The following is a 55938-nucleotide window of genomic DNA, read 5'->3' as shown; positions in this document are numbered from 1 at the left end:
TCGGCTCGGGCACGGCCAGCGGGACGGGCCAGGCCTCGGACACCAACGGCAACGTCTACAAGCTGTTGTTCTGATCAGGGGCGAGCCGGGCACTTACCCAAGGATTTTACAGAAAATTCTTGGGCTTGCACAGTGCATCCTCATATTCCGCGAAGCGCGTCGTCCAGTACGGCGCGGACGGTGTCGCCCGGCACGTCGTCGGCCACGAAGGCCTCGCCTATGCCGCGCGCGAGGATGAAGCGCAGGCGGCCGTCCACCACCTTCTTGTCCTGCCCCATCAGCGCAATCATCGCATCCGCACCGGGCAGGTCGCCCGGGATGTCACGGATGTCGACCTTCATCCCCATGGCTTTCAGATGTGCGCGGACACGGCTGGGGTCTTCCTGACTGCAGAGGCCGAGGCGGGCGGACAGCTCGAAAGCCAAGGCGCAGCCGATGGCGACACCCTCGCCGTGGAGAAGCCGGTCGGAATAGCCGGTGGCCTTCTCCAGCGCATGGCAGAAGGTGTGGCCGAGGTTGAGAAGCGCGCGCTCGCCCTCCTCGGTCTCGTCGCGGCTGACGATCCCGGCCTTCATCTCGACCGACCGGGTCACGGCCCGCAGCCGCGCCGCCGGGTCGCCCGCCCGGATCGCCGGGCCGTCGCGTTCCAGCCAGTCGAAGAAATCCGCGTCGCCGAGAAGGCCGTATTTCACCACCTCGCCATAGCCCGAGAGGAAGTCGCGGTCCGGCAGCGTTGAGAGCACGTCGATATCGGCCAGCACCAGGCTGGGCTGGTGGAAGGCGCCGACAAGATTCTTGCCCTGCGCAGTGTTGATCCCGGTCTTGCCGCCGACAGAACTGTCGACCTGGGCCAGAAGCGTCGTCGGCAGCTGCACGAAGCGCACGCCCCGGCGCAGAATGGCGGCGGAAAAGCCCACCAGATCGCCGATCACCCCGCCACCCAGCGCAAGAACCACATCCTTGCGCTCGACCTTTTGCTCCAGAAGCCATTCGGTGCAGCGGGCAAGGTTTTCCCAGTTCTTCGTCCCCTCTCCCGCCGGAAGCGCCAGCGCGGTGGAGGCGATCCCCTCGGCCTCCAGCGCCGCGGTCAGGCCCGCCAAGTGTCGGGCGGCCACGGTTTCGTCCGTTACCACCGCCACACGCTTGCGGCGCAGGAGCGGCGCGATCTCGGCCCCCGCCCGTGCCAGAAGGCCGGGGCTGATCCGCACCTCGTAGGAGCGTGCGCCCAAGTCAACCGCAATTGTGTTCAAGATCAGACCTCCAGCACGTCCGGCCGCCCATGCAGCGCCTCGACTACCCGGGCAGCCATCTCCTCGACCGAGCGTTCGGCGGCGCTTTCCACCGTGATATCGGCCTGCGCATAGAGCGGCTGGCGGCGCTCGTAAAGCTCGCGCAGCGTCTCGCGCGGATTGGCGGTGCGCAACAGCGGTCGCGTCGTCTTGTGCCGAACGCGCTGCCAAAGAAGCTCCAGATCGGCCCGGAGCCAGACCGAAACGCCGACATCGTGGATCAGCGTCCGGTTGGCTTCAGAGAGGAACGCGCCGCCACCGGTGGATAGCACGCAAGGCGTGCCGCGCAGGAGACGGCCGATCACCTCGGTCTCGCGGGCGCGGAAGAAGGGTTCGCCGTCACGCTCGAAGATCTCGGCGATGGTGCGGTTGGCGGCGCGGACGATCTCCTCGTCGGAATCGCGGAAGTCCACCCCCAGCTGGCGCGCGAGCGCGGTGCCGACGGCGGTCTTGCCCGCCCCCATCATTCCCACCAGAACAACCGTTTTCACCAGTCTGGCCATGGCTCTCCGTTTCGTGACCTTCGGGCAAGGGTTTGCCGAAGCGAATTCTTTCCCTCTCAATGGCGTGAACTTTCCCCGAATGCTATATACATTCGCAACGGAACCTGCGGTGGCCACCCGGACGGGCGGACAGGCGCGGCAAGAAAGCCGCCCGGATCAAGCCGGGCGGGAGAGGACCGAGGAAGGGCATTCGGATGGGTCGGATCATCAAGGTTTTGGTGGTGCTGGTGATTTTGGGCTTCATCGGCCTGACGGTCTTTGCCTATCTGGGCGACCTTGCGCCGCAGCAGAGTGAAGTGAAGAAGCCTGTGGTGTTGAATGCGGACTAGTGCGGTCGGGTTTGTTTTCGGTCTGGTGCTGGCCGCCCCTCTGTCGGCGCAAGAGGCCAAGGGTTCTGGCGGGCCGCTTTCGGCCATCGATTGGTTGTCGCAATCGGTAGCGACCCCGGCGGTAGCGGCATCACCGGGGGTTGATACGGTCATCGACGAGCCGCCGGTGACCAAGGCCGGGGGCGCGCTTCCGGCTGTGGTGACGACATCCGCGCTTGACGGGCCGTCACCGGACGGGGCGGGCCTCATCGCGCCGAAGGTCTCGGGCCTGCCGCATGACCTCTGGGGCGCGGGGCTGACGCATGAGATCGCCGAGCGGCTGGTCACGCATCCCGACGACGACCTGCCCGCCCTGCGCCAGCTGTTCCTGACGCTGCTCTTGGCCGAGCTGGATGCCCCGGTCGATGCCGGCGGCAGGGGCGAGCTGTTGCAGGTGCGGATCGACAAACTGCTGGCGCTTGGCGCGCTGGAACAGGCGGCCGCCCTGATCGAGGCCGCGGGAACGCCTTCGACTGAGCTTTTCCGGCGAGCATTCGACGTGGCGCTGCTGACCGGAGCTCAGGACCGCGCCTGCCAGTTCATGGCGGACGAGCCGCATCTGGCGCCCACCCTGCCCGCGCGCATCTTCTGTCTGGCGCGGTCGGGCGACTGGGACACGGCCGCCTTGACCATCCGCACCTCGAAGGCGCTGAACCAGATCACCGCGGACCAGGAGACGCTGCTGTCGCGCTTCCTCGACCCCGACCTCTACGAGGGCGATCCGGTGCCCCCGGCGCCGGTTCCGGTGACGCCGCTGGACTGGATGATGTATGCCGCCATCGGCGAGCCCCTGCCGACCGAAGGCCTGCCCATCGCCTTTTCCTATGCCGAGCTTGGCCCCCGCGCCGGCTGGAAGGCGCAGGTCGAGGCGGCGGAACGGCTGACGCGGGCGGGGACGATCCCGCCGAACGTGATCCTGGGGCTTTACACCGCGCGCGACCCGGCGGCTTCGGGCGGGGTCTGGGACCGGGTGCGTGCGTTCCAGAACTTCGAGGCGGCGCTCTCTTCCGGCGACCCGGCGCGGGTGACGGCGACCTTGCCCGAAGCCTGGGCCAAGATGCAGGAGGCGGAGTTGGAGGTTCCTTTCGCCACGCTCTTCGGCAAGGCCTTGCAGGAAATAGCGCTGACCGGCGAGGCCGCCGAGATCGCGCTGCGGGTGGGCCTCTTGTCGCCCTATGCCGAAACCATCGCCCGCCGCATGAAGCCCGCCTCGGCGGAGGATGCCTTCCTGCTTTCGCTCGCCGCCGGGGACCCGAGCTTGGTCCTGCCGCCCGACAGTCTGGGCCGGGCGATTGCGGCGGCTTTCCGCGAACCCACGCCCTCGACCGAGGCCAAGGCGCTGCTGGAGGGCAACCGCAAGGGCGAGGCGATCATCGTCGCCATCGACAACATCGGGCGCGGGGTTCAGGGCGACCTCCGCGGTGTCACCGAAGGCCTGTCGCTTCTGCGGCTGGCCGGCCTTGAAAGCGTGGCGCGGCGCACGGCGCTGGAGCTGATGATCCTGGAACGGCGGGGCTAGAGCCATGGCGGAGGCCGAGGCAAGCCGGTGGATTTCGACCTTCCTCGACGCGCGGGCCGCTGAACTGGGCGCGGCGCGGAACACGCAGCTGGCCTATGGCCGCGACCTTCTGGACTTTGCGGACTGGCTGGCCCGGCGGGACCTGGGCTTCGCCGATGCGGGGCGCGAGGCGGTGGAGGATTATCTGGTCCACTGCGACGCGCAGGGCCTGTCGAAGGCCACCCGCGCACGGCGGTTGTCCTCGATCCGCCAGCTGTATCGCTTCGCCTTCGAGGAAGGCTGGCGTGCCGACAATCCCGCCCTGCGGCTGACCGGGCCCGGGCGTACGAAAAGCCTGCCGAAGACCCTGAGCGAGGATGAGGTCACCCGGCTGATGGAGGCCGCCCGGACCCGCGCCCGCAATCCGGCGGACCGGCTGCGGGACACGGCGCTCTTCGAGCTCCTCTATGCCACCGGGCTGCGGGTCAGCGAGTTGGTGAGCCTGCCGGTCGCTGCCGTCCGGGGCGATCCGCGGATGATCCTGGTCAAGGGCAAGGGCAACAAGGAGCGGATGGTGCCACTGTCCACCCCGGCCCGCGCCGCCGTGGCCGATTGGCTGGCCCATCGCGATGCCGAGGAAGAGGCGGGGCGGAAGGCAGGGCGCGCGCCGTCGCGCCACCTGTTTCCGGGCGAGGGGAAGGCGGGCCACCTGACCCGGCAGTACTTCCATACTCTCGTCAAGGAAGTGGCCGTCCTCGCGGGGATTTCGCCCGCCCGCGTGACTCCGCATGTCCTCCGCCACGCCTTTGCCACGCATCTTCTGGCGCATGGCGCGGATCTGCGGGTGATCCAGACCCTGCTCGGCCATGCCGATCTGGCGACGACCGAGATCTACACCCATGTCCTGGACGACCACCTGAAAGAGCTGGTGCTGACCCGGCATCCTCTGGCACGGAAAGCCTAGGCCGATGGCAAGCGATCCCGCCCTTCCCGCCGCCCCCGGCCCTCTCCGCCGGGTCCTGCGCTTCTTCCAGCGCGAAAGCCATGAAAACGCGATGGAGGCCCTGCGCGACGACATCGCCGGGGCCATCGCCATCGGCCATTCCGGCGGCGCGATGGAAAAGGACGCCCGCGACCGGCTGCTGGGCGCGCTGGACCTTTCCCACCGCACGGTGGACGAGATCATGCGCCACCGTCGCCAGATCGAGATGATCGACGCCGACCTGCCCCCCGGCGAGATCATCAGCCGCGTCTTGGCCTCGCCCTACACCCGCCTGCCGATCTTCCGAGACAGCGATGACACCATCCTGGGCGTGGTCCATGCCAAGGACCTGCTGCGCGAGGTCGACCGGCTGGTGCGGGGCGAGGAAGGCCTCGGGATCGACGCCTTGCAGATCGAGAAGGTGGCGATGAAGCCCTATTTCATCCCCGAGACCACGACGCTCGACGAACAGATGCGCGCCTTCCTGGCCCGGCGCACCCATTTCGCGCTGGTGGTCGACGAATACGGCGCGCTGCAGGGGCTGATCACGCTGGAGGACATCCTGGAAGAGATCGTCGGCGACATCACCGACGAATTCGACGTGGTGAAGAAGGATGCGGGGCTGACCGGGCTGGAGGACGGCGCCTGGCTGATCGACGGGGCGATGACGATCCGCGACCTGAACCGGGCGATGGACTGGCACCTGCCGGACGACGAGGCGAACACCGTTGCCGGGCTGGTGATCCACGAGGCGCAGATGATCCCGAACGAGGGCCAGGTGTTCAGCTTCCACGGCTTCCGCTTCGAGGTGGTGGGGAAACGCGAGAACCGGATCACCCAGCTGAAGCTGCGCCCGCTTTAGGCAGGTCTGCCACCCAGCTGTCGAGAGCGGCGCCAAAGGCTGCCCAGTCGGTGTATTCCTTGTCCTTGCCGGCCTCAATCGCCTCGCCCTTCTGGTCGGCGATCCGGCGCATCGCCCAGGCGCGGAAGAAGTCGTATTCGCTGAAGCGGAAGGCCCCGGCAACATGCTCGACCCGGTCGGGGGTCCAGCCGGTCCCGGTCTCGAACTCGGCCAGGCACTTGCGCAGACCCGCCCAGTCGTCGGGGTCGTTTCCGGCGGCGGAAAGCGAGACCGCAAGGAACAGTGTCGGCATCAGCGCCAGCAGGGTGGCCTGATCGGTGGCGAAGCGGGCCAGTGCCTTCTGGTAGCCTCCGGCATGCAGCGATCCGGCGAGGATGGCTGCGTCGAAGCGGGCGAGGTCCAGCCCCTCGGAATCCTCCACATTCAGAAGCTCCACCGAATGGCCGACGGCGGCCAGGCGGTCGGCGGCGAAGCGGGCGATCCTGCGGGTCTGGCCGTCGGTGGTGGCATAGGCGATCAGCAGGAACATGGCGCGTCTCCTTTCGCGCGCTGCCTATCAGATGCCGCCCCGACCCGCCCTGACCTTGGTCAAGCCGACCGCGCCATGGCGGCCGGGCGCGCGCCCTCGGCCCATTCGGCGACCGCCTCTCCGAAAGCCTCGAACAGCGGGCGCGAGACCGGATCGTTGCCCGCATTCCATTCCGGGTGCCATTGCACCGAGAGCGTGAAGCCCGGCGCGTCCTTGACGTAGATCGCTTCCGGTGTGCCGTCCGGGGCAAGCCCGTCGATCACGACCCGGCAGCCAGCCCGCGCGATACCCTGACCGTGCAATGTGTTGGTCATCACCTCGCGCGCCCCCATCAGGCGGTGGAAGACCCCGCCCTCGGTGAAGCTGACGGTATGGCGCAGCGCGAAACATTCCTCCAGCGTGCCGTCGGGCGGCATCCGGTGGTTCATCCGCCCCGGCAGGTCGCGGATTTCGGGGTGGAGCGTGCCGCCGAGGGCCACGTTCACCTCCTGGAATCCGCGGCAGATGCCGAGGAAGGGCTGGCCCCGGTCGACGCAGGCGCGGATCAAGGGCAAAGTGATCGCGTCACGGCTGCGGTCGAAGGCGCCATGGGCGGGGGTCTCCGCCTCGCCGTATTCGCTGGGGTGGACGTTGGGGCGGCCCCCGGTCAGGAGAAAGCCGTCGCAGAGGTCCAGAAGCTCCTCCACCCCCACATAGCGCGGGTCCGAGGGGATGATCAGCGGCACCGCACCGGCGACCTCGGCCACGGCGGCGGTGTTCATCGTCCCGCTGGAATGGGCGGGATAGCTGTTGTTCATCAGATAACTGTTGCCGATGATGCCCACGACCGGCCGCTTGCACTTCGCCACCTTGACCGCACCCCTGATGTCACCCTGGCCCGACCATACGCCCCGATTGCGGCCCGGAAAAGGCCCTGGGGCCGCCAGCCCGCGCACAGATCGGCGTCTATCGTGCACATCTGCGGGACAATGGGCGCGTTGCACAGCATTCGCTCACGCGGAAATGAGTTTCCTTCCCGGATGGGAAGGTTGGAAGACCCGAGCAGCAGACGAGAAAGGAGATCCGGGATGCTGAAACGCCTTGCCCTTGCCATCACTCTGGCCCCCGCCCTGCCCGCCTTCGCGCAGGACACCGGGCATGACGGTCACATGATGGGCGACATGGGGCCTGCCTCCATGGCCTTCATGGAGGCGAACACCCGGATGCACGAGGCGATGACGCAGGAATATACCGGCAATGCCGATGTCGATTTCATCCGGGGCATGATTCCGCACCATCAAGGCGCGGTCGAGATGGCGCGGGTCGTGCTGGAACACGGGCAGGATCCGGAGGTCCGGAAACTGGCCGAAGCCGTCATCGCGGCGCAGGAGGCCGAGATCACCTGGATGCAGGACTGGCTGGCGAAGAACGGCGGCTGACGCAGGGGCAGCCCCGGCGCCGCAGGACAGGCCATGGCGACCAGCAGCGGGCGGGACCTTTCCGGCCCGTGCCTGCAATGCCGCCCTTCTGTCGCATTCTGGCGGTCAGTGCCCGGCCTGTCCCCCTAGCCTGCGGGTCGGAATCAGGATCGGACCAATGCCCCACCCCAAGTCACCCCGCCCGCTGGCCGGCGTCGGCCTCATGCTCGTGGCGATGGCGATCCTGCCGTTCATCGACGTGATCGCCAAGAAACTGGGGCAGGCCGGGATGCCGATCCTGATCGTGGTCTGGGCCCGCGCGCTGTTCGGCGGGATGATGACCCTGCCTTTCGCGCTTGGCGCCGAGGGGCGGCGGGCCTTCCACCCGCAGCGACCACTGCACCATCTGGCGCGCGCGGCGCTGCTGTTCGGCGCGACCTTCCTGTTCTTCAACGCCCTGAAGCACCTGCCGATCGCGGATGCGCTGGCGATCTTCTTCGTCAACCCGCTGGTGATCGTGGTGCTGTCGGCCCTGTTCCTGGGCGAGCGGGTCGGGCCACGTCGCTGGGCGGCGGTCGCCGTGGGCTTCGTCGGCACGCTGATCATCATCCGTCCCGGCATGGTCGCGATCAATCCCGGCACGCTCTACGCCCTTGGCGCCGGGGTGTCGCTCGGGTCCTATTTCGTGATGACCCGCCATATCGCGGGGGCCGCCGACGCCATGGTGCTGACCTTCCAGACCTCAGCCATTGGGGCAGCGCTGATGACGCTTGGCCTGCCCTTCGTCTGGCAAGGCCCCGATCCTCTGCAATGGCTGATGCTGGCCGGATTGGGTGTCATCGCAACGCTTGGCCATGTGCTGATCACCAAAGCCTACGAACACGGCGAGGCCTCGCTTCTCGCCCCGCTCGCCTTCACCGAGATCATCATGGCCACCCTTGCCGGCTGGTGGTTCTTCGGCGACCTGCCGGACCGCTGGACCCTGCTGGGGGTCGCGATTCTCATCGCCTCCGCGATCTACATCTCGGTGCGGGAACGGCGGGCGAAGGCCTAGGGCCCGGTGTGACGCGTGGCCGCGGCCACCACCTGCGCCGCCGCGGCCAGCGCGCCCGGCCCGTGCGGAATGTCGAGGGCGGACATCCCGGCCTCCATCACCGCCAGCGCGCCCAGCGTCATATGGGCGTTGACATGGCCCATATGCGCGACCCGCAGAAAACCATGATAGGCCGGCTCGGTCGAGGGCGCCATGCCGAGGCCGATGCCAAGCGTCACCCCCGCCTTGCTTTCGCACCATTCCCGCAGCCGGGTGGCATGAGGGGCGCCGAAGCGGGCAGCGGTGACGGACCAGCCGCGATGGGTGGGGTCGGCCACGTTCATCCCGATGGCGGGGTTCCCGGTCGACCAGGCGTCAAAGGCGGCCCAGACCGCGCTTGCCAGCGCGTGGTGGCGCTTCCAGACCTGCGGCAAGCCTTCCTCGCGGATCATGTCCAGCGCCTCGCGCAGCCCGTAGAGGTGGCTGGTCGGCGCGGTGCCGTCCCAGATCTGGTAGAATTCCTCCGGCTCGGCGCGGGGACCCCAGGCCCAATAGGGCGAGGCAAGGTCGGACTGGCCGCAGCGCAGGCGGGCGGATTCCGAGAACCAGATGAAGGCCAGGCCGGGCGGTGTCATCAACCCCTTCTGGCAGGCCCCGACCATCACATCGACGCCCCAGTCGTCCATCCTGAACTCGTCGCAGCCGAGCGAAGCGATGCAGTCCACCGCCAGCAGCGCGGGATGCCCCGCCGCGTCGATGGCCGCGCGCAAGGCGGGGATGTCGGTCTTGATCGTGCTGGCGGTATCGACATGCGTGGTCAGCACCGCCTTGATCTCGTGCCTTGTATCGGCCCGCAGCGCCGCCTCCACCCGGCCCATGTCGGCGGGCGAGGATTTGCCGAAGTCCAGGACCTCGGCCTCGATCCCCATCGCGCGGGCCGCGTTGGCCCAGGAAAGACCGAACTGCCCCACCGCCAGCACCAGCGCCTTCTCGCCCTTCGAGAAGAGGTTGGCATTCGCCGCTTCCCATCCCGCATGGCCGTTGCCGATATAGATCGCCACATGGCCCGTGGTCCCCGCAACGGCCCGCAGGTCGGGGAAGAGGCCCGCCACCATGTCGATCAGCGGCCCTTCGTAGATGTTGGGCGAGCCCCGGTGCATCGCGCGCAGCACGCGGTCGGGGATCACCGAGGGGCCGGGGATGGCCAGATAGGGGCGGCCGTGGGCAAGGCTCATGCGTCTCTCCATCGTTTGGCCTCCATGGCTAGGCCCGCCCGCGACCAGCGTCAATGCGGCCCGCTTGAGAACCGGGGGCTTTCCGGCTAAACCCCGGACCTGACCGTCGAAAGGCTCCGCCGTTGCATCCGCCCCGCGCCTATACCTCCCGCGAGTTGTTCGGCCGCTTCTGGCGCGTCTACCTTCGGCCGCATCTGCCGATCATGGCGCTGGCTTTCCTGGTGATGATGGTCGAAGGCGCGACCCTGGGCCTTCTGTCCTACATGCTGGAGCCGCTCTTCGACCGGGTCTTCGCGCCCGGCGGGTCGGGGGCACTGATCTGGGTCGGCGGCGCGATCCTGGCGCTGTTCCTGATCCGGGCGCTGACCTCGATCATCGGGCGCTGGCTTCTGGCGCGGGTCAACCAGCGGGCCGCCGGGGCGATGCAGGTCGATCTGATCCGCCATCTCCTGACGCTGGATGCGAGCTTCTATCAAGAATATTCGCCGGGCACCCTGATCGAGCGGGTGCAGGGCGACACCGCGGCGGCGCAGGGGGCCTCGCTTCTGGTGATCGGCGGAGTCGGGCGCGACCTCGTCTCGCTGATCGGGCTGTTCGTGGTCGCCATCTCCATCGACCCGCTCTGGACAGTCGCTGCGTTGATCGGGGCGCCGCTTCTGCTGCTGCCCGCCTGGATCCTGCGGCGCTACCTGCGGCGCAAGGCGATCCTGACGCGGGAACAGGCGGGGCTCCGCGTCACGCGGATGGACGAAATCTTCCACGGCATCCAGCAGGTGAAACTGAACCGGATGGAAGACTACCAGGTGGGCCGCTTCCAGCGCATCATCCAGACCATCATCCGGGCCGAGGAAAAGACCGCGCTGGCCCGCGCCGCGATGCCCGCGCTGGTCGACGTGATCACCGGCATCGGCTTCTTCGCCGTGCTGATGCTGGGCGGCAGCGAGGTTGCCGCCGGGACCCGCACCACCGGCGAGTTCATGTCCTTCTTCACCGCCATGGCCCTGACCTTCCAGCCGATCCGGCGGTTGAGCGACTTGGCGGGCCAATGGCAGGTGGCCGAGGCGAGCCTGGAGCGTGTCTTCACCCTGTTTGACACCCGCCCCGCCGGAACCCGCCCGGCAATCAGCCGCGCCCACCCTGCCCCGGGCGCGCCGGACATCCGCTTCGAGAATGTCAGCTTCACCTATCCTGACCGGCCGGTGCTGGACGGGCTCAGCTTCACCGCCGAGGCGGGCAAGGTGACGGCGCTGGTGGGCTCGTCCGGCGCGGGCAAGTCCACCGTCTTCCAGCTGATCTCGGCCCTGATCGAGCCGCAGGCGGGCCGTATCCTGATCGGCGGGGTCGATGTGCAGGACCTCAGCCTTGCCGACCAGCGCGCGCTTCTCGCCTCGGTCAGCCAGGACGCTGCGCTCTTCGACGAGACGCTGCGCGAGAACCTGCTTTTGGGCCGCAGCGACCGCGATCCGGCGCGGCTGGCCCAGGTGCTGCGCGATGCCGAAGTGGCCGTCTTCACCGACAGCCTGCCCCTGGGCCTCGACACCCCGGCCGGGACGCGGGGCTCGGCGCTATCCGGCGGCCAGCGCCAGCGGGTGGCCATCGCCCGCGCGCTTCTGGCCGATGCGCCGGTGCTGCTGCTGGACGAGGCGACCTCGGCCCTGGACACCCGGACCGAAGCCGCCGTCTCGGCCGCCCTGTCGCAAGCCCAATCGGGCCGCACGACGCTGGTCATCGCGCACCGGCTGTCAACCGTGAAGGGCGCGGACAAGATCCTGGTGCTGGACCACGGCCGCCTGATCGAGGAAGGCACCCATGACAGCCTGATGGCCCGCGGCGGCCTCTATGCCCAGTTGCAAGAGGCACAACTGCGTGACTGAGGCTTTCGTCTGCCCGCGCCTGAGCCTACAGTTCCGTCCATGACACAGGACCGCACGATCTGGAGCCTGACCGGCAAGGACGCCCTGAGCTTCCTGCAGGGCCTGGTTTCCAACGACCTCAGCCCGCTGGAGACAGGCCCCGGCGTGGTCTGGGCGGCGCTGCTGACCCCGCAGGGCAAGTATCTGGCGGATTTCTTCGTGGTCCGCCGGGCCGAGGGCGACCTTCTGATCGACATCGCCACACCGCTGGCCGCCGATACGCTCCGCCGGTTGACGATGTATCGCCTGCGGGCAGATGTGCAGATCGCACCCTCGGGATTGCATCTGACGCGCGGCCTTGGTGCGATGCCCGAGGTCGCCCTGCCCGACCCGCGCCATCCGGCGCTTGGCTGGCGGCTCTATTCCGCCGAACCGCTGGCTGTCCCCGATGTGGACTGGGATGCGATCCGGGTTGAGCATCTGATCCCAGAAAGCGGGATCGAACTGATCCCGGACGACACCTACATCCTGGAAGCCGGGTTCGAGCGCCTGCATGGCGTCGACTTCCGCAAGGGCTGCTATGTCGGGCAGGAAGTGACCGCGCGGATGAAGCACAAGACCGAGTTGAGGAAGGGCCTGGTCCGGGTGAAGATCGACGGCGCGGCCCCGGTCGGCAGTGATATCATCGCCACGGACGGCAAGCCTGCGGGCAGGCTTTTCACCCAGAGCGGCGGTCATGCCATCGCCTACCTGCGCCACGACCGCGCGCAGGGGCAGCTTTCGGCGGGGCAAGCCGAGCTTTCGGTCGACTAGGCCGACGGGCGTCCGCTACGGCAAGAATATCCTAACCAGATGTTGAAAAACTGACCCGGCCCCCTAAATATCGGGACTGGCCCGAGGCCTGACCGACTAGATGCTGAAGGGCGGCGCGGAAGCCATGCACAGGGTGCATAGCAGTCATTCCAAACCGGAAGCCCCCGAATCATGATCAAATCGTTACAACCCTCGGACGCTGAGGAATTACAAGAGCAAGAAAAAAGGAAAAGCCGATGCTCGATACCATCGACAGCACCGCCTTCAACTTCGAGCAGGGCCAGCGCGCGCGCAAGCTGTTCGCGGCCGTTGTGCTTGCGGCTTTGGATGATGCCATTGCCGACGACAAGAAATACGGCAACGGTCCCGACCAGATCGCCCGCTGGGCACGGTCGCGCGACGGGCGCGAAGTCCTGTCCTGTGCCGGGATCGACCCGAACGAGCGTGTGGTCAAGGGCCTGATGGAATTCGTCGCCAAGGGTGTGCGGACCTCGGTCGCACTTTCCCGCGAGGAATCCGAACGCCGCCACGCGCTGGAACTGGAGCAGGCCGAAGCGGCCTGAGGCCCTATTTAGGCAAAGCCGATCACGCGCCCCGCGGGGCGCGTTTTCATTTGATACTTCAGCAAGTGGAACTGGGTCAGTCCAGGTCGCGGGCAATCAGGGCGCGGTTGATTTCCGCCCGCACCAGCTTGCGCACGTTGCGGGTGATCCGCTCGCCAAGCGCGCCCTGCAGCTCTTCCCGGATCATCTGGCGCACGATTTCCTGCAACGCCGCCTCGTCCAGCACGGCAAGCGGCGTGCCGTCGGCATCCAGGATCTCGGTCGGCATCCGCTGCGGCCCGGCCCCGTCACCGTCGTCCTCCGACAGCCCACGAGCCACTGGAGGGTCGCCATCCAGGTCCGCCGCCATGAAATCGTCTTCCAGAAGCTCCGGCGCCACATCGGGCGCAGGATCGGACACGGTTTCCAGCGTCGTTTCCTCGGGAACCCCGTCCTCCGGCTCGTCCGGATCCATCACCTCGCCCGCCGCGAGACGCGCGGCCAGATGTTCGGCCCGTCGGCGCAGCGGGATGAAGGGAACCGGCTCGTCCTCGGTCCAGTCCTGATCGAGCTGTGCCCAGGGCTCGCCGCCCTCTTCCGTCCCGGCGGAAGCGTCCGTAACCTCCTCGACCGGGGGCACCAGGATTTCCGCCTCTTCGGCTCCGAGCGCGACCTCGCCCAGCGAGACCGTCTCGGGCGCGGCCCAGATCTCGTCCTCCCACTCGGCTTCGACCAGTTCGACCGCCGCCTCCTCCGCAACCGGATCAGCGTCCTCCACCGGCGCAACGGCAGGTTCGGCGGCCGTCTCCGGCATCGGTGCATCCAGGATCAGGGGCGACAGCGGGCTGAGTTCAGAGACGACGCGCAGCGCGGGCGTCAGCAGCAGGCGATCCGCGTTCAGATCACGGGTGACGCGCCGGGGGTTCTGCTCGTTCGAGACAAGCCGCCGCACCGAGGAAACGACATCCTCGATCTCCTCGGAACTCAGGGGGCCCACCATCACGGATGTCCGCTCGCTCGCCTTGCCACAGGGCTTCAAGTTACTGCGCCAAGCCAATGCCTGGCAACAGAAATCGCGGAATGGAATATATCGGCCCGATCAGTGGCCGATCTTCTCCAGAATCCGGTCCAGCTTCTTGCCCTGGGCGCTGTGGCTTGGCGCCTTCTCGACCGCGCCGTAATAGGCCTCGGGGTCGTAGGTCGGGATGCCCAGTTGCAGATGCTCGACGGTCAGCAGGCCCATGGTGGCCAGCACCTGGTAGACCGCGACATAGCGCTGCGCCTCGGCCTCGAGCCGGGCATTGCGCGCGTCCAGCAGCTCCTGCTCGGCGTCGAGCACGTCGAGCGTCGTGCGGGTCCCCGCCGCCGCCTCCTCGCGCACGCCATCGAAGGCCGCCTGCGCCGCGCGGATCTGCAGGTCGGACGCTTCGATCGAAGCCGCCGCCACCGCCAGATTGGCCCAGGCCACGCCCACGTTCTCGACCACGCCCACCGCGGTCTGCTGCAGGGCCGCCCGCGCCGCATCCTTGCCCGCCAACGCCTTGCGCTGCAGCGCCGAGAGCCGCCCGCCAGCATAGATCGTCTGGTTCATCGTCAGGCCCAGGCTCTGCGATTGCAGGCCCTCGTCATCGGTGCGCAGCGTGACGCCCGCCCCGATGGTCGGTGCCCGGCTGGCCTTGGCTAGATCGACCTGCAGGTCCGCCACCGTCACCTGATGCTGCGCCTGGCGGATCAGCGGATGGGTCCCCCGCGCCACGCTCTGCGCCTCTTCCATCGTGCGCGGCAGGGCCGGGGCCTTGGGCGGCGGCGCAAGCTTGCCCGGATAGGCACCGGTCGCGGCCTTGTAGGCTTCGCGCGCGATCATCAACTGGCCCTGAGCCGCCGCCAGCGCTGCGCGCGAGGCCGCCAGCCGCGCCTCGGCGATGGAAACGTCGGTGCGGGTGATCTCGCCCACGTCGAAGCGATCCTGTGCCGCGCGCAGTTCTTGGGTGATGAGCCGCAGGTTGCTTTCCCGAAGCGCCACCACATCCTGCGACAGCCGCACGTTGACATAGGCCTGCACCGTGGCCAGAAGCACGTTCTGCTCCACCTGGATCAGCGCCTGGCGGGTGGCGAGCACGCTTTCCTTGGCAATCTCGATGCCCAGCCGGTTGCGGCCGAAGTCGATCAGGGTCAGCTCGGCCGACAGCGCCAGCGAGGCCGACAACCCCTCGACCACCGTGGTCCCGAGCGTGCTGTTCACCTCGGCCCGCGACCAGCCCGCCTGCGCGGTATAGCCCACCACAGGGCGCAGGGCCGACACGGCGATCGCCACATCCTCGTCCGCCGCCCGCAGCACGGCGCGGTTCTGGTCCAGAAGATGCGAATTCTTGTAGGCCGCGATCAGCGCGTCGGTCAGCGTTTCAGCCTGCGCCCCCGGGGCCGCGGCCAGCGCAAAGACCGCAACCAGTGCCGATTTCAACCAAGCCCGCATCTTCCATCGCCTTCTCATGACCCGCGGAACGATGCCGGCGGGCGGGTGTCTGGTCCGGACGGGGCACGAAAGCGCCCCGGGCCGGACAGGGCCCTACAGGGTAAAGCCGCGCGTTATCCGGAAGCCCGGCAGGACCGGGGCCGCCGCGTTGAACACAGGGCGCCAGGTGATCCGGTCCTCGATCTTGTAGCCGACCTTCGCCGTACCGAGCGCGCCATCCATGAAGACCGCGCCGATCCGACCGCCGTCCTTCAGCTGCGCGAGCAGGCCCTCGGGAATGGTCTCGACGCCACCTTCCACGGTGATCACATCGTAGGGCGCGCATTTGGCCGCGCCCTCGGCCAGCTTGCCGGTGACCACGACCGCGTTGTCGACGCCCTCTTCCGACAGGATGCGCTGCGCGTCCGCGGCCAGCGCCTCATCCTCCTCGACGGCGACGACCGTCTCGGCGAGCCGCGCGATGACCGCCGCCGAATAGCCGAGGCCGCAGCCCAGATCCAGCACCAGCTCGCCCGGCTGCACATCCAGCGCGTCCAGCAGCTTGGCCAGCGTCCGCGCCTCCAGCACCACCCGGCCCGGAGCGAGCGGCAGGTTCTCGCCGACATAGGCCGCCTCGCGCTTGTCGTCGGGCACGAAGGTCTCGCGCGGGACGGTGAGCATGGCGTCGATGATCGGGAACTTGGTCACATCCGAGGGGCGGACCTGAGTGTCCACCATCATAACGCGGCGGGTGGCGAATTCGCTCATTCTGAACTCATCGGTCTGATTGGCGTCAGCCGGAGTCTTGCCACAGATACCACGGTCCCGCAACCGGCCTTCGGTTTATTTTCATGCCTTTGGCCGAGAGGTCCCGCGACGGAAACCCCGCCGCTTTCGCCCTGCCGCTTCACAAAGTCTTCAGACTTCGAGTCGATGCTGAACCGGCAGAACAAAGGAGGACCAGATGGCCGCTTCCCGCCTTTCCCTCGCCGACGAACTCGCCGATATCCGGGCCGAAATCACCCGCCTGCAGCAGCGCGAAAGCCGCCTTCAGGCCCTGGCCGACGACCTGCCGCCGATCCCGGTCTTCCGCCGCGGCTGGCCGATCCTGCGCAGGCCCGCCGCTGCCGCCGCCGTCTCGGCCTGATCGCATCAGTCTTCGATCAACCCCTTCACGCGGGCCACGCCCTCGGCAACCAGCCTCGCGTCCCCCCGCGCCTCGACGTTCAGCCGCAGAAGCGGTTCGGTGTTCGAGGCGCGCAGGTTCAGCCGCCAGTCCCCGAAATCCAGGCTCAATCCGTCGGTGCGGTCGGTGGACCGCGCCTTCGGTTCCAGCGCTGCCTTGACCCGCGCCACCACGGCAGGCAAGTCCGCGACCCGGAAGTTGATCTCGCCCGAGGACGGAAAGTCCCGCCGCATCGCGCCGACCATCTCGGTCAGGCTGCGCCCGGACTGCGACACCAGCCGCGCCACCATCAGCCAGGGGATCATGCCGGAATCGCAGGCCATGAAGCCGCGGAAATAGTGGTGCGCGCTCATCTCGCCGCCGTAGACCGCACCCTCGCGGCGCATGGCGGCTTTCAGGAACACGTGGCCGGTGGGCGCCAGCACCGACCGGCCGCCGCCCCGCTGCACCGCATCCTGAACCGCCCAGACAACGCGGGGGTCATGGATGATCGTCGCGCCCGTCTCTTCCGCCAGATGGGCCGCGGCCAAGAGCGCCACCACATGCTCGCCGTCGACAAAGCCGCCCGCGCCATCGAAGAGGAAGCAGCGGTCGAAATCGCCGTCGAAGGCCACCCCGAAATCCGCCCCCGCCGCCCCGACCGCCGCCGCCGTCACCGGGCGGTTCTCGGGCAGAAGCGGGTTCGGAATGCCATTGGGGAAGCTGCCGTCCGGGTCATGGTGCATCCTGACGAGGTCCAGCTGGGCACCGCGGCGGGCCAGCCCCCCGGCAAGCGCATCCAGCGTCGGTCCCGCCGCGCCGTTGCCCGCGTTCACCACCAGCCGCAGCGGCCCGATCCCCGGCCCGACCAGCCCGGCGACATGCGCCACATAGTCGGCCCGCACCGCAGACCGATCCTCCCGCGCGCCGCCCGGCGCCCGGTCCGGCTCCTCGCCCGCCTCGGTCAGCGCCCGGATCCGGGCGAAATCGGCATCCGGCAGGGGCACCGCGCCGCGCCCCACCAGCTTCATCCCATTGTATTCGCGTGGATTATGCGAGGCAGTGACGCAGATCCCGCCCCCCGCGCCCAGATGCGCGGTGGCGAAATACATCTCCTCGGTCCCGGCCATCCCGAGGTCCAGCACCCGCACGCCCGAGGCCACCAGTCCCGCCGCGACCGCATCAGCCAAAGCGGGCGAGCTTTCGCGGCAATCGCGAGCCAGCACCACCGCCCCGGCCCCGGTGACGGCGGCAAAGGCCCGCGCGATGCGATGGGCGATGGTTTCGGTCAGTTCCGTCCCGAGACGGCCGCGGATGTCATAGGTCTTGAAAGCGCTCATGGGCCGGAGAGGATCATCCCCGCGCGCCGTAGTAAAGCCCCACGACATGCTCGGCCTCGGCGAAGAAAAGCCAGCGGGCGGCCAGCGCCCCCGCCAGATGCAACACCGCGGCCAGCGCAATGCCCCAGCCCCCCAGCGGCAAAAGCAGGATCAGCGCGGGAAGGGCCGAGGTGAGGACCAGCGCGATCTTCCGCAGCTTTGCCGCATGCCTGCGCCCGACGACGAAGATCATCTCGCGCTTGAGGTAGTTCCCCGCCGTATGCGCCGGGTCAAGAACCGAAGGCACCCCCAGCCGGTCCAGCCCCGTGGCAGTGCCAAGGCTCTGCCCGGCCTTCGCGAAAGCCTGGTCCCCCACCCGCCAGACCGCCAGCAGCACCGCGCCGACCGCGAGCAGCGCCAGCGGTGCCCAGACACGGCCCGACAGCATCGCGCCTCCGGCGATGGCGAAGGTCAGGAACATCACCGGCGTCAGCCAGTGGTGCCAGCGTGGCACGGCCTTGATGTGGGTGTAGATCATCGCGGTGGTGAAGACCGTGACCAGCGCCAGCGCACCGCCCAGCTGGCCCGGCAGTCGCGACAGGCCAAGGCTGAAGATGTCCGACAGGGCGACCGGGGCGAGGAGGAACAGCGTCGCCACCGAGGTCCATGCCTCGCGGCTGAGCCAGCTCGTCCGCCACTGGGTGAAGGCCTTGAGCGCGTTCTTCGGGTTGCCGAGGTGGAAGGTCGAGGCCATCAGCCCCGCCACCGCCAGCCCATAGCCCAGGCCCCACAGGAAGAAGGCCGCCCAACCCGAGGGCTGCAAGGCCCCCCAGCCGAGGAAGGCGAGGAAGCCGAAGCCAAGCCCCGACAGGGTGGAGAAGAGGATGACCGAAAGCGCGGGATGCATTCAGATCTTCCCCAGCATCCGGTCGAGCCAGCCGGCGATCCCGGTCGCCTTGACATCCAGAAGCGGCTCCAGCGGGCTTGCCGTGCCCGGCCCCTTTGCGCGGGGGGGCAGGTATTTGTTGGTGGGCCTGGTTCCCATGCCCGGCATCAGGTCATACCCGCCGCGCTCGGCCACCAGCTTCGAGACGTGGCTCTCGGGATCGGCGAAATCGCCATAGTGCCGGGCATTGGTCGGGCAGGTGCGCACGCATACGGGCTCGCGGTCCTCCTCGGGCAGGTGGTCGTTGTAGATGCGGTCGACGCAGAGCGTGCATTTCTTCATCACCCCCTGCGCGGCGTCCATCTCGCGCGCACCATAGGGGCAGGCCCAGGCGCAAAGGCCGCAGCCGATGCAGGCGTCCTCGTTCACCAGCACGATCCCGTCCTCGGCCCGCTTGTAGCTGGCCCCGGTCGGGCAGACGGTGACACAGGGGGCGTTGTCGCAGTGGAGGCAGGACCGCGGGAAGGTCACGACCTGCGCCGGACCGTCGGGGGCGCTGACCTGATAGGAATGGACCCGGTTCAGGAAGGTGCCCGAGGGGTTCGCGCCATAGGGGTCCTGGTCGGACAGGCCGATCCCCGCGTCGTTCCAGCCCTTGCAGGCGGTGACGCAGGCCTGGCACCCGACGCAGGTATCAAGGTCGATCACCAGCCCCAATTTCTTTTCGGTGGCGTGCGGCAAGGCGGTCATCGCTCGGCCTCCACCAGGCCCAGAAGTTTTCGAAAACTTTTGGCAAATTTCTTCGAAGAAATTTGGCCCCGCCCCCCGCCCGTGCGTGGCGGGTCGGGCAAGATCGGGAAGGCCGGCTCCGCCGTCCCGCGCGGATGGTCCGCCGCCGCCACCCGCTCCACCCGCACCCTCTGGTCGAACCAGGCCGCCTGCCCCGTCACCGGGTCGGAGTTCGAGAGCCGCACCCCCTTCTCCGGCAAGAGTTCCGAGATCAGATGATTGAGCAGGAAGCCCGTCGTCGCCTCGGGCGCATCGGGCGACAGCGCCCAGGCCCCTTTCCGCTTGCCGATGGCATTCCAGGTCCAAACCGTGTTCTCGTTCAGCGCCGCCATATGCGCGACCGGCGCCACGATCACCCCCGCGCGGCTCGACACCCGCGCCCAGTCGCCGGGCTGGAACCCCTGCGCTTCCCAGATCTTCGTCGGCAGATACAGGTAGTTCCGCCCCTTGATCTGCCGCAGCCAGGCATTCTGGCTGCCCCAGGAGTGATACATGTCCATCGGCCGCTGGGTCAGGGCATGGACCGGATAGCCGAAGGCGGCATCCTCGTCGCCATAGGGCGGATACCAGACCGGCAGCGGGTGCATCGCCTGCCTCAGCCGGTCGCGCAGATGGTCCGGCGGCTGGCGCGATCCATGGCCCTCCGCTGCAAGTTGGAACCGCCGCATCGGCTCGGACCAGAGGCTGAAGAGATAGGGCTGCGGGGTCTCATACAGGCCAAGCTTCACCGCCCAGTCCTGATAGGCCGCATTCCACGGCTTGTAGAACGCTGCCTCCTCCGGCACATGCGCCTGGCAGAAAGCGCCATTGGCGATGTAGCGCTGCATCTGCTCGGGGTTCGGTGCCCCCCGGCCCGTCGCCTCGCCATTGCCCCGGAAGCCCATCAGCGGCCCCACGCCGGGCCGCCGCTGGTGGTTGACGATGTAATCGGCATAGTCAGCGTATTTCGCCGAACCATCCTCTTCCACCATCCCCGGCAGGCCCAGCCTTGCCCCAAGATCCAGCAGGACCGACTGGAAGCACCTGACCTCGCGGTCGGGTTCCAGCACCGGCCAGCGGATCGCATCCCCCGCAGCGTCGGGCTCGGAGATCGGGCGGTCAAGAAGGCTGATGCAGTCGTGCCGCTCCAGATAGGTGGTGTCGGGCAGGATCAGGTCGGCATAGGCCACCATCTCGCTGGCATAGGCGTCGGAATAGATGATCCGGGGGATCAGATATTCTCCGTCCTCGCCCGTCTCCGTCAGCATCTCCATCACGCGGGCGGAGTTCATCGAGGAATTCCACGACATGTTGGCCATGTAGAGGAAGAGCGTGTCGATCCGGTAGGGGTCGCCCGCATGGGCATTGGGGATGACCATGTGCATCAGGCCATGGGCCGAGAACGGGTTTTCCCAGCTGAAGCCCTTGTCGATCCGGGCGGGTTGGCCATCGGGCAAGAGGCACAGGTCGTCGGGCGAGCGGACATAGCCCAGATGCGGGCCGGTCAGCGGCTTGCCCGGCGTGGTCACGAAATGCGGCGTCGGATGCGCCTCGACGGGCTTGGGGTAAGGCGGCTTCAGCCGGTAGCCGCCCGGCGTTTCCACCGCGCCCAGCAGGATCTGCAACAGATGCAGCGCCCGCGCGGTCTGGAAGCCGTTGGAATGCGCCGAAATTCCCCGCATGGCATGGAAGCTGACCGGGCGACCGGGCATGTCGGCATGTTCATTGCCCCGGAAGTCCGTCCAGGGACGCGGCAGCGAGATCGCCTGCTCGAACGCCACTTGCGCCAGTTCCGCCGCCAGTTGCCGGATGCGCTGCGCCGGGACGCCGCAGCGTTCCGCCACCGCCTCCGGCGCATAGTCCGGTTTCAGGTATTCCTCGACCATGTGGCGGAACACCGTCCGGTGCCCCTGCCATTCCGCGCCAAGGTCGGGTTCCACCCCCTTGCCGTCCCAGGGGGCGGGATGGCCGCTGCGACGGTCGATGACGAAAGGCTGGCTTTCGGCATTGCGGACGAAAAGCCCCTTCTCCGGCCCGTCCTGTTCGTTCACCAGCAAGGGCGCATTGGTCCATTGCGCAAGATAGTCGAGGTCGATCTTCCCCGCCTCCAGCAGGCAATGGATCAGTGACAGGATCAGGAGGCCGTCCGTCCCCGGCGTGATCCCGATCCAGTCATCCGCGACGGCCGAATAGCCGGTCCTGACCGGGTTGACCGAAATCACCCGCGCGCCGCGGGCCTTCAGCTTGCCGATGCCGATCTTGATCGGATTGCTGTCGTGATCCTCGGCCACCCCGAACATGACGAACAACTGCGTCCGCTCCCAGTCGGGCTGACCGAATTCCCAGAAGGCCCCGCCGATGGTGTAAATCCCTCCGGCGGCCATGTTGACCGAACAGAACCCGCCATGCGCGGCATAGTTCGGCGTGCCGAAATTCTGCGCCCACCAGCCGGTGAGGCTCTGGCTCTGGTCACGGCCGGTGAAGAACGCAAGCTTCTCCGGCGCCGTCTCGCGCAGGGGCTTCAGCCAAGACACCGCCGTTTGCAGCGCCTCCTCCCAGCTGATCTCCTCGAACGCCCCCGAGCCCCTTGGCCCCACCCGGCGGAGCGGCGCCTTCAAGCGTGAAGGCGCGGTGACCTGCATGATTCCGGACGCGCCCTTGGCACAGAGCACGCCCTTGTTGATCGGATGGTCGCGGTTGCCCTCGATATAGGCGACGCGGCCCGATTTCAGATGCACGTTGATCCCGCAGCGGCAGGCGCACATATAGCACGTGGTCTGCCGGACCTCGTCCGAGACCTCGCGCTGCGTCTCAACCCTCGGCTGGTTCACGCGCCCTCCCCGGCCATCACGGCCTGCGCCTCCAGCGCAATCTGACGCTCCTCGTCGGCCGGCACAACAAGGATAACGACACGGGATGTCGGTGCGTGCAGCACGGTTTCGTTCCGGGCATTGGCGGCGGGGTCGGAAGAAACTCCCAGAAAGCTCAACCCCGAGAGGATTTCCTTCCGCATCCAGGGATCGTTCTCGCCGATGCCGCCGGTGAAGACCACCGCGTCGAGGCCCCCCATCGCGGCCACCATCGACCCCGCATGGCGGACGGCCCAATAGGCGAAATGCTGAAGCGCAAACCGCGCCGCAGGCGTGCCCGCCGCGTGCAGCGCGCGCACATCGCTGGCCCCGCCAAGGCCCAGAAGGCCGCTTTCGCGGTTCAGGATGCGCCCGGCCCGCTCCACCCCATGCAGCTCCGCCAGCCGCAGGACCGCATTGCCGTCGATCCCGCCGGTCCGCGTGCCCATGGTCAACCCGTCCAGCGGCGAATAGCCCATCGTCGTCGCAACCGAACGCCCGTTCACAATCGCGGCCAGCGAGCAGCCGTTGCCCAGATGGCAAGCGAGCAGCCGCTCTGGCAGCGGACCCCGCGCCCGCAGGATGCGCACCAGCGCGGAGAAGCTGATGCCGTGAAAGCCATAGCGGCGCAGGCCCCGGTCTCGCTCTGCCTTTGGCAGGGCATAGGTGACGGCAACATCCGGGTTCGTCGCATGGAAGGCGGTGTCGAAGGCCGCATATTGCGGCAGGTCGGGGGCGAGATCGGCAACCGCCCGGATTCCCACCAGATTCGCCGGGTTGTGCAGGGGCGCCAGCGGCATGCAGGCTTCGATCTGTTGCAGCACTGACGGCGTCACACGGCAGGTTTCCGTCAGCGCCGCCCCGCCATGAACCACCCGATGCGCCGCCGCCGTCAGCCGGTCAAGCGCAACTCCGGCCTGCGCCAGACCCTCGGCCATTGCCGCGCGGTGGCCATCCGGTCCGATCTCGCCGACGAAGGCTTTCGTGACCTCCCGTTCACCGTCGAAGAGCTTCAGCTTCAACGAAGACGAACCGGCGTTCACAACCAGCCACATCAGAGAAGCGCCTTGCCCAGCCCCAGCGCCGCAAGCCCGGCCAGGAGGATGATCGCGAAGCGGCGGAAGTCCTGCGGGTCGGTGCCGAAGAAATGCCGCCCGCCCAGCCAGTTGGCCAGCAGCGTGATCGGCAGCGCCAGCAGAGCGGCCCAGAGCGTGTCCCATGTGACCAGCCCCGCCAGCCAGTAAAGCGGCGCGGAGTAGAGGTCGAGCAGCGGGAAATAGGCGATCAGCGTGGCGCGGAATACCGCCGCGGGCATCGGCTGCGCCGCGAAGAAGGCCGCAAGCGGCAGCCCGCCCATCCCCGGTGCATTGGCGAGGCCCGAGATGACCCCGGCCACCCCGTTCGCCGCACCCTTGACCTCGCCCGACAGCCGCCAGCCCGCCAGAAGCACCGCGCACATGAAGAGCACATAGCCCGAGATCACCGCCCGCGCCGTGTCCTCGCTGACCCCGGTCAGCACCCACAGGCCCAGCGGCAGCCCGATCGCCGCCCCGCCCATCAGCCAGCCGACCCGTTTCCAGTCCACCTGTGGCCCGGCCCCTTTTGCGGCCTGTAGCGACATTACAGTTTCCAGAATGACGACAACCGCCACAAAATTCATTGGATTGGTGACAAGACTGGAGGCTGCGATCAGCAGCGCGGAGAAGCCGAACCCGGAATACCCCCGCACGAAGCCCGCCACGAGGCAGGCCACCGCCAGCCAGGCCAGCGCGCCGGGGCCGAGGTCATAGGGCATTACGGCGTCGCTTGAAGTTCGGCGAAAAGTTCTGGACGCCCCAGCCAGGTTGCATCAAACCACCTGCGGTCGCATGTCGGCCTTGGAAATTCCCGCGACCTCCACCGGCTTCTTCATCGCGTCGCGGCGGAAGGGCTCGCCCAGTTCCTGGTTGATCAGCGCCTCGATCAGCGTGGTCTTGCCCGCCATCTGGTCGTCGATCGCCTTGCGCAGGGCCGCCGTCAGCTCTTCCATCGTTCGCGCCTGCACGCCCTGCAAGCCGCAGGCCCGGGCGATCCCGGCATAGGACACATCGGTGTCCAGTTCGGTCCCGACGAAGTTGTCGTCGTACCAGAGCGTTGAGTTCCGCTTCTCCGCCCCCCATTGGTAGTTGCGGAAGACCACCATGGTGATCGCCGGCCATTCCTTGCGGCCGATGGCGGTCAGCTCCGTCACCGCGATGCCGAAGGCCCCGTCGCCCGCGAAGCCCACCACCGGCGTATCCGGGCAGCCGATCTTCGCGCCGATGATCGACGGCAGCCCATAGCCGCAGGGGCCGAAGAGCCCCGGCGCGAGATATTTCCGCCCCGCCTCGAAGCTGGGATAGGCGTTGCCGATGGCGCAGTTGTTGCCGATATCCGACGAGATGATCGCCTCTTTCGGCAAGGCGGACTGGATCGCGCGCCAGGCCATGCGCGGCGACATCCACTCCGGCTTTGCGGTACGCGCACGCTCGTTCCAGTTGGTGCCGGGATCATCCTCTTCATGATCCATCCCCGCCAGCGTCTGCGCCCAGGCAGATTTCTTCTGCGCGATCAGCGCCTTGCGCTCGGCCCGCCCGGCATCGCCCGCCGTCTTCGACAGCCGCGCGAGGATGCCTTCGGCCACTTTCCTCGCGTCGCCGACGATCCCCACCGTGACTGGCTTGGTCAGGCCGATCCGGTTCGGGTTGATGTCGACCTGGATGATCTTGGCCTCCTTCGGCCAGTAGTCGAGGCCATAGCCCGGCAGGGTCGAGAACGGGTTGAGCCGCGTCCCCAGCGCCAGCACCACATCCGCCTGCTGGATCAGCTCCATCCCCGCCTTGCTGCCGTTATAGCCCAACGGTCCGGCAAACAGCGGATGCGAGCCGGGGAATGCGTCGTTGTGCTGGTAACCGACGCAGACCGGCGCGCTCAGCCTTTCGGCCAACGCCATCGAGGCCGGGATCGCGCCGCCGATCACCACGCCCGCACCGTTGAGGATCACCGGGAACTTCGCGCTGGACAGAAGCTGCGCTGCCTGCGCCAGGGCCTCCTCGCCGCCCGAGGGCCGCTCGAATTCCACCACGGCAGGCAGGGCCACGTCGATCACCTGAGTCCAGAAATCCCGCGGCATGTTGATCTGCGCCGGGGCCGACTGGCGGCGGGCCTGCAGGATCACGCGGTTCAGCACCTCGGCCACGCGGGAGGCGTCGCGCACCTCCTCCTGATAGCACACCATGTCCTTGAAAAGCGCCATCTGCTCGACTTCCTGAAACCCGCCCATCCCGATGGTCTTGTTCGCCGCCTGCGGCGTGACCAGAAGCAGCGGCGTATGATTCCAGTAGGCCGTCTTCACCGCGGTGACGAAGTTGGTGATCCCGGGCCCGTTCTGGGCGATCATCATCGACATCTTTCCCGAAGCGCGGGTAAACCCATCGGCCATCATCCCGCCCGAGCCTTCGTGGGCGCAGTCCCAGAAGGTGATCCCCGCCCTTGGAAAGAGGTCGGAGATCGGCATGAAGGCGCTGCCGATGATGCCGAAGGCATGTTCGATCCCGTGCATCTGCAGGACCTTCACGAAGGCTTCCTCGGTCGTCATCTTCATTACGGTTCTCCCATATCCCATACGGCCCCGAAGGCCTTTGACCGGCACCCTACCGCCCCGCCCGACCCTGCCTTAGGGCCAGTTCTTCCGTCCATCTAAGACCAGCTAGCGCAGCGCCTTCGCGATCCGCGCGACGCCTTCGGCGATGCGGGGCAAGGCGATGGAGGAATAGGCCAGCCGGTAGTAGTTGCGCGGCCCGTCGCCGGCAAAGAAGGCCCGGCCCGGCTCGATCAGCACACCCTCGGCCCGCAGCCGCAGCGCCAGCGCCTCGGTATCCACCCCGTCAGGCGCGCGCATCCAGAAGCTGGAGCCGCCAAAGCCCCCCTGCCCCGCGATCTCCAGCCCCTCGGCGGCCAATGCCTCGGCCATCACCTGTCGGCGGCGGCGGTAGGCGTTCTTCATCCGGTTGACGAGGGCGTCGTAGTGCCCGAGCCCGAGGAAATAGGCCATCGTCCGCTGGATATGGCCGGGCGGGTGCTTCAGCATCAAGCCACGCAGGGCGCGCGCCTCGGCGATGAAGCCGGGCGGGCCGACGAGGTAGCCGAGCCGGAGGCCGGGAAAGACGGATTTGGAGAACGACCCGGCGTAGATCACCCGGCCGCCCCGGTCCAGCGATTTCAGGGCGGGCGCAACGGGCTTCAGGAAGGACATCTCGAATTCGTAGTCGTCCTCGACGATGACCAGACCCTGCCGCTCTGCCGCCTCCAGCAGCGCGACGCGCCGCTCGACCGGCATGGTGGCATTGGTCGGGCACTGGTGCGAGGGGGTGGTGAAAACCACATCCGCCTCAAGGCCTTGCACCGGCAGGCCATGGGCGTCGACATCCACCGGCACCGCCTCGGCCCCTGTCGCCGCGACAATGGCGCGCCAAGCCGGGTAGCCGGGATTTTCCACCGCCGCCCGCCGCCCCGGCCCCAGAAGCGCCGTCGCCGCGATCCAGAGCGCGTTCTGCGCGCCGAGGGTCAGCAGCACCTCGTCTTCGCGTGCGGCGATACCCCGGCGCGGCAGGATGGTGCGGAGGAGTTCCTGGATCAGCAGGGGGTCGTCGCGTTCGTAGTAGTCACTGGTCAGCGCCGCAAAGTCGCGCTTGCCAAGGGCGCGCAGCGCGCATTGCCGCCAGTTCTGGTGGTCGAACAGCGTCGGGTCGGACTGGCCGTAGATGAAGGGATAGGGATAGCGATCCCAGTCCTCGGGGCGGTCGACCTTGGGAGTCAGGCTGAAGCGGCCGCCGGTCAGGCCCTTGAAATCAATGGCTTCCGCGCGGGGGGGACCGGCGGGGAATTCGGGGGCAAGCGGCGCGGTGTCGGAGACGAAATAGCCCGAGCGCCCGGCAGAGGTGAGGTAGTCGGAGGAGACGAGATCGGCATAGGCCAGCGTCACCGTGATCCGGCTGACGCCGAGATGCTCGGCCAGCCCCCGCGACGACGGCATCCGGCTGCCGGGGCGGAAGCGGCCCGCGAGGATGCCCTGCGTGACCATGGCCCGGATCTGTTGCTGCAGCGATCCGGTGGCGCCGGGGGTCAGGTAGAAGGCTTCGACGGGGATGGCGGGCATTGCGGAGGACCCTGAGCGATGAGTCCAGAGGAGGGGGCCGGATAGGGGCAGATGTCAAGGTGGAGGAGGAAGAGGTTCAGCGGGCAGAAATGAAGTCTGCTTCTGCGAGCAAGTGATTGGGAACGCTGGATTTACGATGGGTTTCGGGGTCGAGTTGGCCGTATGGAAGGCGTATGGATTCGGTATGGCTCTGATACAGACGTGCGTAAGGCTGTCGGCGCGTTAATCCTGTTGCGGCGAATCGGAGAGATGATGCGCAACAGAGGGCAGCGCCTGACGGCCGGGTGGGCGACCAACGGCGGATTTGGGCGCTTTATGGTGCCAGGCGCATCCACCGCAGGTCTGCTGCTAAGGTCACAAAGCGCCCGCCCGAGGGGGCGGTCGGGCGCTGCCCGGCGGGCTTCGCCCTTGAGTCCGGGCAACGGCAATTCAACAGGTCAGAACCGCTTGCCTATACGGTGAAACCCCACCCTGAAAATCGCCGCCATCGGCATGGAAGATGCCGGAAACCGGCCGCCTTCCGCGCGACGCTGCGGTTAGGCTCGCGCCAGGCCGTATCTGGTCGGGATGGGAAGAGAGACAGATGATGACCAGAACCTACGCCATCCTTGCCCTTGCCATCCTGGCCGAGGTGATCGCCACCACGGCCCTGTCGCGCTCCGCGAGCTTCACGAAACTCTGGCCCAGCGTCATCACCATCGCCGGATATGTCGTCGCCTTCTGGCTCTTGTCCTTCCCGCTGCGGGTCATGCCGACGGGGATCGTCTATGCGATCTGGTCCGGCATGGGGATCGTGCTGATCAGCGCAGCCGCCTGGATCTGGTATCGCCAGACGCTGGATACCCCCGCGCTGATCGGCTTGGCACTGATCATCGCGGGTGTGCTGGTGGTGAACCTGTTCTCAAAGACGGTGGGGCATTGAGGGGATGATGGGTGGTGCGTGCGAGCACGCAACCTACCGCTCGCTGGCGGATGGTGCACGCAAGCGCTGCGCGCACTCTACCGCTCGCTTCTGGCACGGTCGCAAAGCGCCTGCCCGAGGGGGCAGTCGGGCGGGCTTCGCCCTTTGGTCCGGGCAAGGGTGTTGGATTATAGCACCCACCCTACTAATCGCTATGGCCAGTAGCCTTCACCGACCAAACGAAGATTCACTTCGTTGACGTTTCCCGGAAGCAAGTGGAAAATCACTGTTCTGAGGTTCAAAGCCTCAAACGCCGCAAATGCCAATCTTGCGCAGCGTCTATCTGAAGTAACAAAGATATCACAAACCGAAGCGGCGCAAATCTGACTGATATCTCCAAATTGTGCGCGGGCTCCGCTGTCGCTCTTTCTCTGGTCATTCTTTCCAATATCTTTGTCTCTTGCAAAACCCATACCAATCAGAGCTAGACAGAGTTCTTGAATACGGCTTTTGATGTTTTCTTGTTCTGTGAAGGGAGAAATTAGCGGCTCCAACCACTCTGTTAAAACAGGATAAATTGCAGTAATTTTCTTCACAACGGATGGTGGTTTTATATTGTTGATTTGTTTTGGCGCCATATGATGAGCTTCCAGTTCATCTTTTGTTACGATGGGGGAAGGAACTGCAGGAAGCAACCTAAGCTCTTGGCTAAAGCGTTCCCTCGCAAACTCCAGCTGAGCAATGATGCGCAGGTCAGTGTTTTCCGGCAAATCTTCCATCATCGCCTGTACAACATCTTCCATTGCATTGCGAAACAGGACATTCAGGTCTGGCACGCTTGTGCTTCCGGCTATTGAACGCAATATGCCCCTGAGAAAGAGTTCGATAGCATCCACGTTCACTGAGTTATTATCAGGTTCGATGCTCCGATAGAAATTCACAAGGCCACCTAGAAAAGATGCCTCGTGTGCAAGCACATAGAGAAATCCATGGTCTAAAAGAGTTCTCGTCTCGCGACCGCTAGGAAGCTCTTCAAGCACGGTATCAGAGACAACTAGCCTATGGCCCCTATCAGTTAGAATGCCTAGAAAATCTGGAACTTTACCAACACTGACATATGAAATGACGTTTGTGTCGAAGTAGATTGTGAAACTTGGCTCTTCAGCTGACATTTGCCCTCACATGAGTGCCAAGCAAGCTACGGCATGAGCACTCAGACTGCAAATGTCTCAATAGAACAAGAAAAAGGTGCCCGTGCCCGGGCACCCTTCCCGCCCGCAAAGGGCTCAGGTCTTAACCGAACACCCGTCCCAGCGCGCCGTCGATCGCCCCGGTGATCTGGTCGATGTCATCCGCCGTCGCGATCAGCGCCGGGGACAGGCACAGCGTGTTGTTCAGCCCGGGGATCGAGCGGTTGGTCATGCCGATGATCACGCCCTGCGCGTTGCAGTCGGCGACCACGGCGGCGACCTTCTTCTCGTCCATCGGCTCGCGGGTCGAACGGTCGGCCACCAGTTCGGCCCCGAGGAACAGCCCCTTGCCGCGCACGTCGCCGATGACCTTGTGCTTCTCCATCAGCGCCTGCAGGTTCGACAGGCAACGGTCGCCCATCGCGAGCGTGTTGGCCAACAGCCCCTCGTCCTCGATGATCCGCATGTTCTCCAGCGCCGCCGCCGGGCCGGAGGTGCAGCCCCCGAAGGTGGAGATGTCGCGGAAGTAGCTCATCGGATCGCTCGGATCGTCCTTGAACAGGTCGAAGACCCGCTCGGTCGTCACCGTGCAGCTGATCGCGGCATAGCCCGAGGCCACGCCCTTCGCCATGGTCACGAAGTCGGGCTTGATGCCATAGTGCTGGTAGCCGAACCAGGTGCCGGTGCGGCCCACGCCGCAGACGACCTCGTCGATGGCGAGGAGGATGTCGTATTTGCGGCAGATCTCCTGCACGCGGTCCCAGTAGCCCTCGGGCGGCACGATGACGCCGCCGCCTGCGGTGATCGGCTCCAGGATCAGGCAGCCCACGGTATCGGGGCCTTCGCGCAGGATGACCTCTTCGATGGCATCGGCGGCGCGTTCACCGTAGTTCGGAACGTCCCATTGCGCGCGGTACTCCAGGCAATGCGGCACGCGGACGAAGCCTTCGGGGAACGGGCCGTACATCTTCGCCCGCTCGTCCTGCCCGGCGCTGGCAAGGGCGGCGATGGTGGTGCCGTGATAGTCGCGGTCGCGATACAGGATCTTCCACTTCTTGCCGCCATGGTGCCGGTGCGCGATCTGGCGCACCATCTTGTAGACCTTCTCGTTCGCCTCGGACCCCGAGTTGGAATAGTAGACGCGGGACATGCCCGGCATCTTCTCGATCAGTTTCTTCGAAAAGAGCGCGCCCGGCACCGACCCCGCGGCGCCCGCGAAATAGTTCATCTTGATCAGCTGGTCGCGCACCGCATTGGCGATGCTTTCCCGCCCGTAGCCCACGTTGACCGTCCAGACCCCGCCGGAGACCGCGTCGATGTGTTCCTTGCCCTTGGCATCCCAGACCCGCATCCCCTTGCCCTCGACGATGACGCGGGGGTCGACGGTCTCGTAAGCCTTGTGCTGCGAGAGGTGATGCCAGACATGGGCGCGGTCGGCCTCGACCACGGCGCCGATGTCGTTCATGCCCGAAAAGCCTTCCATGGCCTCTTCCTTTCGAATGTCGTTTCGCGCGCCAGTATCGGGGATCGCGCCCGGCCCGCTTAGGACCAGAGCCGATCCGCCGCTATAGCCAGTCAGACCCGGGTATGGTCGCGATACCAGTCGACGAAGCGGGAAAGGCCGGTGGCGAGGTCGGTTTGGGGACGAAAGCCGGTCAGCCGCTCCAGAAGCGAACAGTCGGCCCAGGTGGCAGGCACGTCGCCGGGCTGCATCGGCAGGAAATTGCAGATCGCCTTCCGGCCCAGCAGGCGTTCCAACGTGCGGATGAACTCCATCAGGTGGACCTTGTCGGAATTGCCGACATTGACGATCCGCCAGGGCGCAACGGGGCTGAGACTGTCGCCCTCGACCGGCAGGCCGCGGTCGGCCGGCGGCGGCGGGGCAAGCGGGATCAGGCGGGTGACGCCTTCGACCAGATCCTCGACCGCGGTGAAGTCGCGCCAGAGGTCGCCGTGGTTGTAGACCTCGATCGGCTCGCCCTTCAGGATCGCGCTGGCGAATTTGAAATAGGCCAGGTCCGGGCGGCCCCAGGCGCCGTAGACGGTGAAGAAGCGGAAGAGCGTGACGGGCAGGCCCCAGAGATGGGCATAGGAATGCGCCAGCCCCTCGACCGCCTTCTTCGTCGCGGCATAGACGGTCAGCGGATGGTCGGTGCGGTCGGTCTCGCGGAACGGCATCTCCGGGTTGGCGCCGTAGACGGAGGAGGTCGAGGCGATGAGGAGGTGCTTCACTCGCAACATCTTCGCCAGCTCCAACGCATTGAAACTGCCGGTGAAATTCGTCTCGACATAGGAGCGCGGGTTCTGCAGGCTGTAGCGCACTCCGGCCTGCGCGGCCAAGTGGATGATCACATCCGGCGCGAAATCCCCGGCCACGCGGGTCAGGGTCGCCATGTCCTCCAGCATCGCCTCGGTGGCCGAGAAGCCCGGGGTTTGCAGCAGGATCGCATGGCGCTGCCGCTTCAGCGCGACGTCGTAGTAGGGCGTCATCCCGTCATAGCCATGCACCCGGCGGCCCATCGCCAGCAGGTGCCGCGCGAGGTGGAAGCCGATGAACCCGGCGCTTCCGGTGATGAGGATCTTCTGCACGCCGCCTTGCCCAGACTTGCCCCGCCCGATTGCGGCGGACAATCTGCGGGGGCCCGTGCCAAGTCAACCCTGCTAGCGGGCCTGCTCGCGGGCCGGACGAAGCCCTTGCAGCCGCGGCGCGCATCCGCTATCTCCCCCTCACCTTCGCGGCGGGTTGGCGGAGAGGTTACGCAGCGGATTGCAAATCCGTGAAGACCGGTTCGATTCCGGTACCCGCCTCCATTTCCTTCTAGATCAGAGACTTAGGCGACAGCCGGTCGAGTGTGGCACCAAGTGGAGCACACGACCCATGAAGCTGTCAGCATACCTAAGCCTTTCTAGGCATGGAGTTTTCTACTTTCGGTGGCCCCTGCCCCGTACAGACCTAGACTGTCGCCCCATGATCCGCATATCGCTGCGGACACGCTGCCCGGATCGGGCTGGCACTCTGGCGCGGTATCTCGCATCTTGCGGTCTAATCACACGGGACAACCGAGAGTTGGCACGACTGAGGCAGGACAAGCTGCGGGAACTGGTAAAGGGCTTCTTCCAAGCCCAACTCGACCAGTACCTAGAGTGGATCAACAATCGGGGCCTATCCCCCCGCGCACTTGCTGACGCCCGCAGTGAGATGCTCGACCACGAAGACCACCTAGACAGCCACCGGCTGACGGAGATGTACCTGCCTATCGAGCGGTTCAAGCGAAAGACGGGCGTATCAGATGCGGACTGGTTTGACAGCCTGCCAAACGCCATCACTGAGCTACGCAAGGGGCGGCGCGACATGCTGCGTCGTGTTCTAGAAGCAGTCGAACGCCTTGATAACTACAGCTACGGCGGGCAACAGGTACCCCCCGAGACGCCCCCCGCTCCCCCTACCTCCGCCGCCCTTGGGACGGCTATCAGAGACTTCATTGCGGAGCATTCTAGACAGTGGCCTGCGAAGACGACGATGCAGGTGCAAGCTTACCTGAACATCCTCGCTGAGCACTTCGGAGCAGACCGGCACCTCGGCGAAATAACCAAGGCTGACGCCAGCGAGGTGAAGAAGATACTCCAAGCCTTGCCTGCTAGCAGAAACACAAAGCCCGCCCTCAAGCACTTACCTCTCGCCGAAGCCATCAAGGTTTCGGGGCACAAGACTATCGCGCCAAAGACGATCAACGCACACATCGACGCATTCCGGCGCTTCTTTGATTGGGCAGAGCGGCACGGGCATTCACCCCACCGACTTTTCGAGGGCATGAAGGTACCCAAGGCAAAGGAAGCGGCAACTGAACGCAAGCCTTTCACGCGGGAGCAGACCCGCATCATGTACACGGAACTGACCCAGAACACTTCGGGATTGGTGCGGTCGGACAGCCACAAGTGGGGTTCCCTGCTGGGGATGTTCACCGGGGCGAGACTCAACGAGATATGCCAACTAGGGATCACCGACATACAGCAAGAGGGCGGCATCTGGCTTCTGCATGTCACCGACGAAGGAGACGACAACAACAAGCGAGTGAAGGCCAAGGCCAGCAGGCGCAAGGTGCCCATTCACAGGGAACTTATCCGGCTAGGCTTTCTCGACTTCGTGGCAAGCCGCTCCCACAGCCCTCGCCTATTCCACGACTACAGCTTCAACCAGAATGGCGGCTACGGACGCAACTTGGGCCGATGGTTCAATGAGACGAGCTTCCTGCCCAAGCTGGGGTTGAAGGCCGAAGGTGTGGTGTTCCACTGCTTACGGCACACGATGGTAACACGGCTTGGGCAGGCCGGTGTCGCAGAGCCGATCATCCAATGTGTTGTTGGGCATGCACGGGAGGGCGTAACTCAGCAGGTCTACTTGCGGGAGGGGTACACGGTCCAGCAACTCAAGGAAGCAATTGACCTGTTCGACTTCTAATCTGCCCAGCCCAGCGTGCAGCCCGTGTTGCCCATGCGGCGACGACCATCAACGACGCCCTTGGTCATGTGCTGGTACACGATGCGGCTATCCTGCGGTTCCGGGCCGTACTCGACTGCCAGCACAATAGCCCGCCCGAATGCGGTGTGCTTCTGAATGCGGGTGCGCTGCCCGGAAAGCAAGGCGCGGCGCTCATGGCGAGACGGGGAGGTGTCGTGGTCAAGCTGCACGGACCAATTCCTTTGCGTTGGCTGGTGACAAGGTGTGTTGCGCAAGCTGCATGGCCCGGTCGGCAAGCCCTGCCCTCTGTACTTTTTCCGTGTACCGCTGCACCTCGGCTAGCGTCCGGTGCCCGGTGACAGCAGCAATTTCGTGCGTCGTCGCCCCGGCCTCTGCCAGCCTACGGGCAATGGCCTTGCGTAGCCCATGAAGACTGCATTCGGGCAGCCCGGCCTTGTCGCGCCATACCTGCATCATGTTCCCCAGCCCTGAGGCGCTACGCTGCTCTCCGGCACGGGTTTGCAGATAGGTGGCCTGATCCGGGGGCAGAGCATCCAGCCTGCGCTTGAGTTCAGGGTGCAGGGGAATATCCACCACAATGCCGGTGCGGCTTTTGGTCTTCTGCCTCCGATACCGGATGCGGTCCCCAGCCCGGTTGCCCGGTCCTAGCTGCACCACGTCCACCCGTGCTGCCCCGGTGTAAAGGATCAGGGCAGTGGTCAGGTCTGCCAGTGTCCCCTCCGGCCATGCCTTCTGGAAGGTAGCTATCTCGTCCTCAGACCATGTATGGAACCCGTCCGGGTTGTTGGTCGGTAGTTTCTTGATCCGAACCGCCGGGCTTATCTCAATGAGGTCCAGTGTGTCGCATGCATAGTCCAGTATGATGCGGAGAAGCCTGAGGAAGTTGTTGGCTGTACCGGGCCGGTCAGCATGCTTCGCCATGATCCGCTTGATGGTCTTGCGATCCAGCCCGGCAATGGGGCGGTCCCCATAGGAAGCCCGGAGCCTGTCAGCGGTGGCGCGATATGTGGAGCGGGTCTTGTCAGCCAGCCGCAGGAACTGTGCGGACCCTAGCCAAGCCTCCACCGCATACCCAAGACTTCCCGGAATTGCCCGGATAGCTCTTGTGCTCTGCCCTTCCTCTGGTCGCGTAGCGGCATTGTAGCGACGGATGAACTCCGGGCTGCCATACTCCGACCCTAAGCTTACGGTGAACCCATTCTTGCGGTATCGCCAGCGGGGTTTACCGTGTCGGTCGTAGTAGTGGCTCACTCCGGGGAAGTCCTGCTTGCCCCCGTCCTGTTTGGCTGCCGGGCGCACTACACGTCCTCCCAGCCGGTGCCGGGAGGCATCTTGCCTGCGGTCAGGCTGCCAGCATCGCCGAAATAGACGGTGGTGCTGCCATCCGCATGCTGAGTGATTGCGCTTGCTGAGAGGCCCCTATGCTGAGCAGCGGCAATGATTGCCTCTAATCTCTGCGGGCTAACTCCGGTCCTTCTGCGTTGCCGCGTGCCCTGCTGTTTTGCCGCGTGCCCTGCCTCCTTCGTGGTCCCTTCCACGATTGCGTCGAGCACCTGGAACGGGATGGTATTGCGCCGCCGCTTGCCGCCCTGCTGTCTTGCCTGTGGTACCGTGTCCTGCACGAGGTCGGTCAGGGGGTGTGCTACTACATTCTGCATTGCATTTCCTACTCTTATAGGCACCTACAGGGATTGGGTCTGGCAGTTAAGTCCACCTATCTACTCAATCCCGCAGGTTCCTTGATTTGTTATTGGTGTCAGCCGAAAGATCGCCATGAACAATCAATAGCCGAAAGCCATATCCGAGGCAATAATCAATTCCACAAATCACCCCAACTTCGGGCCAAGTCATTGACCATACTAGAAACAAAATAGATGCCAATTCTGAGCAATAGGTAACTCGATATGCAACTCAATAAATAACTGCTTTGTTTGATTAATTGTCCGCCTCCTTGGCTCGCCGCTTTAATGAGTGTTAGCCCGAAGTTGCTCCGAACTTCATCAACTGTCACGGTCCCTACGGAGATGTGTAGCAGGGTGCCGCATGTCTTATGCAGTAGTATGCCCCTCACCAAAGCTGTCGAACTGGCCTCGTTCCGGGGGCTTGCCGAACGGTCCCAGATGCAGTGCTCGGTGAGGGGTAGCGAGTAGGGGTCAGCCGAGTTCTGGTACTCGAATACCAGCCGGATCGGGTAGATTGTCTGCACGCTGAGCAGCGGCGAGCGAAGCCATCAACTCAGTGCGTCTCTCCAGTGCAGCAGTGATACGCAGAGATACCTGCTGCACCGCTAGGAAGGCCGCGTGTAGCGAAGCCTGAACGTCCGGGTCGAGCTTGTCGGCTATGTCCGCCATACGGGCAGCCGGTGCTTGCGGCATTACGGTGGCGTTGAACCACTCGCGGAAGGCAGCAGCGTTGCCCTTGTTTACCCCGCGAACACTGTCCAGTAGGGCGAGTACTCCGCTTGTGTCGATTATTCTTGGCTTCCGGCCCGGGTAAGGCCAGTTCTCAGCACGAGTACTACGCGCGGTACGAAGGAAGTGCTTGGATGATGCAATCGGATCAGCGGCTCCGATGCAGCGATACACGTCCCCTGGCATGAACATCTGCCGCCCGTTGATCTCGATGCTTCGGAAGCCCTCGCCATTGTAGCTCAGAACGTTGATGTCGTCGGTCGTGACATTCGGTTTGCTCAAGGCAGCCGAATGGAAGTCCTGCCAGTTCGGCATGGCTTATCCTTTCTGCGATTGATTGAGGTTCACGATTTTCTGGTTGCCGAGGTCGATTGCACGGGCCTTGCGCTTGTGCTCCAAACGCTTCTGGAGCGCGTTCATTTCAGCCTGTTGCGGGGCCTCGGCTGTGATCTCGTTGTGCCGCAGGAACTGCTGAATAAGCCCAAGCATCGCCGGGTTGAGCATCTGCGGCTTGACCTTCGCCATCTCTAGATACTCGCGGTATGCGCAGGTGAGGTCGGCGTGCAGGGATTTCAAATCTTCGATGCTTCCGGCCTGCGTGCCTCTCGGGGCGGGGCGTAGAGGGGGGAAGACCTCCTGTAGTGCAACCGCCCCCGTCTCATTCGGGGTGTGATGTTCATGGTCGGTCATGTAGTCCTCTTGCCTCATGGCAGGCCGTTCTCACGACCGATCCGGCGTGCTTCATTGAGTTCCCCCTCTCGCCGGGCGCGCGCTTCAAATGACAATCGGCTGCCGGGGCGATGCATGGCGTCCAGCGCAGCTAGGTATGCCTTTGAGGTTATGCCTGTGACGGCACCGGGCGTCGGGGCGGGTTTCGGTGTGCCGTATTGCTCGACGTGAACACGCCGGTCGAGTTGAAGCGCCTCGCCGGAGACAATGGATTGCAGGCTCTCAACAGCGCGCCGCGCCGCCGATCCGCCCTTGCCCATCTCGATGAAATAACCCTGTAGCTCCGATTGCGAGAGCTTGGTGCTGGCCTGTTCAACAAGACGCTTAAAGGCGTGCGGGCCGTTGGTGTGCTGGTAGACTTCATTGGAGATACGTTCATCCTTCGGGCGCATCTCCCGCGAGAACTGCGCTAAGCCCTCCATGATCGCCTTGGCCCTGCGGGGGCCGATTGCAGCCACTAGGGCCTTCTGATCGACCTTGCTGGGGTCCCGGGACATGGCGGCGTCCAGTAGGAGGTCCGCAGCATCTTCGGTGCTGATCCCGATGTTCTGGAGGGTTCGCAGAGCCTCGTCAGCAATGGCGTGGCCTGTACTACCCCACACGGTCGCGTCCAGAGGCTTGCCCGCCCGGTCGTCCTCCGTCTCCATGTCAAGCTTCGCAAGGCGCTCGTTCTCGGCATCCTGTTTCCGCTTCTCGGCTTCACGTTGAAGCTGATCATCACTGATAGGATCGGATTGCGGCTGCTGCGCCGGGGTTTCTCCCTCGGTCGATAGCAAGCCCGCCTCGCTCGGGTTGATCTGGCCCTCTGTAGCGGCGGGGTTGGTGGTGGTGTCGGTCATGTTGCGGTCCTTATTCTTGGTCTTCGTCCCCGGTGGGAGCCGAGTACCTGCGGTCGAGTTCCGAAAGCGCCTCGTTCAGGAGGTCGGTATGCACGGCGAACTCGCTCTCCATGCTGTTGGTAGCTGCGGAGGATGCTGCGATCCTGCGGCTCAGGTCGGTGAGTGTACGGGACGTGACGGAGCAGAACTGCATGAGTTCCGCGTCCGCCTTCGCTGCGAAGTCAGGGGCTAGCATGTCAGGCACGGATGCCTTGCAAGCCGCCCTGAGTGGCTTGAGCCGGTGCACCTGTGCCCTTCACAGATGCCAGCGCGGCGAGCGTCTGGCCGGAACCGATGCCGGGGCGTCCGAAGGCGTGGATCGTGAGAACGCTGTTCGGATCGCGACCCTCAGCAATCATCATCTGCGCCATTGAGGCCACGGGACCTGCTTCGGTCCCCATGCCCCGCCGTTCATAGGTGGCGAGGATAGCGCCAGTCCGAGGGCTCTGTTCAATGAAGCCGGTTGCGGTGGCAAAGACGGTGATGGGCGGGCCAGCCTGAATGCGGGCACGGAATTCCTCACGCTCGGCCTCTTGCTCAGCACGGACAGTGGCCACCTTCACGGTGTTCTCGATCTCCACCTTATCGGCTTCGAGCTTCACTTGCGCCCAAGCCATCAGCACTTCGAGGTTGTCCAGCACCTGCCGGAACTTTTCATCTGATCCCCTGCAACGCTGGATCATGCTACGGAACTCGCCCCGGAACTGCGTGGTGAGGCCGTAGGGGTCAGATGGGAAGGCTAGCGCGCTCCAATTCGTTTCGGTCGGGTTGAACTCATGCCCGAGGTGCTTCGTGGTCCGGGCATTCGTCTGTGCTGCCGGGGCGGAGCTATTCGTGTTATTCGTCATGTCGTGGTCCTTCTAGGTGCGGGCTGATTGCCCGGTGATGGTGGTGGCCCGAGCGCGGGCCGGTGGTGGTGGCAGTCAGGTCAGGCGAGGTTGTCTTGGAACCAGCCAAGGGCTTGGCCTCTGGACAGGACTTCGTTGCCTGTGAGTTCGGCTTCCCTAAGTGCGAAGTCGGTGCGGCCTTCCAGAACACGGAGGTCAGGGGCGATCATCTTGCGCAACAGGCTCGCCTGATACGGCCCGAGGTCCACACGCTCAGCCTTCTTGCCCCACGAGAGCGCCCGGTGGACGCATCTTAGCCATGCCTTGTCAGCATGACGGGGATAGCCGGGTTGGGGCGTCCAGATGTCGCGTTCCATGAGGATGCCGAAGGTGGCGTGATGGGTGATGAACCGGATGGGTTCAACCCGATGACTGAGGCTGAGGCCGTAAGCGAGATACGCCGGAACGTGCCTGTCCGCGTCCTCTAGTTCGGTAGCCCGGACATAGCACTTGCCGGGGAGGTTCTGCGCGGCATGCAGCGCGCGGGCCACAACCGGCGTGTCTTTCACCTTGTTCAACTGCTTCCTGACAGCGTCGCGGAGACGGTAGAACTCATCCCAAGGAATGTCGCAGGGATGCGGGGAACCCATGCGGTCACAAAGCCGGGTGTGATACTCGCAGAGCTTGAGCGCGTAGTTCGCCCTGAACCCCGGCCCTTGCAGTGCAATATCTTGGCAGTCGCGCAACTCACATTGCAGACGGCGTTCAGGCACCTCTCCGGTGATGTCGTAGTGGTCACGGGTCGGTCGGAAGCCGTGTTGCCCGCGCTTCGGAACGTTGTGCCAGCGGGGTAGTCCTGTCTTGGCCATGATACTCTCCTCTCGGCCTTGGCCGATCTCGGGGAGAGGGCCTGTTTTGGGGGTGCGGGGATGGTCATTGGGTGCGCCGTTGGGCGAACTGCGCGAATACCTGGCCTGGGGTGGTCCAGTCAGATGCTGCAATGACCTGCTGTGGTGCCGCGTCCGATGCTGATTACGACGCCTGATTACGACGCCCGTTTAGATCGGCTGTTTAGGACGCCAGAGGTGTTTCGGGCAGGAAGGCTGCAAGTGGGTCGCAGTCTGCTGCCGGTGCGGCCGGATTGGTCAGGGATAGGGTAGCGGAGGGGTCGTGGTGCTCAGGAAGCGTGGTCGGCTGTTGGGCCAGCCGTTCCAGAATATCGCGGACCTGTTTCGGTCCCCATGCCCCGCCGTTCGCCGTGGGGACACGACTTGCTGTCAGTTCAGCGGCGATCTCCCGGAGCGACTTCCCAGCGGCCCGAAGCAGGAGGATACCGGAGAGTTCTTCGGCCCGTTGCTGTGCGGCCTGCTGGCGTTCGGTGTTCGTGTTGCCGGTGCTCATTCGTCCCCGTCCCGGTCACAGGCAGGGCCTGCTGCCTTGCCGTGGAACGGGTTCCGCCCCATCCTGAACGGCCAGAGCGGGCAGCCGGTCTGAACGCACTTCCTGATCTCCGCTTCGGAGTAGACGCAATCCCTGCATTTAGCCCGGATTGCCTTGATCGGGCTTTCCGGGTGGCCAAGGGTCCGCAGATCGGCAAGCGAAATTTCTGCGGGCGATTTTGCGATGATTTCTCCTGCGTCCGTCGGGATGGGCGAGACATGAAGGAACGGCGAGGCCGTGGCCTGCGCCGGTGTGGTCGAGGTGATGCTCATGTGGTGGTCCTTCCATGATGCGATGATGCTTGAAGCCAGCGAAGCCGGGAGGGCTTCACCGGCCTATGCTGGTGGAGGAGGCCAGAATGCCGGGGCCGTGGTCAGGCTTGGTCTAGTTCGCCGTGCAGCCATTTCTGGAACAGCCTTCGCATCCGATCCGATGGTGCGTAGAGCGTGATCGGCCTGCCGTCGCGGATAGCGGAGCGGTAGACGAATTGGACCATCTCCGACACGGCGTAGAGGTCATTGAACGCCCCTTGGACGGGCACACCGAGGGTCTTGGCGACACCGGGGTTCAGATGCTTGTCGTAGAGGTAGATCACCGTTTGGCAGTCACGGAAGGCATTCGTGCCCCGCGTGACATTGGCAGACCAGCGGCAGAGGTTGAACAACCCGGTCGTCTTGCCACCATGTTTGCAGATCGGCCCTTGCTGCGGCCTCTTGTCGGTCGGCAAATCGGCCTCGGACTTCCCGTCTCGGAACCAGAGCCGCTTGAGGGACGTGACCAGTATGCTTCCAGCGGTGGCATTCTTGAGGTCTGTCACGCGGAGACGCTTGAGTGCATTCACAATTCGATGCTGCTTGCCCGGTGTCAGCTTGCTCGGGTCGATCTCATTCACGGTGAACTGCATACCCTCCAGACCGGGGATAGGCTTGAGCGTGATAAGCTCCCGTGCCTTGGCCCGAAGTTGCTCCTCCTCGGCTTGGTGCTGAGGTGTCCGCTCCGCATCGTACTCGATACCGTGCTTATCTAGGAACGCTTGCAAGAGGCTGCCCGGGAACCTGTAGGTCATCACGGTCACGGATCGGCCCGACGACAGAAGGCTGACCGGGAGTTCCCAAACCAGCACCGTCTCGCCGCAAGCCCAGAGGCAGCCAGCCTCAGCATGATTGTACAGGGTCTGGCTCAACGTGTTCTCGCCACGGAGCACATCGTTCTTCCATTTCTCGGTCGGGGCCACCTGACCATTCTCTCGGATGGTAGCGTATCCATCCCGGAGGTACTGGTTCCGCCAGACAAGGCCATTGACCCGATCTGTCTGGGTTCGCTTCGACCCGGAAGACAGAAGCTCAGAGGTCTTGGGAACCTCGTCAATGCAGATGTCGTACCCGGTTAGCAGTCCTTCCCGGGCGACATAAGCGAGGTCGCTGTACAGCGCATGCGTGCAAACAACGCTCCGGCTGTCCATGAGGAGTTCCCGGAGGTGGCCACGCTTGGTGTGGCTGATGTCGTTCGGATCGTCGGGGTTCAGAAGGTCAAGCCTTGCCTCGGGCTGCACCAAGGGAACATCAGCCCGGTTTATGATCTCCTGCACGTCATCAAGCAGCGGCGTCACGATCAGGTACTGCCGAAGCGGGTTGAGGCCCGCGATCATGGTAGAGGTCTTACCTGCTCCGCAGATGCGGTCGATGATCTGAACTCTCGGTGCAGCCCCTTGGAACTGCGGAGTAAGGTCGCTCGGGTTGATCCCGAACCTCTGGTAGTCAAGCATGTGTGGTCCTTCCATGCCGATTGGCCCCGTGCCGTGCTGCACGAGGTGAGATTGTTGGTGTGAGTGGGGGTGGCCGGACGCGGCTAAGAAGCCCCGGAATCCGGTGCCCTTTTCAGAAGATATTCCTTATACAGATCGGGGGTATTTCCGCATTATAAATCAGTATCTTAACGGAAGCCGCGAACGAACTTTCCGTTCGACCCCCTGAGAAGCAGTCCTAAATCCGGGTCATTCTGGTGGCCAGATCAGGCTGGTTGTCGTGCTTTCTCTCTCGGGCCAAACCAGATCAGAACTGTGCACGGCATTCAGCGTCACAAGTTGTCAAAAGCCACAGCCAGCATCCCGGGATTATCCGGGAAACTGACTGCAAGTGCAGAGGTGATTTCGGGGGGTGGTGTGCACAAATACGCACATATCGAGCGAACTGGTGGCATCCCTGATGCTGCCTGCCATCGGGCTGCCCATGATCCCGGGATCGGGTTGGTGATCCGGGTCAGGATCGCTCTGGAACCGATCTAGGCGTAGCACCCCCTCCCGCAATCCAAAGGGAGAGCAGACAGCGGGGGACCACAGGGGATGCTAGGCGCAGATCGGTTGGCAGCTTGGGTGACTGGCAAGCTCTGTCCAGTAGATGAAGGGATAAGGGTAACGAGGCCCAACCTCGGGCCAATGCCGATCCGGCAGGATGCAGCAGGATTATCTTCTCCAGCAGATGAGGCGTTAAGGTAACGCCCGGGCCGACCCCGAACCGTTCCCGGACCAGCGGGCCGATGAGCCGGTGCCCCTGTTTACTCATCAGAAGAAGGGATAAGGGTAACAAGCCGGTTGCCATCGTGCCGCCCACGGCTCGGATCGGGCACCACAGGCAGATCAGCCCAGCATTCACCCCTTGGCATGCCCGGAGAGGCCGAATAAGGCCCTCTCGGTTGCCTTCCCGCCCCCAGACGACCCGAGGTACCCGGCGTGCGAGACGGGCTTCTTTGCACCCAAAACACAGGGTTAGCCATGGTGTTTGGTAGGCGGGTATCTGGCACGCAGGCATCTGGTGTTCAGGCCACCTCTGCTGCGCCGTCTTGTCGCTTCGTCAGGCGGGCCAGCGTCGAGCGGGAGCAACCCGTTGCGGCGATGATGCTGTTCCAGCTTTGCCCGCTCCGTAGCATGGCAACGATGGCTGCATTCCTCTTGGCGTCTTCGGGTCGCCCCCGGTAGACTCCTTCGGACTTGGCCTTTTCGATCCCCTGAGCCTGCCGCCGCCGTCTATCGTCATAGTCCTTGCGAGCGATTGCTGCCAGCATGTCGAGCATCATGCCGTTGATCGCGTCGAGCATCCTTGCAGTGAACTCGTCAGCCCCCGGCTTCATCAACTGGTGAGAAGTCGGGAGGTCGAGGGCGACCACGCGAACCCGCTTGGCTGCAATCTCTACCTTGAGGCGTTCCCAATCGGCCCCGTTTAGGCGGCTTAGACGATCTACCTGCTCCACCAGAAGCACGTCGCCGGGCTGGCAGTCGGTCAAGAGCCGGAACAGTTCGGGCCGGTCAAGCTTCGCCCCGCTCTCGTTCTCGGTATATCGGGCTGCGATCTGCATGCCTTGGTCTGTGGCGAAGCGTTCCAGATCGCCTTGGGCACGTTCGGCGTCTTGGTCTTTGGTCGAGGCGCGGAGGTAGGCACGGATGAACATGGCGAGGCCCTGATAGTTCGTTTTGGATGGTTCTCTTATCTTCGGTTCGCTAAGGGTTGTCAATAGGTATTTATCGAACCGCTCCCGCTATGGTTCTCTTGATGTACACCCATATGGTCACGCGATACTGAGCGGTATCGGCCTTGTGGTGGCTGCCTCGCATGCGTGCGGTGGCATGAAGACCCGGTGTCGTGGCTGCTCCTGCCTAGCCAGATGCCTGCCCTGCTCCTACCGTGGCAAGGGCTGTGGATCAGCCTCGGGCTGGGGCGGCCTTCTGGATCAGCGGGGGCCTATGGGGGGAACTTCGCGCGCAGGAGGGTATAGATACCCCCTCGCAAAAATTCGTCGGAAATTTTGGACCTCGCCGCCTAGTGTGCGGCAACAGTCCATCAGGTAGCCTGTTCGTGCCACTCCCTGATCGTGCGGATCAGATTTGACAAAGCCAACCCCCTGCTAGCCCTATAGTCTAAAAAGACAAAGCCCTCGAAAAACATTGCGTCGGCCTGCCCGTTCGCAACGAACTCATAGCATCCGCTTTCGTCGTCAACGCCCGGCTCCGCTTCCGGGTTGTAGTCAACGACACGCCACGTTCCCAGCACTTCACCGTAGCGGGTAATGACATCGCCGCCCGCAAGGCTGAGAGCGTAACCGCTTTTCATCCACTCATCGTGGCCTACGAAGTTGATTGGGTAGATCAGGTCCATGCTTAGTCTATTCGCTCTAACCAAGCTGCATCGCAAGCCATGCGCGTCTTCTAACGGTGTAGACCCAACCGAACCACCTCAGCTCCTTGAGTTCGGGGGGGGGGGGGGGGGGCAGCGCGGCTACTTCTTAGGGTCGAAGTACAGCGAGACTATCTTGTGTCTTACACCATAATCTAGTCCTGAATTCTCGTGCTTGTGCGTAGAGTGGAAGACTAGGGGGTTTCCGCGTGGGTCGTCAAAAACAACGACCTCAGTGTTTCGACTAACTAACTCTTCACGCCACTTGTCCAGCTTTTCTTTTGAGTTGGCCGCCTTGCAATATATCAAGACTTCGCCCTGATCTTGCCCCGGCACCCCAGTGGAGTACCGCGTGGTTAGCTGCTTGAATCCATCATCTAGCCAAGTGTACGAGGAGTGTAGTTTTGCCTCCGCTATCCAAATGAAGCCATGTGCAGCCTTTACCAGAATATCACAATGCCCACCATGCTGCGGGTCATGCTCTGCGTCCACCCCCTGACCCTTCAGAATAGAGACTATCTGTACTGTTAGAGCATCCTCGCTGTCCTTCTGCTTAAGATGGCGATACTGCTCTAGTTCGCCACAGCAATAGTCAACAAGGTCCCTAAGCGCATCAGCGCGTTCGGCGTGAGTGGTTGCGGTGCGATACCGAATTTGACAGGCAAGCGGCGTCCCGTCCTCTACGACCAAGTCGCTAATGCGGTAAACTGAGAAACTCAATGGGCGCTTTCCGCAAGTTTAACTAGGGAGAAGAATGGCAACACATGATCCCTCGGGTTATCCACAAACTCACCAGTAATCGGATGAACGAGAACGTTCCGAGCTACCACGTCTGCAAACTCCTCATCTGATAGCTCTGACGAAGTGTCGTCTTCGTCAATGAAGATGCCACCCGCCTTCAAGATGGCTGCTTCCGATGTAGTGAGCGCAGTTAAAGCAGCTTCAAGCTCGGGCGTAACTCGATCCTGATCTACTATTGCCAACATGCTCTCATAGGTCAGCATCTGAGCTTCTTCGGGATTTAACCTGAGTAGCCCTTCGGCGAGCCGCAAGCATATTTTTCCCGTAGGCGTGTCCGCCCAGGTCGAAGTCAGCCTTGCAATGACTTCTTTCTTGTCCATGGCTTTCTTAACCGACAGCCGTAGCTGCGGCTGGCTCGGCTGGAGTTAGGCGGCGCAAATGCTCCAATACACGCTCCGAAACGTATTCGTAGTCCTCTGTTCCAAGGCAGTCCTTGATCAACGCGGCGGAGATGACTGGCTCGCCCGATCCCCCTCCAACTTTATGCGCGCCGCGCGAAGTTCCAGCCAAGGTCAACTCTGGTGCAAGAAGTAGGCCATCTGCGCTAAGATGCCACTGAATGCTCACATGGAAAGGCTGTATGTCCTGACTAAGCGCGTTCACGCCACCTACGTGGTAGAGTTCTTCCCGTAAGCATAGGCGAGTGCGCCGCATTCTCTCGTCCTTCACCGACCCGGTAGACGTGTTGAAAGTCAGCTGAACGACTTTGCCTTCCGATGCATCGCTATACATGCTCCACACTAGTGGATAGAGGTCCACCGGCCTAACAAGAATGTCTTGTCCGATCAGCATGTTGACAGCTTTTCTGTATTGCGACTGTAACTGATGAGCCAGTTCTTGCGTCATGCCACGCGGAAAGTCTGTTCGTACTTCAACGACGTTGTGTCGACTGTGCACCCAAACCACAGCAAAGAGCTGAACTGGGCGATAGCGTAGCCCCACAATCTCGTCGAACTGAGTGCGCAATGCCGAGTGTTCGTCAAGTTGGGCGGTGGAGATGGTCTCCCTCGTCGTCAAGTTCACACAGGAAGCGAACACAGCGCCGACACCTTCCGCATTGCGAACGATCTGAACCAACTCAGGGTCAAGCCCAGCCTCGCCAAGTGCCTGCTCGTCGAGAAGCAACGGATAGCTACTGGCAAACGGTCCTTGACCTAGCGGGGCCTTACTAATCGCTTCGGCAAGCGCAGCACGGCCTTCATTGCCTACGGCGTAGAACTTAGTCATCTTCTCGCCGCACAGGATGTGCTCCTCCAGAAACCGACGAAGCTCACGCTCGGCGTAGGCGTGGTCAACACTTGCGAGTGCTTCTGAGGTCCGGTCCCATCCCTGACTTGTGCTAAGACCCACAGCCTTCAACACACGATTGGCCAGAAGCCAAGGCATACGCTCTCTCAGGCTCGACAAAAGGCTTTGATCCAACCACACCTCCATAGCACAGCGTCTCGCAGTCAACGCGCAAAGCTATTGCTTGTCGAGCCTTTCATCCGACCTCGCGCCCATCTCGTCCGAGCAGACTATCGGAACGCGGCGGAGATATCGCTTTAGGTTAGCACTGACACGCACACCTTCGCCAGACACCGTGTACGTTGACATAAGGAGAAGTGCGACACACAGTGTGGCACACCTGAGCAACCTCACGCTCGCCGGTCCAGCCCCGTCAATGGCTTAGAAATATGGTAGCGGGTCCGGTACCCGCCTCCACCTTCCTCTGCCCGGTCCAAGGATTGCCCGCCTGCCACGGTGGCGGCAACTTGTTGACTGCGGGAAGAAAAAGGGGTGAAGGCCGCAAGGGCACAGGCTATACTGCACGCGAAGAGAACGATGGTGCCGAAGCAGACGGCCGGTCGGTCGGGGAAAGTTCCGGCAGAGCGGAGGGAACGGCGCAGAGCTGGAGGCAGTGGTGGTCGGCAAATTCCTTCTCGGCATGGTATCCGGCGGGCTGGTGGTCACGGGCGGACTGGTGATCGCCTCGCTGCTGGCGCCGACGCGGCCTGCGAATGACAATGCTCCGACTGTTGCCGTCGAAGAACCAATCGCTTCGCCAGAGGCGACGACGCCGGAAGCCGGGGCGAAGGTGGCCGAGGCTGCCCTGCCCGTGACGGAGGAGCCTGTGGCGGAGACCGCTGCCGAAGCCCCCGCAGTGACCCCCAGCGTGACGGAAGAGGCCCCCGCGGCGCCCGAGGTGGAAACCGTCGAGGCAATGCCCGCCCCCGAGGCGCCGGTGGCCGAGGTCGACAAGCCCGAGACCGGCACCGAGCCGTCGAAGCCCGCCGCGACCGAGGCCGATGCGGCAGCGACCCCCGATCCGGCAGCTCCGGCCCAAGCGGCAGCAGAGGCCGAGGGCGCCGATGCCAAGGTCACGGCAGAGACGGCGGAGGCCAGCGCACCCACCGAGACCCGGCTTGCCGATGCGGGGGGGATGGCAGAACCTGCCGCTCCCGCCGCAGAGCCCACCCCTGCCGAACCCGAGGCTCCGGCGGTGGCGGCAACGGAGGCCGCTCCGGTCGAGACCGCCACGGCGGAGCCCGCCCCTGCCGAACCGATCCCGAGCGAGCCCGCCCCCGCGACAGCCGAGGCCACCGCGGAAACCGCCCCCGCAGCGCTGCCGGTGGAACCTGCCCCGGCAGAAGCCGTCCCGAGCGAAGTGACCCAGTTGGCCGATGCCACGCAAGCACCCGCGGCCGAGCCTGCCACGGCCGCAGAGGCAGCGCCGGCGGTGACAGAGCGGGCCGTCGAGGCACCGGTCGTCCAGGCCCCGGCGGTCGAGGCGCCCACCCCCGAAGCCGCATCGCCGCCCGTCCCCGACACCGAAGCGCCTGCCATGGAGCCTGCGCTGGAAGCTGCTGCTCCCGAAGTCGCGCTTGCCGAGCCGGAGGAGTCGCCGATCGCCGACACCCCTGCCGTCGAGCCCGCTGCCGAACCCGTACCGCCTGCGACCGCCGAAGCCCCCGCTGTCGAGCCCGAACCCATCCCGGCCCCGACCGAGACGATTCCGGGCGTCGCCCTGCCCGAGATGCCCGGCACGAAGCCTGCCGCGCTGCCGGGTGTCACCGAACCCGCCGCCGACCCCGCGACGGTCCTGACCGAGGAAGAGAACAGCCCCACCTTCAAGCCCGCCCCCGGCCTTGTTCGTGCGGGCGAAGGGGTGATCATCGGGCGTACCAAGCCCGCCGAGGAGCCCGCCCCCACTGATCCCGCCGCAGACCCTGCCGCGGCACCCCTCGACCCGCGCCCGATCGCGCAGTTCGCCGCAGCCTTCGAGAACCCCGGCGCCAAACCGCCCTTTGCCATCGTGCTGGTCGATCCCGGCACCCCGGATCTGGACCGCGCGGGGCTTGCCGCCCTGCCCTTCCCGGTCAGCTTCGCGCTGGACCCTCTGGACCCTGCCACGCCGGACCGCGCCGCGATCTACCGCGAGGGCGGGAAGGAGGTGGTGATGCTGGTGACGGGCATCGCCCAGGGCGCTCAGGCGTCGGATGTCGAGGTGGCCTTCCAGGCGATGGAACAGGGCCTGCCCGAGGCCGTCGCGGCGATGGACCTGGCCACTCCGGTCTTCCAGAACAACCGGGGTCTGGCCAGCGCTGTGGTGCCGATCCTGAAGGCGGATGGCCGTGGGCTTCTGACCTGGGACGCGGGGCTGAATGCCGCCGACCAGGTGGCCCGGCGCGACGATCTGGAAGCTGCCGTCGTGTTCCGCAACCTCGACCAGGCCGGTGGCGACAAGGTCGCGGTGCGACGCCTTCTCGACCGCGCGGTGTTCAAGGCCGACCAGAACGGGCGGGTCAGCGTCGTCGGCACCGCCGATCCGGCGACGGTGGCCGCCCTTCTGGAATGGACGGTGGAGGGCAAGGCCGCGACGGTGGCGCTGGCGCCGCTGACGGCGGTGCTGAAGGTCGACTGAGGGGTTGCTCGTCGTCTCCTTCGTCGCTCCTCGCGGGGCCTATCCCCGACGAGAAGCCGAAGGCGCACGCGGCGGCGGCGTCAGCCGTTCCCGCGCCCGGCAAAGCGGCCCGCATCCTCGGCGGCGCGGCGCAAAGCGTTGGATTTGTTGACAGTTTCCTGATACTCGGCCTCGGGGTCGCTGTCGAAGACCACCCCGCCCCCGGCCTGGATATAGAGCGTCTCGTCCTTCAGGACCGCGGTGCGCAGCGCGATGCAGAAGTCCATCTCGCCATTGGCCGCGAAATAGCCGACGCCGCCGCCATAGACGCCGCGCTTTTCCGGCTCCAGCTCGTCGATGATCTCCATCGCCCGCACCTTCGGCGCGCCGGACACGGTTCCCGCAGGCAGGCCCGCCAGCAGGGCCGACAGCGCATCCTCGCCCGCGCCGATCTGGCCCACCACATTGCTGACGATATGCATCACATGGCTGTAGCGCTCGATGATGAAGGTCTCGGTGGGCCTGACCGTGCCGACTGTCGCCACCCGGCCCACGTCGTTGCGGCCAAGGTCGAGAAGCATCAGATGCTCGGCGCGTTCCTTCGGGTCGGCGAGCAGCTCCGCCTCCAGCGCCTTGTCCTCTTCCGGCGTCGCGCCGCGCTTGCGGGTCCCGGCGATGGGGCGGACCGTGACCTCGCCATCGCGCAGACGGACGAGGATTTCCGGGCTGGCCCCGATCACCTGGAAGCCGCCGAAGTTGAAGAAGAACATGAAGGGCGAAGGATTGGTCCGCCGCAGGCTGCGATACAGCGCGAAGGGCGGCAGGGTGAAGCGCTGCGACCAGCGCTGGCTGGGCACGACCTGAAAGATGTCGCCCGCGCGGATATATTCCTTGGCCTTCTCGACCGCCGCCTTGTAGCCCGTGTGCGTGAAGTTCGACTGCGCCGCACCGACCGGCGCGCTATCACCCAGATCGCGCGCCGCCGAGGGCGCGCGGTCGAGGTCGCGGAGTGCGTCCATCACCCGTTCGGCGGCCTGCGCATAGGCCGCCCGCGCCGACAGGCCCCCTGCCACCCAAGCGGGGGCGACCACCGTCACCTCGCCCTTCACCCCGTCCAGCACGGCGACGACCGAGGGTCGGATCAGTTCCGCATCGGGCAAGCCCAGCGGATCGGGGTTCACGTCCGGCAGGTGCTCGACCAGCCGGATCATGTCATAGCCGAGATAGCCGAAGAGCCCCGCCGAGACGGCAGGCAGCCCCTCGGGCATGTCGATCCGGCATTCCGCCAGCAGATCGCGCAGGGTCTGCAACGGATGGCCCGGCAGATCGGTGAAGCTCTGCCGGTCGAAGCGCGCCTCGCGGTTGATGCGGCTTGTCTCGCCGTGGCATTGCCAGACCAGATCCGGCTTCATGCCGACGATGGAATAGCGGCCGCGCACCTCGCCGCCCGTCACCGATTCCAGCATGAACGTGTCGGCGCGCGCATCGCCCAGCTTCAGCATCAGGCTGACCGGCGTGTCGAGGTCCGCCGCGAGCCGCGCCCAGACGATCTGGTTCTTTCCCTGGTTCCAGCCCGCCTCGAATGCGGCAAAGGATGGCTGCAACTGCATCAGGGCAGGCTCGTGTGGACCGCGTTGATCGCGGTCTGGTCCAGAGTGATCCCCGCCTGGGCGGTCAGCGCGGCGGTGAAGGCGGCGAAGGCATCCTGCGAGATCGCCTGTCTCGCCTGCGCTTCCAGCGCGACCCTCTGCTCCTCGGCATCCTCGCCCTCGACCGCGGCGGGAAGGATCTTGTTCAGTTGCACCACGGCGGTGAAACCATCGGCCTGGATCACCTCGACCCCGCCCTCGGCCATCCGGAACACATCCTTGAGCAGACTGTCCGGCGCATCCGCGACGAAACCGGTGCGCGCGGTTTCCGGCGTCACGTCGACGATGCCGAAGCTGCCGATCCCGGCCCCGCCTTCCAGAGCGGCCTTGATCTCGCTTGCCCGGGCGGCCAGCGCCTTGGCCACGGCCTCCGCGCGCCAGTCCTCGGCCACCTTCTCCTTCGCCTCGTCGAAGGGGATCGGGGCGGCGGGCACGATCTGGTCCAGCCGCAGCGCGACGACGCCGCCGTCATCCAGCACGATGGCTTGGGGGAAATCGCCTTCCTTTGCCGCTTCGGCGGCGGTGCGGAAGGCTGGATAGCCCTCGATGGTGCTGTCGCCCGGCTGGCCCGGCACATAGTCGAGCGTCGCCAGCGCCAGCCCGGACCCTTTGGCGAGGTCCTCCAGCGTCGCGCCCCCGGCGAGAAGATCGTCGATCTCCTCGACCCGGTCGCCGATCGCGCGGCGCGCCGCATCGGCCTGCATCTCGGAGGCCAGCGTCTCGCGCGCGGCCTCGAAGCTGGTTTCTTCCGCCGCCAGCACCCCGTTCACCCGGTAAAGCGCAGGGCCAAGACCGGACTCCACCGGCCCGGCCACCCCGCCCTCGGCCACTGCGAAGACCGCCTCGCCCGCAGCCCCGAGTTCCTCTTTCGACACATCGCCCTGGTCGATGGCATCCAGCGACAGCCCGCGTTCGGCCACCAGCGCCTCGAAGCTGGTCCCCGCGTCGAGCTTCGCCTTTGCCGCCTCGGCGCTGGCCTCGTCGGGGAAGACCAGCCGCTCGACGATCCGCCGCTCGGGGGTGACGAATTCGGCGATCCGCTTGTCATAAAGCTTCTTCAGTTCCGCCTCGTCGACCGGCTGGTCCTTGGCGATCGCCTCGGGCAGAAGCGCGGCATAGGTGATGCGCTTGGCCTCGGGCTTGGTGAAGCGGTCGACATGCGCATCGTAATGCGCCTTCAGCTCCTCCTCGGTCGGCTCGGCCACCGGGGTCGCCAAGTCTGCCTCGGTCAGCCGCAGCATGGAGAAACCGCGGCGTTCCGCCACCCAGGCGTACAGCGTGTCGGTCATCGGCTTCGGCGCCGCGAAGCCGCCGGCGACGGCCCCCTGCAACAGCTCGCGGCTGATGTCGCGGCGCAGGTTCGTCTCGAACTCGGTCTCGCTCAGGCGGTTGCGCTTCAGCGCGAACTTGTAGGCTTCCCGGTCGAACGTGCCGCTGATGCCCTTGAAGCCGTCCATCTTCATGATCTCGGCCGCAACCATCTCGTCGCCGACCGACAGGCCCAACCGCTGAGCCTCATTGTCCAGCGCGGCGCGGGTGATCACGCCCTGCAACACCTGCTTGTCGATGCCGAAGGACAGCCCCTGCTGCACGGTGATCGGCTGGCCCAGCTGCTGCGACAGGGCACTGACCTGCGTCTGCAGCGCGCGGGCATAGTCGTCGGTGGTGATCTCGATGCTGCCGACGCTGGCAACCTTCGACACGCCGCCCGAGAAGTTGGTGACGCCGAAGCCGCCGAGGCCCAGGATCAGCATCGACATCAGGATCCAGACCGCCGCCTCCTGCGCCTTGCCGCGCGGGCGTTTGCCGTCTTGGGTCGGGGTCTTCGCCATAGCTCTGCCTTCGGGTTGTTCCGGGTGAGGTGAATAGTGGGAACCCGGCAGGGGGGCAAGATCAAGATCGCCCGTCGCCCCCGCGCCTCACATCCCCGTCAGGGGCGGAAGGCCTTCAGCCGCCGGATCACCTCGGCAATGCCCTTGGCGTCGACATTGGCGAAGGCGATGCGGATCTGCCTTTTGCCCGCCGCCGAACCCTCGGGCTGGAACATCGTCCCCGGCAGCATCAGGAGCGAGGCCTCCGTCACCAGCCGCTTGCACAGGGCGTCGCTGGCGATGTCGAAAGGATGTTCAACATAGGCAAAATAGGCGCCGCAGCCCAGAAGCTTCCAACCCGGCAGCGACTGGAAGCCTTCGGTCATCGCCTTGCGCCGGGCGAGGATTTCGTCGCGCTCACCCGCCAGCCACTGCCCAAGGTTCCGCATCCCCCAAAGCGCGCCGATCTGGCCCAGTTGGCTGGGGCAGATCGCCACGGTGTCGAGGAATTTCTCTACCTCGGCCAGCCGCTGGGTCGAGGCGACGACCGCGCCCACCCGATGCCCCGTCAGCCGGTAGGCCTTGGAGAAGCTGTAAAGCTGGATCAGCGTGTCGGCCCAGTCAGGGTCCTGGAACAGATCATGCGGGGCGCCAGTCCGGCTGTCGAAATCGCGGTAGGTTTCGTCGACGATCAGCGCGAGGCCCCTCGCGCGGGCAAGGTCGCGGAAGGCGGAAAGCGTCTCGGCCGGATATTCCACGCCGCCGGGGTTGTTCGGGCTGACCAGCACGATGGCCCGCGTCCGGTCGGTGATCAGCCCTGCCGCAGCTTCTGCCGAGGGGATCAGCGTTTCGTCAGTTTCCAACGGAACGGTGGTGACCGAGGCCATGTCCAGCCACATCTTGTGATTGAAGTACCACGGCGTCGTCAGGATCACCTCGTCCCCCGGCCCGGCCAGCGTCGCCATCACCGTGCAGAAGGCCTGGTTGCAGCCCTGCGTGATCGCCACCTGCGCCGGGGTCACGCTGCCGCCATAGGTGGCCGACCATTGCCGCGCGATCTCCTCGCGCAGCGCGGGCAGCCCCAGCACCGGACCGTAGAGATGCGCCTGCGGGTCGTTCAGCGCCGCATCCGCCAGGGCCTGCCGCAGGCCCAGCGGCGGGCTGTCGACCGGCGCGGCCTGGCTGACGTTGATCAGCGGGCGGTCGGCGGGGAAGGCAACCCCTTCGATCCAGCGCCGCGCCTCCATCACCGGGGGCGGTTCCGTGGCGGCAAAGGCGGGGTTCAGCGGCAGGGTCATTCGGTCCATCCTGGAAGCATCGGCCCGAAGTGTCCCCGGATGGCGGCCAGTTGCAAGCCCTCTCCTTATCGCACCGGACCAGCTTCATCGACACCGAGGTCAAGTCCGGCCGCTACGGACCGGCCAGCGGAGTGATCCGCGCCGGCCTGCGGCTGTTGCAGGAGCACGAGGCCAAGGTGAAGGCACTGGAAGCCGCATTGATCAAGGGCGAGGAATCGGGGCAGCCCTTCGACAGCGAAGCGTTTTTGGCGAGACAGCCGGGCTGATGCTGTCATCCCCGCGCAAGCGGGGACCCAGGTCCTGACAGCCCCATCTGGGTCCCCGCTTGCGCGGGGATGACAGCTGTTTCGACATGGGCTTCGGTGCAAAAGCCCCGATTGCGCCGAAAGTCGTCAGGCGCCGTCTCTCAGTCCGCCCCGCGCATCGGCTGGACGTATTGCAGCGCCATGTCCCAGGGGAAGAAGATCCAGGTGTCCTGGCTGACGCCGGTGATGAAGGTGTCGGTCTGCTTCTCGCCCTCGGGCTTGGCATAGACGCAGGCGAAATGCGCCTTGGGGTAGAGGCCCCGGATCAGTTCCAGCGTCTTGCCGCTGTCCACCAGGTCGTCGACGATCAGGATGCCCCCGCCGTCGCCCATCAGTTCCGCCTGCGGGGCCTTGATCACCTGTGCCTCGCGGCGCTGGTCGGCCTTGCCGCCGCCGGAATGGTAGGACCTGACGCTGATCGTATCCACCACCCGGATGTCCAGCTCGCGGCTGACGATCATTGCCGGGACCAGCCCGCCCCGCGTGATGCCGACGACCGCCTTCCAGGTTCCCCCCTCGCCCGGCCCCTTGCCGTCCAGCCGCCAGGCGAGCGCCCGCGCATCGCGGTGGATCTGGTCCCAGCTGACGTGAAATCCCTTTTCATGCGGCAGGCGGTCGGCGGACATGGGTCCCTCCTCAGGTGGCGACGATCTTGACGCCCAGAAGGGCCAGCGCGGCCCCGAATGAGCGGTCGATCACGGTTTTCAGGCTGATATAGGCCGCCCGCGTCCGCTCCATCGAGAAGATACGGGCGACAAGGCTGTTCCAGGCGGTCTCGGCGATCAGGATCAGAAGGATCAGGCAGGCCAGCACCCATCTGGGGGTGCCGGGGCTGATGGTGCCAAGGAAGATCGAGGAATACATGACCACCGCCTTGGGGTTCGACAGGTTGGTCCAGAACCCCAGCCGATAAGCCGCGAAGGCCGAGCGCGGGACGGGCCGCGCATCCTCGGCAATGAAAGGCTTTTTCGCATCGCGCCAGAGATGCCAGGCCATCCAGAGAAGATAGGCCGCCCCGCCGATCTTCAGCGCCCAAAGCAATGAAGGTGCCGCGTCGAAGACCAGATGCAGCCCGAACATCGCCGCCAGCGCCCAGACCACCGCGCCGCTGGCGATGCCCAGCGCCAGCATCGCCCCGGTTCGGAAACCCTCGGTCAGTCCGGTCCGGGCCGACATGAGGACAGCCGGGCCGGGCGAGACCACGGCGAACAGCACCAGCCCCGCAAAGGCCAGAAAGGCGGCCAGGCTCACTGACCGCCCTCCTTCCTGCCTTGCAGAAGGTCGATGTCAGGGGCCTCGATCGCCTTCATGCCCACCGCATGATAGCCCGCATCGACATGCAGGTTCTCGCCCGTGGTGCCGGAGCCGAGATCGGACAGCAGGTAAAGCGCGGCCTTGCCGACCTCTTCCTGCGTCACATTGCGGCGCAGGGGCGAGTTCAGCTCGTTCCATTTCATGATGTAGCGGAAATCGCCGATGCCCGAGGCGGCCAGCGTCTTGATCGGCCCCGCCGAGATCGCATTGACCCGGATACCGTCCTTGCCCAGATCCTCGGCCAGATATTTGACCGAGGCCTCCAGCCCCGCCTTCGCAATGCCCATCACGTTGTAATGCGGCATGACCTTCTCGGCGCCGTAATAGGTCAGCGTC

At 65.2% G+C, this 55938-nt stretch carries 53 protein-coding genes, 1 tRNA gene and 1 pseudogene (1 of these 55 only partly in view); 16 read left to right on the top strand and 39 right to left on the bottom strand.

Translation table 11 applies throughout. From position 1 onward, the window contains the following. Positions 1-74, top strand: partial view of a hypothetical protein gene (locus V7Q39_RS02980; RefSeq protein WP_333814880.1) — the end only. It extends 406 nt beyond the left edge of the window; the window shows 74 of its 480 coding nt (coding positions 407-480); the start codon falls outside the window, past its left edge; it ends in the stop codon at positions 72-74. Between the two features lie 66 nt (positions 75-140). Here V7Q39_RS02980 and aroB read toward each other — a convergent pair whose 3' ends face one another. Then, positions 141-1256, bottom strand: a complete 1116-nt coding sequence (aroB, locus tag V7Q39_RS02975; RefSeq protein WP_333814887.1) for a 3-dehydroquinate synthase — start codon at positions 1254-1256, stop codon at positions 141-143. Continuing rightward, a complete protein-coding gene (locus V7Q39_RS02970) occupies positions 1253-1852 on the bottom strand; it encodes a shikimate kinase (RefSeq protein ID WP_333814879.1) in 600 nt (199 codons plus the stop codon). The genes aroB and V7Q39_RS02970 overlap by 4 nt, the downstream gene beginning before the upstream one ends. A 134-nt stretch (positions 1853-1986) precedes the next feature. Here V7Q39_RS02970 and V7Q39_RS02965 point away from each other — a divergent pair, with 134 nt between their 5' ends. From V7Q39_RS02965 to V7Q39_RS02950, 4 genes and pseudogenes are all read left to right on the top strand, one after another. Next, positions 1987-2121: a hypothetical protein gene (locus tag V7Q39_RS02965; protein ID WP_333814877.1), complete on the top strand. Its 135-nt coding sequence runs from the start codon at positions 1987-1989 to the stop codon at positions 2119-2121. After that, positions 2111-3679: a hypothetical protein gene (locus V7Q39_RS02960; protein WP_333814876.1), complete on the top strand. Its 1569-nt coding sequence runs from the start codon at positions 2111-2113 to the stop codon at positions 3677-3679. Before V7Q39_RS02965 ends, V7Q39_RS02960 begins: the two co-directional genes overlap by 11 nt. A 4-nt stretch (positions 3680-3683) precedes the next feature. After that, positions 3684-4622, top strand: coding sequence for a site-specific tyrosine recombinase XerD (locus tag V7Q39_RS02955; protein ID WP_333814875.1), 939 nt, complete (start codon positions 3684-3686; stop codon positions 4620-4622). Positions 4623-4713: 91 nt separating this feature from the next. Next, positions 4714-5502 (top strand): annotated as a pseudogene (locus tag V7Q39_RS02950) (transporter associated domain-containing protein); the annotation flags it as partial. On the opposite strand, the gene V7Q39_RS02945 reads toward V7Q39_RS02950, so the two are convergent. Next, complete coding sequence (locus tag V7Q39_RS02945) at positions 5474-6031, bottom strand: flavodoxin domain-containing protein (RefSeq protein WP_333814874.1); 558 nt, start codon at positions 6029-6031, stop codon at positions 5474-5476. The pseudogene V7Q39_RS02950 and the gene V7Q39_RS02945 overlap by 29 nt on opposite strands. Before the next feature lie 59 nt (positions 6032-6090). Next, the gene (locus tag V7Q39_RS02940) at positions 6091-6855 is read right to left on the bottom strand and encodes a gamma-glutamyl-gamma-aminobutyrate hydrolase family protein (RefSeq protein WP_443082481.1); all 765 of its coding nucleotides are present in this window, start codon (positions 6853-6855) and stop codon (positions 6091-6093) included. Positions 6856-7098: 243 nt separating this feature from the next. On the opposite strand from V7Q39_RS02940, the gene copM reads away from it, so the two are divergent. Then, positions 7099-7449 (top strand): CopM family metallochaperone, encoded by a 351-nt coding sequence (gene copM / locus V7Q39_RS02935; RefSeq protein ID WP_333814872.1) that lies wholly within the window; start codon positions 7099-7101, stop codon positions 7447-7449. A 157-nt stretch (positions 7450-7606) separates the two neighbouring features. After that, complete coding sequence (locus tag V7Q39_RS02930) at positions 7607-8482, top strand: DMT family transporter (protein ID WP_333814871.1); 876 nt, start codon at positions 7607-7609, stop codon at positions 8480-8482. Here the strand turns inward: V7Q39_RS02930 and V7Q39_RS02925 are convergent. Then, positions 8479-9696, bottom strand: coding sequence for a pyridoxal-phosphate-dependent aminotransferase family protein (locus tag V7Q39_RS02925; protein ID WP_333814870.1), 1218 nt, complete (start codon positions 9694-9696; stop codon positions 8479-8481). The two genes, V7Q39_RS02930 and V7Q39_RS02925, sit on opposite strands and share 4 nt — an antisense overlap. Positions 9697-9899: 203 nt before the next feature. Here V7Q39_RS02925 and V7Q39_RS02920 point away from each other — a divergent pair, with 203 nt between their 5' ends. The 3 genes from V7Q39_RS02920 to V7Q39_RS02910 all read left to right on the top strand — a co-directional run bounded on the left by V7Q39_RS02920 (position 9900) and on the right by V7Q39_RS02910 (position 12925). Continuing rightward, entirely contained in the window at positions 9900-11570 is a 1671-nt protein-coding gene (locus tag V7Q39_RS02920; protein ID WP_333814886.1) for an ABC transporter ATP-binding protein, read from the top strand. 39 nt (positions 11571-11609) lie between these two features. Next, complete coding sequence (gene ygfZ / locus V7Q39_RS02915; protein ID WP_333814869.1) at positions 11610-12362, top strand: CAF17-like 4Fe-4S cluster assembly/insertion protein YgfZ; 753 nt, start codon at positions 11610-11612, stop codon at positions 12360-12362. Between the two features lie 236 nt (positions 12363-12598). Continuing rightward, entirely contained in the window at positions 12599-12925 is a 327-nt protein-coding gene (locus V7Q39_RS02910) for a DUF6280 family protein (protein ID WP_294970280.1), read from the top strand. Between the two features lie 76 nt (positions 12926-13001). Here the strand turns inward: V7Q39_RS02910 and V7Q39_RS02905 are convergent, their stop codons facing one another. The 3 genes from V7Q39_RS02905 to V7Q39_RS02895 all read right to left on the bottom strand — a co-directional run bounded on the left by V7Q39_RS02905 (position 13002) and on the right by V7Q39_RS02895 (position 16124). Continuing rightward, on the bottom strand, positions 13002-13904 hold the full coding sequence (locus V7Q39_RS02905; protein WP_333814868.1) for a hypothetical protein: 903 nt from the start codon (positions 13902-13904) through the stop codon (positions 13002-13004). A 99-nt stretch (positions 13905-14003) separates the two neighbouring features. Continuing rightward, entirely contained in the window at positions 14004-15377 is a 1374-nt protein-coding gene (locus V7Q39_RS02900; protein ID WP_333814867.1) for a TolC family outer membrane protein, read from the bottom strand. A gap of 93 nt (positions 15378-15470) precedes the next feature. After that, positions 15471-16124, bottom strand: coding sequence for a protein-L-isoaspartate O-methyltransferase family protein (locus V7Q39_RS02895; RefSeq protein WP_333814866.1), 654 nt, complete (start codon positions 16122-16124; stop codon positions 15471-15473). Between the two features lie 196 nt (positions 16125-16320). Between V7Q39_RS02895 and V7Q39_RS02890 the strand changes: the two genes are divergently transcribed. After that, on the top strand, positions 16321-16503 hold the full coding sequence (locus V7Q39_RS02890; protein WP_333814865.1) for a hypothetical protein: 183 nt from the start codon (positions 16321-16323) through the stop codon (positions 16501-16503). 5 nt (positions 16504-16508) lie between these two features. On the opposite strand, the gene V7Q39_RS02885 is transcribed toward V7Q39_RS02890, so the two are convergent. From V7Q39_RS02885 to pdxR, 8 genes are all read right to left on the bottom strand, one after another. Next, positions 16509-17861, bottom strand: coding sequence for a phosphomannomutase (locus tag V7Q39_RS02885; protein ID WP_333814864.1), 1353 nt, complete (start codon positions 17859-17861; stop codon positions 16509-16511). A gap of 13 nt (positions 17862-17874) precedes the next feature. Next, a complete protein-coding gene (locus tag V7Q39_RS02880; protein WP_333814863.1) occupies positions 17875-18747 on the bottom strand; it encodes a dimethyl sulfoxide reductase anchor subunit family protein in 873 nt (290 codons plus the stop codon). Then, positions 18748-19476, bottom strand: coding sequence for a 4Fe-4S dicluster domain-containing protein (locus V7Q39_RS02875; RefSeq protein WP_333814862.1), 729 nt, complete (start codon positions 19474-19476; stop codon positions 18748-18750). After that, entirely contained in the window at positions 19473-22325 is a 2853-nt protein-coding gene (locus tag V7Q39_RS02870) for a molybdopterin-dependent oxidoreductase (RefSeq protein ID WP_333814861.1), read from the bottom strand. The genes V7Q39_RS02875 and V7Q39_RS02870 overlap by 4 nt, the downstream gene beginning before the upstream one ends. After that, entirely contained in the window at positions 22322-23398 is a 1077-nt protein-coding gene (locus V7Q39_RS02865) for an acetate/propionate family kinase (protein WP_333814860.1), read from the bottom strand. Before V7Q39_RS02865 ends, V7Q39_RS02870 begins: the two co-directional genes overlap by 4 nt. Continuing rightward, a complete protein-coding gene (locus tag V7Q39_RS02860; protein WP_333814859.1) occupies positions 23398-24138 on the bottom strand; it encodes a sulfite exporter TauE/SafE family protein in 741 nt (246 codons plus the stop codon). The genes V7Q39_RS02865 and V7Q39_RS02860 overlap by 1 nt, the downstream gene beginning before the upstream one ends. Before the next feature lie 54 nt (positions 24139-24192). Continuing rightward, positions 24193-25965, bottom strand: coding sequence for a sulfoacetaldehyde acetyltransferase (gene xsc / locus V7Q39_RS02855; protein WP_333814858.1), 1773 nt, complete (start codon positions 25963-25965; stop codon positions 24193-24195). Between the two features lie 105 nt (positions 25966-26070). Then, the gene (pdxR, locus tag V7Q39_RS02850; protein WP_333814857.1) at positions 26071-27519 is read right to left on the bottom strand and encodes a MocR-like pyridoxine biosynthesis transcription factor PdxR; all 1449 of its coding nucleotides are present in this window, start codon (positions 27517-27519) and stop codon (positions 26071-26073) included. A 586-nt stretch (positions 27520-28105) separates the two neighbouring features. Between pdxR and V7Q39_RS02845 the strand changes: the two genes are divergently transcribed. After that, positions 28106-28441, top strand: coding sequence for an SMR family transporter (locus V7Q39_RS02845; protein ID WP_333814856.1), 336 nt, complete (start codon positions 28106-28108; stop codon positions 28439-28441). 191 nt (positions 28442-28632) lie between these two features. Here the strand turns inward: V7Q39_RS02845 and V7Q39_RS02840 are convergent, their stop codons facing one another. The 3 genes from V7Q39_RS02840 to V7Q39_RS02830 all read right to left on the bottom strand — a co-directional run bounded on the left by V7Q39_RS02840 (position 28633) and on the right by V7Q39_RS02830 (position 32199). Then, complete coding sequence (locus V7Q39_RS02840) at positions 28633-29592, bottom strand: hypothetical protein (protein ID WP_333814855.1); 960 nt, start codon at positions 29590-29592, stop codon at positions 28633-28635. 121 nt (positions 29593-29713) lie between these two features. Beyond that, a complete protein-coding gene (gene tpa, locus V7Q39_RS02835; protein ID WP_333814854.1) occupies positions 29714-31093 on the bottom strand; it encodes a hypotaurine--pyruvate aminotransferase Tpa in 1380 nt (459 codons plus the stop codon). 92 nt (positions 31094-31185) lie between these two features. Next, entirely contained in the window at positions 31186-32199 is a 1014-nt protein-coding gene (locus tag V7Q39_RS02830) for an SDR family NAD(P)-dependent oxidoreductase (RefSeq protein ID WP_333814853.1), read from the bottom strand. 148 nt (positions 32200-32347) lie between these two features. Between V7Q39_RS02830 and V7Q39_RS02825 the strand changes: the two genes are divergently transcribed. Both V7Q39_RS02825 and V7Q39_RS02820 read left to right on the top strand, forming a co-directional pair. Beyond that, positions 32348-32421: transfer RNA gene (locus V7Q39_RS02825), tRNA-Cys, on the top strand. Positions 32422-32809: 388 nt separating this feature from the next. Next, positions 32810-34069: a site-specific integrase gene (locus tag V7Q39_RS02820; RefSeq protein WP_333814852.1), complete on the top strand. Its 1260-nt coding sequence runs from the start codon at positions 32810-32812 to the stop codon at positions 34067-34069. Here the strand turns inward: V7Q39_RS02820 and V7Q39_RS02815 are convergent. The 14 genes from V7Q39_RS02815 to V7Q39_RS02750 all read right to left on the bottom strand — a co-directional run bounded on the left by V7Q39_RS02815 (position 34066) and on the right by V7Q39_RS02750 (position 46569). Next, the gene (locus V7Q39_RS02815; protein ID WP_333814851.1) at positions 34066-34299 is read right to left on the bottom strand and encodes a hypothetical protein; all 234 of its coding nucleotides are present in this window, start codon (positions 34297-34299) and stop codon (positions 34066-34068) included. The two genes, V7Q39_RS02820 and V7Q39_RS02815, sit on opposite strands and share 4 nt — an antisense overlap. After that, positions 34289-35341, bottom strand: a complete 1053-nt coding sequence (locus tag V7Q39_RS02810) for a tyrosine-type recombinase/integrase (protein ID WP_333814850.1) — start codon at positions 35339-35341, stop codon at positions 34289-34291. The genes V7Q39_RS02815 and V7Q39_RS02810 overlap by 11 nt, the downstream gene beginning before the upstream one ends. A gap of 47 nt (positions 35342-35388) precedes the next feature. Beyond that, complete coding sequence (locus V7Q39_RS02805; RefSeq protein WP_333814849.1) at positions 35389-35748, bottom strand: hypothetical protein; 360 nt, start codon at positions 35746-35748, stop codon at positions 35389-35391. A 495-nt stretch (positions 35749-36243) separates the two neighbouring features. Then, positions 36244-36816, bottom strand: coding sequence for a hypothetical protein (locus V7Q39_RS02800; RefSeq protein ID WP_333814847.1), 573 nt, complete (start codon positions 36814-36816; stop codon positions 36244-36246). Between the two features lie 3 nt (positions 36817-36819). Continuing rightward, on the bottom strand, positions 36820-37191 hold the full coding sequence (locus tag V7Q39_RS02795; protein WP_333814846.1) for a hypothetical protein: 372 nt from the start codon (positions 37189-37191) through the stop codon (positions 36820-36822). 14 nt (positions 37192-37205) lie between these two features. Beyond that, the gene (locus V7Q39_RS02790; protein ID WP_333814845.1) at positions 37206-38069 is read right to left on the bottom strand and encodes a hypothetical protein; all 864 of its coding nucleotides are present in this window, start codon (positions 38067-38069) and stop codon (positions 37206-37208) included. Between the two features lie 236 nt (positions 38070-38305). Then, entirely contained in the window at positions 38306-38956 is a 651-nt protein-coding gene (locus V7Q39_RS02785; RefSeq protein ID WP_333814844.1) for a hypothetical protein, read from the bottom strand. Positions 38957-39036: 80 nt separating this feature from the next. Further along, entirely contained in the window at positions 39037-39804 is a 768-nt protein-coding gene (locus V7Q39_RS02780; protein WP_333814842.1) for a hypothetical protein, read from the bottom strand. Between the two features lie 202 nt (positions 39805-40006). Then, positions 40007-40336 carry a recombinase family protein gene (locus tag V7Q39_RS02775; RefSeq protein WP_333814841.1) on the bottom strand — a complete coding sequence of 110 codons (330 nt, stop codon included), beginning with the start codon at positions 40334-40336 and terminating at the stop codon, positions 40007-40009. Between the two features lie 412 nt (positions 40337-40748). Next, positions 40749-42140, bottom strand: a complete 1392-nt coding sequence (locus tag V7Q39_RS02770; RefSeq protein WP_333814840.1) for a hypothetical protein — start codon at positions 42138-42140, stop codon at positions 40749-40751. 1049 nt (positions 42141-43189) lie between these two features. Further along, positions 43190-43819: a recombinase family protein gene (locus tag V7Q39_RS02765; RefSeq protein WP_333814839.1), complete on the bottom strand. Its 630-nt coding sequence runs from the start codon at positions 43817-43819 to the stop codon at positions 43190-43192. Between the two features lie 389 nt (positions 43820-44208). Beyond that, a complete protein-coding gene (locus V7Q39_RS02760) occupies positions 44209-44523 on the bottom strand; it encodes a hypothetical protein (protein ID WP_333814837.1) in 315 nt (104 codons plus the stop codon). Between the two features lie 734 nt (positions 44524-45257). After that, positions 45258-45662 carry a hypothetical protein gene (locus tag V7Q39_RS02755; protein WP_333814836.1) on the bottom strand — a complete coding sequence of 135 codons (405 nt, stop codon included), beginning with the start codon at positions 45660-45662 and terminating at the stop codon, positions 45258-45260. 7 nt (positions 45663-45669) lie between these two features. Beyond that, the gene (locus V7Q39_RS02750; RefSeq protein ID WP_333814834.1) at positions 45670-46569 is read right to left on the bottom strand and encodes a hypothetical protein; all 900 of its coding nucleotides are present in this window, start codon (positions 46567-46569) and stop codon (positions 45670-45672) included. Positions 46570-47245: 676 nt separating this feature from the next. On the opposite strand from V7Q39_RS02750, the gene V7Q39_RS02745 reads away from it, so the two are divergent. Beyond that, a complete protein-coding gene (locus V7Q39_RS02745; RefSeq protein ID WP_333814832.1) occupies positions 47246-49246 on the top strand; it encodes a divergent polysaccharide deacetylase family protein in 2001 nt (666 codons plus the stop codon). Between the two features lie 80 nt (positions 49247-49326). Here V7Q39_RS02745 and trpE read toward each other — a convergent pair whose 3' ends face one another. From trpE to V7Q39_RS02730, 3 genes are all read right to left on the bottom strand, one after another. Beyond that, positions 49327-50835: an anthranilate synthase component I gene (gene trpE, locus V7Q39_RS02740; RefSeq protein ID WP_333814830.1), complete on the bottom strand. Its 1509-nt coding sequence runs from the start codon at positions 50833-50835 to the stop codon at positions 49327-49329. Further along, complete coding sequence (locus V7Q39_RS02735; RefSeq protein WP_333814828.1) at positions 50835-52706, bottom strand: peptidylprolyl isomerase; 1872 nt, start codon at positions 52704-52706, stop codon at positions 50835-50837. The genes trpE and V7Q39_RS02735 overlap by 1 nt, the downstream gene beginning before the upstream one ends. A 98-nt stretch (positions 52707-52804) precedes the next feature. Further along, entirely contained in the window at positions 52805-53983 is a 1179-nt protein-coding gene (locus tag V7Q39_RS02730; protein ID WP_333814826.1) for an aminotransferase, read from the bottom strand. A gap of 29 nt (positions 53984-54012) precedes the next feature. Here V7Q39_RS02730 and V7Q39_RS02725 point away from each other — a divergent pair, with 29 nt between their 5' ends. After that, positions 54013-54249: a type II toxin-antitoxin system ParD family antitoxin gene (locus tag V7Q39_RS02725; RefSeq protein ID WP_333814824.1), complete on the top strand. Its 237-nt coding sequence runs from the start codon at positions 54013-54015 to the stop codon at positions 54247-54249. 140 nt (positions 54250-54389) lie between these two features. Here V7Q39_RS02725 and gpt read toward each other — a convergent pair whose 3' ends face one another. From gpt to V7Q39_RS02710, 3 genes are all read right to left on the bottom strand, one after another. Continuing rightward, a complete protein-coding gene (gpt, locus tag V7Q39_RS02720; RefSeq protein WP_333814822.1) occupies positions 54390-54914 on the bottom strand; it encodes a xanthine phosphoribosyltransferase in 525 nt (174 codons plus the stop codon). Between the two features lie 10 nt (positions 54915-54924). Further along, on the bottom strand, positions 54925-55539 hold the full coding sequence (locus tag V7Q39_RS02715) for a LysE family translocator (protein ID WP_333814820.1): 615 nt from the start codon (positions 55537-55539) through the stop codon (positions 54925-54927). Continuing rightward, positions 55536-55938 (bottom strand): SDR family oxidoreductase (locus V7Q39_RS02710; protein WP_333814818.1); only part of this gene is annotated, 403 nt, incomplete at its 5' end. The genes V7Q39_RS02710 and V7Q39_RS02715, both read right to left, overlap by 4 nt.

It is taken from the genome of Tabrizicola sp. (assembly GCF_036781545.1).
GTDB lineage: Bacteria > Pseudomonadota > Alphaproteobacteria > Rhodobacterales > Rhodobacteraceae > Tabrizicola.
Note: the sequence above shows the minus strand (reverse complement) of the source record. Positions and strands in the feature narration are given on the sequence as shown.

Excerpts from the sequence above, each read along its gene's own strand:
- V7Q39_RS02805 (WP_333814849.1), bottom strand. The coding sequence starts at position 35,748 with ATGCAGAATGTAGTAGCACACCCCCTGACCGACCTCGTGCAGGACACG.
- V7Q39_RS02820 (WP_333814852.1), top strand. The coding sequence starts at position 32,810 with ATGCTCGACCACGAAGACCACCTAGACAGCCACCGGCTGACGGAGATG.
- V7Q39_RS02750 (WP_333814834.1), bottom strand. The coding sequence starts at position 46,569 with ATGACTAAGTTCTACGCCGTAGGCAATGAAGGCCGTGCTGCGCTTGCC.
- V7Q39_RS02785 (WP_333814844.1), bottom strand. The coding sequence starts at position 38,956 with ATGACGAATAACACGAATAGCTCCGCCCCGGCAGCACAGACGAATGCC.
- V7Q39_RS02920 (WP_333814886.1), top strand. The coding sequence starts at position 9,900 with ATGGCGCTGGCTTTCCTGGTGATGATGGTCGAAGGCGCGACCCTGGGC.
- gpt (WP_333814822.1), bottom strand. The coding sequence starts at position 54,914 with ATGTCCGCCGACCGCCTGCCGCATGAAAAGGGATTTCACGTCAGCTGG.
- V7Q39_RS02890 (WP_333814865.1), top strand. The coding sequence starts at position 16,321 with ATGGCCGCTTCCCGCCTTTCCCTCGCCGACGAACTCGCCGATATCCGG.
- V7Q39_RS02795 (WP_333814846.1), bottom strand. The coding sequence starts at position 37,191 with ATGACCGACCATGAACATCACACCCCGAATGAGACGGGGGCGGTTGCA.
- pdxR (WP_333814857.1), bottom strand. The coding sequence starts at position 27,519 with ATGCCCGCCATCCCCGTCGAAGCCTTCTACCTGACCCCCGGCGCCACC.
- V7Q39_RS02760 (WP_333814837.1), bottom strand. The coding sequence starts at position 44,523 with ATGGACCTGATCTACCCAATCAACTTCGTAGGCCACGATGAGTGGATG.
- V7Q39_RS02885 (WP_333814864.1), bottom strand. The coding sequence starts at position 17,861 with ATGAGCGCTTTCAAGACCTATGACATCCGCGGCCGTCTCGGGACGGAA.
- copM (WP_333814872.1), top strand. The coding sequence starts at position 7,099 with ATGCTGAAACGCCTTGCCCTTGCCATCACTCTGGCCCCCGCCCTGCCC.
- V7Q39_RS02845 (WP_333814856.1), top strand. The coding sequence starts at position 28,106 with ATGACCAGAACCTACGCCATCCTTGCCCTTGCCATCCTGGCCGAGGTG.
- V7Q39_RS02840 (WP_333814855.1), bottom strand. The coding sequence starts at position 29,592 with ATGTCAGCTGAAGAGCCAAGTTTCACAATCTACTTCGACACAAACGTC.
- V7Q39_RS02755 (WP_333814836.1), bottom strand. The coding sequence starts at position 45,662 with ATGGACAAGAAAGAAGTCATTGCAAGGCTGACTTCGACCTGGGCGGAC.
- V7Q39_RS02880 (WP_333814863.1), bottom strand. The coding sequence starts at position 18,747 with ATGCATCCCGCGCTTTCGGTCATCCTCTTCTCCACCCTGTCGGGGCTT.
- V7Q39_RS02765 (WP_333814839.1), bottom strand. The coding sequence starts at position 43,819 with ATGTTCATCCGTGCCTACCTCCGCGCCTCGACCAAAGACCAAGACGCC.
- V7Q39_RS02900 (WP_333814867.1), bottom strand. The coding sequence starts at position 15,377 with ATGCGGGCTTGGTTGAAATCGGCACTGGTTGCGGTCTTTGCGCTGGCC.
- V7Q39_RS02780 (WP_333814842.1), bottom strand. The coding sequence starts at position 39,804 with ATGGCCAAGACAGGACTACCCCGCTGGCACAACGTTCCGAAGCGCGGG.
- V7Q39_RS02965 (WP_333814877.1), top strand. The coding sequence starts at position 1,987 with ATGGGTCGGATCATCAAGGTTTTGGTGGTGCTGGTGATTTTGGGCTTC.
- tpa (WP_333814854.1), bottom strand. The coding sequence starts at position 31,093 with ATGGAAGGCTTTTCGGGCATGAACGACATCGGCGCCGTGGTCGAGGCC.
- xsc (WP_333814858.1), bottom strand. The coding sequence starts at position 25,965 with ATGAAGATGACGACCGAGGAAGCCTTCGTGAAGGTCCTGCAGATGCAC.
- V7Q39_RS02895 (WP_333814866.1), bottom strand. The coding sequence starts at position 16,124 with ATGAGCGAATTCGCCACCCGCCGCGTTATGATGGTGGACACTCAGGTC.
- V7Q39_RS02960 (WP_333814876.1), top strand. The coding sequence starts at position 2,111 with ATGCGGACTAGTGCGGTCGGGTTTGTTTTCGGTCTGGTGCTGGCCGCC.
- trpE (WP_333814830.1), bottom strand. The coding sequence starts at position 50,835 with ATGCAGTTGCAGCCATCCTTTGCCGCATTCGAGGCGGGCTGGAACCAG.
- V7Q39_RS02910 (WP_294970280.1), top strand. The coding sequence starts at position 12,599 with ATGCTCGATACCATCGACAGCACCGCCTTCAACTTCGAGCAGGGCCAG.
- V7Q39_RS02860 (WP_333814859.1), bottom strand. The coding sequence starts at position 24,138 with ATGCCCTATGACCTCGGCCCCGGCGCGCTGGCCTGGCTGGCGGTGGCC.
- V7Q39_RS02925 (WP_333814870.1), bottom strand. The coding sequence starts at position 9,696 with ATGAGCCTTGCCCACGGCCGCCCCTATCTGGCCATCCCCGGCCCCTCG.
- V7Q39_RS02790 (WP_333814845.1), bottom strand. The coding sequence starts at position 38,069 with ATGACCGACACCACCACCAACCCCGCCGCTACAGAGGGCCAGATCAAC.
- V7Q39_RS02955 (WP_333814875.1), top strand. The coding sequence starts at position 3,684 with ATGGCGGAGGCCGAGGCAAGCCGGTGGATTTCGACCTTCCTCGACGCG.
- V7Q39_RS02775 (WP_333814841.1), bottom strand. The coding sequence starts at position 40,336 with ATGAGCACCGGCAACACGAACACCGAACGCCAGCAGGCCGCACAGCAA.
- V7Q39_RS02875 (WP_333814862.1), bottom strand. The coding sequence starts at position 19,476 with ATGACCGCCTTGCCGCACGCCACCGAAAAGAAATTGGGGCTGGTGATC.
- V7Q39_RS02770 (WP_333814840.1), bottom strand. The coding sequence starts at position 42,140 with ATGCTTGACTACCAGAGGTTCGGGATCAACCCGAGCGACCTTACTCCG.
- V7Q39_RS02930 (WP_333814871.1), top strand. The coding sequence starts at position 7,607 with ATGCCCCACCCCAAGTCACCCCGCCCGCTGGCCGGCGTCGGCCTCATG.
- V7Q39_RS02730 (WP_333814826.1), bottom strand. The coding sequence starts at position 53,983 with ATGACCCTGCCGCTGAACCCCGCCTTTGCCGCCACGGAACCGCCCCCG.
- V7Q39_RS02800 (WP_333814847.1), bottom strand. The coding sequence starts at position 36,816 with ATGCCGAACTGGCAGGACTTCCATTCGGCTGCCTTGAGCAAACCGAAT.
- V7Q39_RS02905 (WP_333814868.1), bottom strand. The coding sequence starts at position 13,904 with ATGGTGGGCCCCCTGAGTTCCGAGGAGATCGAGGATGTCGTTTCCTCG.
- ygfZ (WP_333814869.1), top strand. The coding sequence starts at position 11,610 with ATGACACAGGACCGCACGATCTGGAGCCTGACCGGCAAGGACGCCCTG.
- V7Q39_RS02865 (WP_333814860.1), bottom strand. The coding sequence starts at position 23,398 with ATGTGGCTGGTTGTGAACGCCGGTTCGTCTTCGTTGAAGCTGAAGCTC.
- V7Q39_RS02735 (WP_333814828.1), bottom strand. The coding sequence starts at position 52,706 with ATGGCGAAGACCCCGACCCAAGACGGCAAACGCCCGCGCGGCAAGGCG.
- V7Q39_RS02945 (WP_333814874.1), bottom strand. The coding sequence starts at position 6,031 with ATGTTCCTGCTGATCGCCTATGCCACCACCGACGGCCAGACCCGCAGG.